Genomic DNA, 55,204 nt, shown 5'->3' with positions numbered 1-55,204 from the left:
GCCGCCGATGCCATCCCGGCCGACGCGCTCGGCCTCGACATCGGCCCCGAGTCGGGTGCCGCGTTCGCGGCGGCGCTCGCCGATGCCCGCACGGTCTTCTGGAACGGCCCGATGGGCGTCTTCGAGGTCGACGCCTTCGCCGAGGGCACCCGTGCCGTCGCGCAGGCGCTGACCGAGGTCGACGGGCTGTCCGTGGTCGGTGGGGGCGACTCCGCCGCCGCGGTCCGCAAGCTCGGCTTCGACGAGGCCGCCTTCGGCCACATCTCCACCGGCGGTGGCGCCAGCCTCGAGTTCCTCGAGGGCAAAGAGCTGCCCGGCATCGCCGTACTCGAAAGGAACTGATCACATGAGCCGCACCCCGATCATGGCCGGCAACTGGAAGAGCAACCTCAACCACCAGGAAGCCGTGGTGCTCGTCCAGAAGCTCGCCTGGACCCTGTCGGACAAGCGTCACGACTACGGCAAGGTCGAGGTGGTCGTGGTGCCGCCGTTCACCGACCTGCGCTCGGTGCAGACGATGGTCGACGGTGACCGGCTCTCGATCAAGTACGGCGCCCAGGACGTCTCCATGCACGACGGGGGCGCCTACACCGGCGAGATCTCGGCGGCGATGCTGGCCAAGCTCGGCTGCTCCCACGTCGTCGTGGGCCACAGCGAGCGCCGCGAGCACCACGCGGAGTCCGACGAGACCGTCAACGCCAAGGCCCACAAGGCGCTGGCGGCGGGCATGACGCCCATCGTGTGCGTGGGGGAGGGGCTCGACGTACGCCAGGCCGGCGAGCAGGTCCCCTACACGCTCGCGCAGGTCGACGGCTCCCTCGCCGGCTTCACCGCCGAGCAGGTCGCCGGCCTCGTCGTCGCCTACGAGCCGGTGTGGGCGATCGGCACCGGCGAGGTGGCCACGCCGGACGACGCCCAGGAGGTGTGCGGAGCCATCCGTGGACGCATCCGCGAGGTGCACGGGGACGCCGCCGCGGACGGCGTACGCATCCAGTACGGCGGCTCCGTGAAGGCCTCGAACGTCGCCGGGATCATGGAGAAGCCGGACGTCGACGGGTGCCTCGTGGGCGGTGCGAGCCTCCAGGCCGACGAGTTCGGAGGAATCTGCCGGTTCTACGAGATGCCGGTCCTCTGATCCACGGGGGTGTGACGTAGGCTTCCGCTCGTGATTCTGCTCTTCACCATCCTGCTCGTCATCACGAGCCTGATCCTCATCCTGCTGGTGCTGCTCCACAAGGGCCGCGGCGGCGGACTGTCGGACATGTTCGGCGGCGGGGTCTCCAGCACCATCGGGGGTTCCTCGGTCGCCGAGCGCAACCTCGACCGGTTCACGGTCGGGATCGGCATCATCTGGTTCGCCTGCATCATCGCTCTGGGCCTGCTCACGGCCTACGGCAGCAACTGACGTTTCGTGTGACGGGGATCGTGTCCCCGGCGGCACCGTCGCCGGGGTCTTGAAGAGGGAGAGAGACACGTGGCTGGTGGCGGTAACGCGATCCGAGGGAGTCGGGTCGGTGCTGGCCCGATGGGCGAGGCCGAGCGCGGCGAGGCGGCGCCTCGCCAGGCGGTGACCTACTTCTGCTCGCACGAGCACCGCTCGGTGGTGACCTTCTCGGTCGAGGCCAACGTGCCGGAGTCGTGGGACTGCCCCAAGTGCGGGCTCCCGGCCAGCCTGGACTCCGACAACCCGCCGCCGGCGCCCAAGATCGAGCCCTACAAGACGCACCTCGCCTACGTGAAGGAGCGTCGCTCCGACGCCGAGGCGGCGGACATCCTCGACGAGGCGATCCAGCTGCTGCGCAGCCGCCGCAAGTCGGGCGACATCATCTTCTGATCCGACCTGCCGTCGTACGGACCGATCGGTCGGGCAGTGACGCGCCACGCGCGTTCGGCGGTCTCGGGGCGGGCCGTCGGTCCGTCCGGCGGACCAGCTCCTCGTAGACGCGCGGACACAACCCTCCGGCTGAGTCACCGCCGAGCGCGGCGTGTGGGGTGCGGAGGCAGTTGTGTCCGCGTGTGTACGCCGTGCCCGGTCGGTCAGAGGGCGGAGGCGGCGGCCTCGTCGAGCAGCCAGAGCGTCTCGACCTGCCCGACCACCCCGCGGGCGGGGATCTCGTGGACGTCGCCCCCGGCCAGCGCGGCGGCGACCGCGTCGGCCTTGCCGTCGCCGCTGACGAGGAACCACACGGCCCTCGCCCGGTCCATCGCCTCGAAGGTCAGCGAGACCCGGTCCGGCGGCGGCTTGGGGGAGTCGTGGACGGCGACGGCGATCGAGTCCGTGACGTCGAGCGCCGGGTGGCCCGGGAAGAGCGAGGCGATGTGGCCGTCGGGTCCGACCCCGAGCATCAGCACCTCGAAGAAGCCGGCGCCGTGCGTGCGCAGCGCCTCGGAGTACGCCGCCGCGGCGTCCTCCGCGGTCGCCACCGCGTCCGCCGCCGGGACCTCGTGCACGTGGGCCGGGTCGACGCCGAGCCCGTCGAGGAAGGCCTCGCGGGCCTGGCGGGCATTGCGGTCGGGTGATCCGGCCTCGACGAAGCGCTCGTCCCCCCACCAGAACACCACCCGCGACCAGTCGACGGAGGAGTCGACGGCGCGACGGGCGATCTCGCGGTGGATGGCCTCGGCGATGGAGCCACCGGTGAGGCCGATCTGTGGCACCTCACCCCGCCCCTGCGCGGTCTCCAGCCGGTCGAGCAGCATCGAGGCGACGTCGCCGGCGAGGGTCTGGGCGTCCTCGTGGACGACGACCCGGGGGTCTGCAGGCACGCTCATCCCTCCTTGGCCAGGCCCACGAGCCGCTTGGCGGTGGCCGCGTAGACGTCGTCCTCGTCGAGACGCCGCAGCTCCTCGGTGAGCAGCGCCGGGACCTCGCGGCGCTTGAGCGCCACCGGTCGGTCCGGCCGCTCGGGCGAGGAGAAGGTCGCGAGCCGGCCGTCGTCGCGGGCGATGGTGATCGGGCCCTGCTTGGTGTCCATCACGACCTGGGTGATGCCCGGGCCGTCGGAGGTGTGCCGCTCGACGGGCACCTTGAGCCGGTCGTTGAGCCAGGCCACGAGCAGGTCGGCGCTGGGGCTGATCCGCTCGGCGGAGACCGAGGCCCGGGTGACCTTGAGCGGGTGCTGGTCGAGCGCCGCGGCGAGCAGCGCCCGCCACGGGGTGAGCCGGGTCCAGCTGAGGTCGGTGTTGCCGGGCGCGTAGGACTGGCACTGGCGCAGCATCACGGACGACTTGCTGCGCTTGGCGGCCGCGGAGTCGGTGATCCGCCGCTTGGCCAGGGCCCCCAGCGGGTCGTCGGCCGGGTCGTCGGGGGGCTCGGTCGGCCACCAGATCGCGACGGGGGAGTCGGGCAGCAGCAGGGGCAGCACGACCGACTCGGCGTACCGGACGACCTCGCCCTTGAGCCGGATGAGGGCGGTCTCCCCGCCCCAGCCGCCGCCGGTGGCGACGGTGGCGTCGACCTGCGGCTTGCCGCGGCCGTCACCGAGGATGACGCCGAGCACCCGGGCGGGGTGCTCGCGCGAGGCGCGCTGGGCGGCCTGCATGGCCTCCTCGGCGTCGTCGTCGGGGACGACGATGATCAGCGTCATCACCATGCCCATGGCCGGGGAGCCGGCGCGGGTCCGGGCCCGGACGAACTCGGCGGCGATCGCGGACGCGTTGGTGTCCTCGAGCTCGAACTTGGTCATGGTCGCCTCCAGGTGCGTCCGTCACGGGCGAGCATCTTGTCGGCCGACTCCGGCCCCCAGGTGCCGGACGGATAGGCCTCGGGCTTTCCCTTGCGCTCCCAGTGCTCGAGGATCGGGTCGAGGATCTTCCACGACAGCTCGACCTCCTCGTGGCGGGGGAAGAGCGGCGGGTCACCGAGCAGCACGTCGAGGATGAGCCGCTCGTAGGCCTCGGCACTCGCCTCGGTGAAGGAGCCGCCGTAGGCGAAGTCCATGTTGACGTCGCGGATCTCCATCGCGGTGCCGGGCACCTTGGAGCCGAACCGCATCGTCAGGCCCTCGTCGGGCTGCACCCGGATGACCAGGGCGTTCTGGGTGAGCTCCTCGGTCGAGGTGGCGTTGAAGGGCAGGTGCGGCGCCCGCTTGAAGACGACGGCCACCTCGGTGACGCGGCGGCCCAGGCGCTTGCCGGTGCGGAGGTAGAACGGCACGCCGGCCCAGCGGCGGGTGTCGACGTGCAGCGTGATGGCGGCGTACGTCTCCGTCCTCGACGTGCGCTTGATGCCTTCCTCCTCGAGGAAGCCGATGACCTTCTCGCCGCCCTGCCAGCCGGGGGAGTACTGCCCGCGGGCGGTGGTGGTGTCAAGCCGCGGTGGGAGGACGACCGAGGAGAGGACCTTCTGCTTCTCGAGGCGCAGCTGCTCGGCATCGAAGGAGGTCGGCTCCTCCATGGCGACCAGGGCCATCAGCTGGAGGAGGTGGTTCTGGATGACGTCGCGGGCGGCACCGATGCCGTCGTAGTAGCCGGCCCGGCCGCCGATCCCGATGTCCTCGGCCATGGTGATCTGCACGTGGTCGACGTAGTTGGCGTTCCAGATCGGCTCGAACATGTTGTTGGCGAAGCGCATCGCCAGGATGTTCTGGACCGTCTCCTTGCCGAGGTAGTGGTCGATGCGGAAGATCGACCCGGACGGAAAGACCGAGGCCAGCACGTCGTTGAGCTCGCGTGCCGACTCGAGATCGTGGCCGAAGGGCTTCTCGACCACGACGCGACGCCACGACGGCATCCCGGTGGAGTCGACGGTCGGCTCGGCCAGCCCGTGCTCCTTGAGCTGCGCCACCACGGTGCCGAAGAACGACGGGGGGATGGCGAGGTAGAAGGCCGTGTTGCCGCCGGTGCCGCGTGCCTCGTCGAGCTCGCGCATCGTCCGGCCCAGGGTGGCGAAGGCGTCGTCGTCGTCGAAGTTGCCCGGCACGAAGCGGAAGCCCTCGGCGAGCTGGCGCCACACCTCCTCGCGGAAGGGCGTGCGCGCGTGCTCCTTGACCGCGTCGTAGACGATCTGCGCGAAGTCCTGGTCGGCCCAGTCGCGCCGGGCGAAGCCGATGAGCGAGAAGCCCGGCGGCAGCAGACCGCGGTTGGCGAGGTCATAGATCGCTGGCATGACCTTCTTGCGGGACAGGTCGCCGGTGACGCCGAACAGCACCAGGCTCGACGGGCCCGCGATGCGCGGGAGCCGTCGGTCCTGGGGATCCCGGAGCGGGTTGGGTCGCATGACGCCGCCGATCAGCCGCGGTGGGCCAGGTAGTAGGAGACCAGGGAGCGGGTGGAGGCGTCCTGACCGGCGAGCGCCGTGGCGTCGCCGGCGACCGCGGGGGCCACCTGCTGGGCCAGCTGCTTGCCGAGCTCGACGCCCCACTGGTCGAAGCTGTCGATGCCCCACACGACACCCTGGGTGAAGGTGATGTGCTCGTAGAGCGCGATCAGCTGCCCGAGCACCGACGGGGTCAGGGCCGGGGCCATGATCGAGGTGGTCGGGCGGTTGCCCGGGAACACCCGTGCCGGGACGACGTCCTCGGCGGTGCCGTCGGCTCGCACCTCGTCGGCGGTCTTGCCGAAGGCCAGTGCCGCCGTCTGGGCGAAGAAGTTGGCGAGGAACAGCTCGTGCACGTCCGCCTCGTCGTCGCGCAGGGGGTGGGCCGGGGTGGCGACGGCGATGAAGTCGGCGGGCACCAGCCGGGTGCCCTGGTGGATCAGCTGGTAGAACGCGTGCTGCCCGTTGGTCCCGGGCTCGCCCCAGAAGACCTCGCCCGTCTCGGTGGTGACCGGGGTGCCGTCCCAGCGGACGCCCTTGCCGTTGGACTCCATGGTCAGCTGCTGGAGGTACGCCGGGAAGCGGTGCAGCAGCTGGCTGTAGGGGAGCACGGCGTGGGTGTCGGCGCCGAGGAAGTTGACGTACCAGACGTTGAGCAGCCCCATCAGCGCCGGCACGTTGCGGGCCAGCTCGGTGGTGCGGAAGTGCTCGTCCATGGTGTGCATGCCCGCCAGCAGCTCGGCGAAGCGCTCCGGGCCGATCGCCACCACCAGCGACGTGCCGATCGCGGAGTCCAGCGAGTAGCGCCCGCCGACCCAGTCCCAGAACCCGAAGGCGTTGTCCGGGTCGATCCCGAAGTCGGCGACCTTGTCCAGGGCGGTGGACACCGCGACGAAGTGACGCGCCACCGCGTCGGCGTCGCCGTCGTCGTCCCCGATCGACCCCGCCGCGCGCAGGCCGTCGAGCAGCCACGACTTGCACAGCCGGGCGTTGGTGAGCGTCTCGAGGGTGCCGAAGGTCTTGCTGGAGACGATGAACAGCGTGGTCTCGGGGTCGAGGCCGGCCAGCGTGGTGGCGCAGTCGGTCGGGTCGATGTTGCTGATGAACCGGCACTCGAGGCCGTCCTGGACGTACGGCGCGAGCGCCTCGTACGCCATCACCGGTCCGAGGTCCGAGCCGCCGATGCCGATGTTGACCACCGTGGCGATGCGCTTGCCGGTCACCCCGGTCCATGCCCCGGACCGCACGCGCTCGGCGAAGTCGTAGACCCGCCCGAGCACCTCGTGCACGTCGGCCACGATGTCGTGCCCGTCGACCTCCACGGTCGCCCCGGCCGGCTGGCGCAGGGCCGTGTGGAGGACCGCCCGGTCCTCGGTGACGTTGATGCGCTCGCCGCGGAGCATGGCATCGCGCCGCGCGGCCAGCCCGACCTCGTCGGCGAGGGCCAGCAGCGCCGCGAGCACGTCGTCGTCGACGAGGTTCTTGGAGAGGTCGACGAACAGGTCGCCCGCCGTGTGGGTGTGCCGCTCCACCCGGCCCGGGTCGTCGGCGAACCACGCCCGCAGGTCGGGGGAGGAGGTCGCCGCGAGGTCGGCGAGCTCCGACCACGCCTGCGTGGTCACCGGGTCGACGGGCGACGAGGTCACGCCGAGGTTCCCTCGCCCGCGGCCTTCAGCTGGCCGGACACGGTGTCGAGGAGCTCGGCCCACGAGGCCTCGAACTTCTCGACACCCTCCTGCTCGAGGGTGGCGATCACGTCGTCGTAGTCGATGCCGACGGCGGCGAGCCGGTCCATCACGGCCTGCGCCTCGGCGTACGTCGTGGTGACCCGGTCACCCTCGACCTCGCCGTGCTCGGCGAAGGCCTCGAGGGTCTTCTCCGGCATCGTGTTGACGGTGTCGGGCACCACGAGGTCGGTGACGTACATCGTGTCGCGGTAGTCGGGGTTCTTGACGCCGGTGGAGGCCCACAGGGGGCGCTGCTTGTTGGCGCCGGCCGCGGCGAGGGACTCCCAGCGCTCGCCGCTGAAGAACTCCTCGAAGTCGCGGTAGGCCAGGACGGCGTTGGCCACGCCCGCCTTGCCGCGCAGGCCGAGCGCCTCGTCGCCGCCGATGGCCTCGAGCCGCTTGTCGATCTCGGTGTCCACGCGGGACACGAAGAACGACGCGACCGAGTGGATGCCCGAGAGGTCATGGCCGTTGTCGCGAGCCTTCTCCAGCCCGGCGACGTAGGCCTCCATGACACCGCGGTAGCGGTCCAGGCCGAAGATCAGGGTGACGTTGACGCTGATGCCCTCGCCGAGGACGGTGGTGATCGCGGGTGCGCCCTCGGTGGTGGCGGGGATCTTGATGAGCAGGTTGTCCCTGTCCACCTCGGCCCACAGCGCCTTCGCCGCCTCCTCGGTCGCGGAGGTGTCGAACGCCAGCGTCGGTGCGACCTCGATCGAGACGCGACCGTCCGCGCCGTTGCTGGCGTCGTACGCCGGGCGCAGGATGTCGCAGGCCTGTCGCACGTCGGTCGTGGTGAGCGCGAAGACGGTGGCGTCGACGTCGGCGCCGTCGGCGGCGAGCTCGCGCACCTGGGCGTCGTACCGCTCGCCCTCGGCCAGCGCCGCGGCGAAGATCGACGGGTTGGTGGTGACACCGACGACGGAGCGCGTCTCCATGAGCTCGGCGAGGTTGCCGGTCTCGATGCGCTCGCGGGACAGGTCGTCGAGCCAGATCGACACCCCGGCGTCCGCCAGGGCCTTCATTCGGTCAGTCATGGGATTCCTCCGATGGTGGTGGTCGGATGTGCGCGGTGCGCAGGTCAGTCGGTGACGGCGTGGATGCTGTCGCGGGCGGCTGCGGCGACCGCCTCGCCCGTCATGCCGTACTCCTCGTAGATGCGTGCGTAGTCGGCCGAGGCGCCGTAGGTCTCGATGGAGACGATCCGGCCGTGGTCGCCGACGATCTCGCGCCAGCCCATGGCGATGCCCGCCTCGACGGAGACGCGCGCCTTGACGGTGGGCGGGATCACGCTCTCGCGGTAGGCCGGCTCCTGTGCGTCGAACCACTCGCGGCACGGCATCGAGACGACGCGGGCGCGAATGCCGTCCTCGGCGAGGAGCGCCCTGGCCGCCACGGCCACCTGGACCTCCGACCCGGTGCCGACGAGGACCACGTCGGGCAGCCCGTCCTCGACGTCGAGCAGCGTGTAGCCGCCCCGGTGCACGTTGCTGGTGTCGCTCCAGCCGTCGGCGCCGCGGGGGAAGACCGGCACGTTCTGGCGCGTGAGGGCGATACCGGCCGGACGGTCGGTGTTCTGCAGGATCGCGTGCCACGCGGCCGCGGTCTCGTTGGCGTCGGCCGGGCGCACGACGTCCAGGCCCGGGATGGCCCGCAGGGCGGCCAGGTGCTCGATCGGCTGGTGGGTCGGTCCGTCCTCGCCGAGCCCGATCGAGTCGTGGGTCCACACGTAGGTGACGGGGAGGCCCATCAGGGCCGCGAGCCGCACCGAGCCGCGCATGTAGTCGGAGAACGTGAGGAACGTCCCGCCGAAGACGCGGGTGCCGCCGTGCAGCGTGATGCCGTTGAGGATCGCGCCCATCCCGTGCTCGCGGATGCCGAAGTGCAGGACACGGCCCGCCTCCGGGTCGCCCGTCCACTCGTCGGTCGAGCGGTCCTTCGGGATGAAGGAAGGGGCGTCCTTGATCGTGGTGTTGTTGGACTCCGCCAGGTCGGCCGAGCCGCCCCACAGCTCGGGCATGAGGGCGGCGACCGCGTTGATGACGGCACCGGAGGCCTTGCGGGTGGCGACACCCTTCTCGTCGGCGTCGAAGGTCGGCAGCGCCTCGGCGAGACCGTCGGGCAGCGCGCGCGTCTGCATGCGCTCCCACGTGGCGAGCACGTCGGCGGAGGCTGCGTCGCGCCAGTCGGCGAACTCCTTCTCCCAGGCGGCCTGTGCCTCCTTGCCGCGAGCAACGAGCGAGCGGGTCTGCTCGATGACGGCCTCGGGCACCTCGAAGTGCTGGTCGGGGTCGAAGCCCATGATCTTCTTGGTCGCCGCGACCTCCTCGGCGCCGAGCGCGGAGCCGTGCGAGGCGCCGGTGCCCTGTGCGTTGGGCGCGGGCCAGGCGATGACGGTGCGCAGGACGATCAGGCTGGGCTGGTCGGTGGCCTCCGCCGCCGCGCGGATCGCGTCGTGCAGCTGCGGGACGTCCTCGGTGTAGGTGGTGCCGTCGTGGGTCCAGTCGACGGTCTGGACGTGCCAGCCGTAGGCCTCGTAGCGCCGACCGACGTCCTCGGTGAAGGCGACGTCCGTGTCGCCCTCGATGGAGATGCGGTTGGCGTCGTAGATGACGGTGAGGTTGCCGAGCCGCTGCGTGCCGGCGATGGACGAGGCCTCGGCGCTCACGCCCTCCTGGAGGTCGCCGTCGCTGCAGATCGCGTAGACGTGGTGGTCGAACGGCGAGGCGCCGTCTGCCGCGCCCGGGTCGAGCAGCCCGCGCTCACGGCGGGCGGCCATCGCCATGCCCACGGCGTTGCCGACACCCTGACCGAGCGGTCCGGTGGTGGTCTCGACGCCAGCGGTGTGGCCGTGCTCGGGGTGACCGGGAGTCTTGCTGCCCCAGGTGCGCAGCGCCTTGAGGTCGTCCAGCTCGAGTCCCCAGCCACCCAGGAAGAGCTGGGTGTAGAGGGTGATCGAGCTGTGGCCGGCCGACAGCACGAAGCGGTCGCGCCCGGCCCAGTGCGGGTCGGCGGGGTTGTGCCGCATGACCTTCTGGAACAGGAGGTACGCCGCGGGGGCCAGGCTCATGGCCGTGCCCGGGTGGCCGTTGCCGACTTTCTGGACGGCGTCCATGGCCAGGACACGCGCCGTGTCGACGGCCTTCGAGTCGAGTTCGGTCCAGTCGAGCGCGGGCACGGTGGAAGGCACGGGGATCCTCTCGGACGATCATTGGCAGGCACCGCCGAGCCTACTCATGCCGAGGTCTAGACTCGACCCCGCACCGTCCCCCTTCCCGCGAGGTCCCCACCGTGTCCCACGTCGGCCGTTCGGCCAACGCTGCCGTGCCGTCGGCGCCCTCCGGTGACCCGGCGACAGGCGGAGAGCGCGCCTCGTTCCGTGACGTCGTGGCGGCGTACGTCGGGCTCACCAAGCCCCGCGTCATCGAGCTGCTGCTCCTCACCACCGTCCCGGTGATGTTCTTCGCGGCCCGCGGCATCCCGCCGCTCGGGCTAGTCGCCGCCACCGTCGTGGGCGGTGCGCTGTCCGCCGGGTCCGCGTCGGCCTTCAACTGCGTCTACGACCGCGACATCGACGAGCAGATGCGGCGCACGCGGCGCCGTGCCCTCCCGCGGCACATCGTCTCGCCGCTGTCGGCGCTCGTCTTCGCCACCGTCCTGGCCGTCCTGTCGACCGTCGTGCTGGCGGTGTGGGTCAACTGGCTCTCGGCCGCGCTCTCCCTGCTGGCCAACGCGTTCTACGTGCTCGTCTACACGATGGTGCTCAAGCGCCGCACGACGCAGAACATCGTGTGGGGCGGCCTGGCCGGCTGCTTCCCGGCGCTCATCGGCTGGACGGCGGTGACCAACGAGCTGGCATGGACGCCCGTCATCCTCTTCCTGGTCGTCTTCTTCTGGACGCCGCCGCACACCTGGGCCCTGGCCCTGCGCTACCGCGAGGACTACGCCGGCGTGGACGTGCCGATGCTGCCGGCCGTCGCCCCGGCGGCGTCCGTCGGGCGGCAGATCGTCCTCTACAGCTGGGTGATGGTCGCCACGTCCCTGTTGTTGTGGCCGGTCGCCGGCACCAGCTGGTTCTACCCCACCGCGGCGGGCGTGCTCGGGGCCGTGTTCCTCGTCGAGGCCCACCGGATGTGGCGCCGCACCAAGGCTTCGGACGACTTGTCGGTGATCAACCCGATGCGGCTGTTCCACCACTCCAACCTCTACCTCAGCCTGCTGTTCGTCGCGGTCGCCCTCGACCCGCTCATCGGCTGAGGCCGGGCCGGGACCGGACCGACGGAGCTCAGCCGCGGTGGCGTGGGCGGACCGCCAGGACGACCCAGGTGACGCTCGCGGAGACGAGCGCGGCGCCGAGCATGTGGATGCCGACCAGGATCTCCGGCAGGTCGGTGAAGTACTGCACGAAGCCGACGACCCCCTGCGCCACCTCGAGGACGAGCAGCAGGAGGACCGCGCGGGCCAGGGTCGGCGAACCGACCCGACGGGCGGCGACGGCGAGCCCCAGGGTGAGCGCGAGCAGCAGGTAGACCGCCGCGGCGTGCACGTGCGACATGACCTGGGGGTCCAGGCCCGTACGACGCGAGTCGAGGTCGCCGGAGTGCGGGCCGCTGCCGGTGACGACGGTGCCGAGGTAGAGCACCACCCAGGTCACCGCGAAGACCGCCCAGGCCAGGGCGGCCAGCCGGGGGGAGCCGTCGCGGTCGGGCCCGCGCAGCTCGTCGAGCAGCACCACGCAGACGCCGATGATCGCCATCGAGACGAGCAGGTGCAGGGACACGATCCAGGGGTTGAGGTCGGTGTGCACCGTGATGCCGCCGATGATCGCCTGGGCCGGGATGCCGAGCGCCACGGTGGTCGCCAGGAGGAAGGGACGCCACTCCCGCTCGCTGCGCCAGGAGCGGACCAGGCCCACGAGCATGACGACCCAGAGCGCGACGGCCAGGACGACCAGCACGAAGGTGAGCAGCCGGTTGCCGAACTCGATCGCGCCGTGGATGCCGAGCTCGCCGTGGGCGACGTACGAGTCGTCGGTGCAGCGCGGCCACGTCGGGCAGCCGAGGCCGGAGCCGGTGAGCCGCACGGCCCCGCCGGTGATGACGATGCCGATGTTGGCGACGAGGTTGGCGACGGCCAGCGGCCACGCGAGGCGTCGGACGCCGGAGGTGGGTCGGAGGTCGGCGGACTGGTCGAGGCGGGTCATGTCATTCCCAGGTGAAGGTGCGTGCGGTCAGGAGGGTGCCGACGGCACCCCAGACGAGGAGGACGAGGATCGCGGTGGCGTCGAGGCGGGCGTCGACGAGGGCGGCGCGCATCGCGTCGCCCAAGGCCGCCGAAGGGAGCCACTGGAGGAAGCCGGACGCGGCGCCGTACGACGACGTGGGGAGCACCACGCCGCCCCCGACCATGAGGAGCAGGTAGACGAGGTTGGCCAGCGCCAGGGTGGCCTCGGCGCGGAGCACACCGGCGACGAAGAGGCCGAGCGAGGCGAACGCCCAGGTACCGGCCGCGACCGCGAGCACGGTGGAGCCGACCGTCGTCACCGGTTCGTCGAGGGTGGGCTGCCAGCCCAGGGCGAGTCCGACCACGACCAGCACGACGAGCTGGAGCGCCACCACGTTGAGCAGGGCCAGCACCTTGCCGAGCAGGAGGCCGTGGCGGGGGAGTGGTGAGGCGCCGAGGCGCTTGATCACGCCGTAGCGGCGCTCGAACCCGGTGGCGATCGCGATCGACGTGAAAGCCGTGGACATCACGGCCAGCGCCAGGACCCCGGGCACGAGGACGTCGACGGCCCGGTGGCCCTCCAGGTCGAGACCCAGCCGGTCGGCACCGGCGACGCCGCCGACGAGCACGATCACGGGGATGACGATGGCCAGGAGGAGCTGCTCGCCGTTGCGCAGCATGAGCCGCGCCTCCATCCGGGCCTGCGCGGCGACCTGACGGTGCAGCGGGGCGGCTCCGGGGCGGGGGGCGAAGGTGCTCACGGGGGTGCCCTTCATCCGACCAGCTCGTGACCGGTGAGCTCGAGGAAGACGTCCTCGAGGGTGCGACGGCCGAGGGAGAGCGACTCGGGCAGCACGTCGTGGCGCTCGCACCAGGCCGAGACCGTCGCCAGGGTGCTGCCGTCGGCGGGACCGGTGATGAGCATGCTCACGGCGTCCAGCTGGGTCACCTCGGTGTCCGGCCCGAGCGCGGTGCGCAGCGACTCCGGCGCGCCGTCGGGGAACGGCCTCGTGACAACGAGGCGGATGGTGGCGGACCGGCCGCCGCTGGTGAGCTCGGTCGGCGAGCCCGACGCGATGAGGCGGCCACGGTCGATGATGTGGATGGTGTCCGCGAGGTGCTCGGCCTCGTCCATGTGGTGGGTGGTGAGCACGACGGTCACCCCGTCGGCGCGCAGCTCGTCGAGCAGCTCCCACGTGGCCCGCCGGGCCTGGGGGTCCATGCCGGCGGTGGGCTCGTCGACGAAGACGAGCTCGGGGCGTCCGACCAGGGCCATGGCCAGGCCGAGGCGCTGCTGCTGGCCGCCGGAGAGGCGCCGGTACGGCGTGCGCCCGCAGTCGGCGAGCCCGAGCCGGTCGCTGAGCATGGCCGTGTCGAGAGGGTGGGCGTGCAGTGCCGCGATGTGGTCGAGCATCTCCATGGCCCGGACTCCCGACCAGGCACCCCCGTCCTGCAGCATCACCCCGATGCGGGGGAGCAGGGCACGACGCTGGCGGTGCGGGTCGAGCCCCAGCACCCGGACGGTGCCGCCCTGCGGCCGGCGGTAGCCCTCGCAGGTCTCCAGCGTGGTGGTCTTCCCTGCGCCGTTGGGTCCCAGGACGGCCGTCACGGAGCCGCGCTCCACGCGCAGGGACAGGCCGTCGACGGCGACCTTGTCGCCGTACCGCATGACCAGTCCGTCGACCTCGACGGCAGGGCCGTGGGAAGGCGAGTCGGTCGGCACGCTGGGAAGTCTAGGAGCGGCCCCGAGGAAAAGCGGACGCGCCCTGTCCCCGGTGGTGGCTAGCGTGGGCTGCATGACATCGACCCACGCCATCGAGGCGGAGCACCTGGTCAAGCACTTCGGCGACACCGTCGCCGTCGACGACGTCTCGTTCGTCGTTCCGGAGGGCTCGGTCCTCGGCCTCCTGGGTCCCAACGGGGCCGGCAAGACCACCACGGTGCGGATGATGACAACACTCACCCTGCCGACGTCCGGGACGGCCCGGGTCGCCGGGCACGACGTGGTGCAGGAGCCTGACGCCGTGCGACGCAGCATGGGCCTGACCGGCCAGGCCGCCACTGTGGACGAGCTGCTCACGGGCCGGGAGAACCTCCGCCTCATCGGCCAGCTCTACGGCCTGGACAAGGGCTACATCTCGCGGGCCAGCGAGGACCTCCTGGAGCGCTTCTCCCTCGGGGAGGCGGGGGACCGGATCGCCAAGACCTACTCCGGGGGCATGCGCCGCCGCCTCGACCTGGCGGTCAGCCTCATCGCCACGCCACCGGTGCTGTTCCTCGACGAGCCCACCACGGGGCTCGACCCGCGTTCGCGCGTCGAGCTGTGGGAGGTGCTGCGCGAGCTGGTGGCGGACGGTACGACGCTGCTCCTCACGACGCAGTACCTCGAGGAGGCCGACCAGCTGGCCGACAACATCGTGGTCATCGACCGCGGGACGGTGATCGCCGAGGGCACCCCGCTGCAGCTCAAGGACCAGTCCGGGGCGGCGGCGCTGGTCGTCACCGTCTCGGAGGCCAGGGACCTCGAGGCCGCGGAGGCGCTCATGCGACCCCACGTCCGGGAGATGCACGTCGACCACGGGGCCCGCCAGATCACCGCGCCCGCCGAGGGCCTGGGCCACATGACCCGCGTCGCCGGCATCTTCGACGAGAGCGGGATCGTGCTCGACGACATCGGGCTCAAGCGCCCGAGCCTCGACGACGTGTTCCTCCACCTGACCGGCCACCGCGCGGAGGATGCGGAGGCCGACGCGGGCTCCGACGGGACCAGCTCCACCGACCAGAGCAAGGAGGCCGTCCGATGAGGACGCTCGAGCGCCCCGAGATCCGCCAGACCGGGCTGATGGGCCAGTCGTGGTCGATCGCCCGCCGCAACTTCCTGCACATCCGCCGGATGCCCGAGATGCTGCTCGACGTCACCATCCAGCCGGTGATGTTCGTGCTGCTCTTCGCCTTCGTGTTCGGCTCGTCGATCGCTGTCGACACCCCGGCGGGCTACCGCGCGTGGCTGCTCCCCGGGATCATGGCCCAGACGGTCGCCTTCGCGTCCTTCATCGTCGCCGTGGGCCTCACCGCGGACCTCGAGAAGGGCATCGTCGACCGGATGCGCTCGTTGCCGATCAACTCCTCGGCCGTCCTGGTGGGACGCAGCATCTCCAGCCTGGCGCACTCCTCGATCGGCCTGGTGGTGATGTCCCTGACCGGGCTGCTCATCGGCTGGCGCATCCACACCGGCGTGCCCGAGGCGGTCCTCGGCTACCTGCTGCTCCTGGGCTGGGGCTTCGCGATGATCTGGGTCGGGATCTGGGTGGGCTCGGCGATGCGCTCGGTCGAGGCGGTCAACGGCGTGATGTTCGCGACGATGTTCCCCATCACCTTCCTCGCGAACACGTTCGCCCCGACCGACCAGATGCCCACCGTGCTGCGCTTCATCGCGGAGTGGAACCCGATCTCGTCCCTGACCCAGTCGGTCCGGGTCCTCTGGGGCAACGACCAGCCCCTCGCTCCGGGCGCGGCCTTCCCGATGCACCACCCGATCCCGTTCACGATCGGCTGGATCCTGCTGATCACCGCCGTGGTGGCGCCGCTGGCCATCCGCACGTTCCGACGTCGTACGGCCTCCTGACGCTTGCAGCGGGTCCGGGTAAGGGGACCCTTGCTTGAATGCGTGGAAGCATTAACGTCACACTTGCGTTGTGCAATTCGTGAGGACGACTGCTGCGGCGCCCGACAGGGACGCCCCGACCCGTGAGCGGGTGGCTCGGTCGATCCTCGAGAACGGCCCCTCCACGGCCGTTGCGCTGGCCGAGCGGCTCGAGCTGACGCCGGCCGCCGTGCGTCGACACCTCGAGCACCTGGCCGAGAGCGGCACCGTCGAGGGACGCGAGCAGAAGGTCTACGGCCACCGCGGTCGTGGGCGCCCGGCTCGCGTCTTTGCGCTGACCGACTCCGGTCGCGACGCCTTCGACCAGCAGTACGACGACCTCGCGGTCGCCGCGCTGCGCTTCGTCGCCGAGACCCAGGGCGAGGACGCGGTCGTCGAGTTCGCCCGGCGCCGGGTCGCCTTCGTCGAGCGCGACTACGCAGCCGTGATGGCCGAGGAGCCCACGCTCACCCCGGCCGAGGCCCTCGCCCGGGTCTTCACCGCCGGTGGCTACGCGGCCACCGTGCGCCAGCTCCCGATCGGCGACCAGCTCTGCCAGCAGCACTGCCCGGTCGCACACGTGGCCCACGAGTTCCCGCAGCTGTGCGAGGCCGAGACCGAGGCCATCGGCCGGGTCCTCGGCACGCACGTCCAGCGGCTGGCGACGATCGCCCACGGCGACGGCGTCTGCACGACCTGCATCCCCAGCACGACCGGCACCACCCAGACCACGAGCACCCCCTCGAGCACCAAGGAGAAGGCATGACCTCCATCGAAGAGCTCAACCCCGAGCTCCAGGGCATCGGCCGTTACGAGTTCGGCTGGTCCGACTCCGACGCGGCCGGCGCCGCCGCGACCCGCGGGCTGAACGAGGACGTCGTCCGCGACATCTCCGCGAAGAAGAACGAGCCGCAGTGGATGCTCGACCTGCGCCTGAAGGGCCTCAAGCTCTTCCACCGCAAGCCGATGCCGACCTGGGGCTCCGACCTCAGCACCATCGACTTCGACAACATCAAGTACTTCGTCCGCTCCAGCGAGAAGCAGGCGACCTCCTGGGACGACCTCCCCGAGGACATCAAGAACACCTACGACAAGCTCGGCATCCCCGAGGCGGAGAAGCAGCGCCTCGTGTCCGGTGTCGCCGCGCAGTACGAGTCCGAGGTCGTCTACCACTCGATCCGCGAGGACCTCGAGGAGCAGGGCGTCCTCTTCCTGGACACCGACACGGCGCTGCGCGAGCAGCCCGAGCTGTTCCAGGAGTACTTCGGCACGGTGATCCCGGTCGGCGACAACAAGTTCGCCGCGCTCAACACCAGCGTCTGGTCCGGCGGGTCGTTCATCTACGTCCCCAAGGGCGTCCACGTGGACATCCCGCTGCAGGCCTACTTCCGGATCAACACCGAGAACATGGGCCAGTTCGAGCGCACCCTCATCATCGTCGACGAGGACGCCTACGTGCACTACGTCGAGGGCTGCACCGCACCGATCTACTCGTCCGACTCGCTGCACTCGGCCGTCGTGGAGATCATCGTCAAGAAGGGTGGTCGCTGCCGCTACACGACCATCCAGAACTGGTCCAACAACGTCTACAACCTCGTCACCAAGCGCGCCACCTGCGAGGCCGGCGCGACCATGGAGTGGGTCGACGGCAACATCGGCTCCAAGGTGACGATGAAGTACCCCGCCATCTACCTGATGGGCGAGCACGCCAAGGGCGAGACCCTGTCGATCGCCTTCGCGGGCGAGGGCCAGCACCAGGACGCCGGCGCCAAGATGGTGCACGCGGCGCCCCACACCTCCAGCTCGATCCTGAGCAAGTCGGTGGCGCGCGGCGGTGGCCGGACGTCGTACCGCGGCCTCATCCAGGTCAACGAGGGCGCCTACGGCTCCAAGTCCAACGTGCTGTGCGACGCGCTGCTCGTCGACCAGATCTCGCGCTCCGACACCTATCCCTACGTCGACATCCGCGAGGACGACGTGTCGATGGGCCACGAGGCGAGCGTCTCCAAGGTCTCCGACGACCAGCTCTTCTACCTGATGTCGCGCGGCATGGAGCAGGACGAGGCGATGGCCATGATCGTCCGCGGCTTCGTGGAGCCCATCGCCAAGGAGCTCCCGATGGAGTACGCCCTCGAGCTCAACCGCCTGATCGAGCTGCAGATGGAGGGTGCGGTCGGCTGATCCTCCGGGATCGGCACCGCCCCCAGACCACCCGTCGTACGTAGGAAAGAAGTAGAGCTGTAGTGACTGTCACGGATTCTGTTCGGTCTGCCCTCGAGGTGGACAAGGTCGAGAGCCACCTGCACCCCGCGGGCTCCTTCGACGTCGCCGACCACGTGGTGCCCACCGGCCGCGAGGAGATCTGGCGCTTCACCCCGCTCAAGCGGCTCAAGGGCCTCCACGCGGACGCGGAGTTCCAGCCGAGCGCCACGGCGTGCACCTGGAACACCCCGGCCGGCGTGCGCGTCGAGGGCGTGGACGGCGACGAGGCGCGCGCGCTGCGCGGGGTGAGCGGCCTCGTGCCCAACACCCGCTTCGCGGCGCGTGTCCTCGCCGAGGTGCCCTCGACGCTGCTCGTGGACGTGCCGGCCGACGCCGACGTCACCGAGCCGGTCGTCGTCGAGCTGACCGGCGAGGACGCGGGCGTGACCGAGGCGGGCCACGTCGTGCTCCGCTTCGGCCGCCACTCGCGCGCCACCGTGGTGCTCAACCACACCGGCCACGCGTCGATGGCGCAGGTCGTCGAGGTCGTGGTGGGCGACGGTGCCCAGGCCTCGGTCATCTCGCTGCAGGACTGGGAGGACGACGCCGTCCACCTCACCCACCACCAGACGCTGGTCGGCCGCGACGCGACGTACAAGCACGTGGCGGTCAGCTTCGGCGGCGACGTCGTCCGGATGGACGCCAACGTGACTTACGACGGTCCCGGCGGGTCCGCCGAGCTGCTGGGCCTCTACTTCGCGGACGCCGGCCAGCACATCGAGCACCGGCTCTTCGCCGACCACGACGCGCCGCGCACCAAGAGCAACGTGATGTACAAGGGCGCGCTCCAGGGCCAGGGCGCCCACACCGTGTGGATCGGCAACGTGCTGATCCGCAAGGTCGCCGAGGGCATCGAGACCTACGAGGAGAACCGCAACCTCGTGCTCAGCGACGGCTGCCACGCCGACTCGGTCCCCAACCTCGAGATCGAGACCGGCGAGATCGAGGGGGCCGGCCACGCCAGCGCCACCGCCCGCTTCGACGACGAGCAGCTGTTCTACCTCCGCGCCCGCGGCATCGACGACAAGGAGGCCCGCCGACTCGTCGTGCACGGCTTCTTCAACGACCTGATCCGCAAGATCGGCGTGCCCTCCATCGAGGACAGGCTGATGAGCACGGTCGAGGCCGAGCTCGCCAAGAATGTGCTGAAGGACCTCTGATGGCCTGGGTCAAGGCGTGCGCGCTCGCCGACGTACCCACCGACGAGGCCCTCGCGGTCACCGTCGGGGCCTACGAGGTCGCGGTGGCCCGGGACGGCGACGAGGTCTTCGCCATCCAGGACCAGTGCTCGCACGCGGCCGTCGCCCTGAGCGAGGGCGAGGTCGAGGACTGCACGGTCGAGTGCTGGCTGCACGGCTCGCGCTTCGACCTCCGCACCGGCAAGCCCACCGGCCTGCCGGCCACCGAACCTGTAGCAACCTTCCCTGTAGACGTCCGTGACGACGCGGGCAGCCTGGCTGTCTGGGTCGACACCGACACCACCCTGAACGGAGTCACCCCCGCATGAGCAAGCTCGAGATCAAGGACCTCCAGGTCACCGTCGACACCGAGGACGGTCCCAAGCAGATCCTCAAGGGCGTCACGCTGACGATCAACGACGGTGAGACCCACGCGATCATGGGCCCCAACGGGTCGGGCAAGTCGACGCTGGCCTACTCCATCGCCGGCCACCCGAAGTACACGATCACCGGCGGCACCGTGACCCTCGACGGCGAGGACGTCCTCGCGATGACGGTCGACGAGCGCGCCCGCGCCGGGATGTTCCTGGCGATGCAGTACCCCGTCGAGGTCCCCGGCGTCTCGGTGTCCAACTTCCTGCGCACCGCCAAGACCGCCATCGACGGCGAGGCCCCCAAGCTCCGCACCTGGGTCAAGGACGTCAACGCGGCTCTCGAGCAGCTCAACCTGGACCCGACGTTCGGCACTCGCAACGTCAACGAGGGCTTCTCCGGTGGCGAGAAGAAGCGCCACGAGATCGCCCAGCTCGAGCTGCTCAACCCCAAGGTCGCCATCCTCGACGAGACCGACTCGGGCCTCGACATCGACGCGCTGCGCGTCGTCAGCGACGGTGTCAACCGCTTCCGCGCCCAGGAGGGCAAGGGTGTCCTGCTGATCACGCACTACACCCGCATCCTGCGCTACATCACCCCCGACTTCGTGCACGTCTTCGTCGACGGCCGGATCGCCGAGCAGGGCGGCCCGGAGCTGGCGGATCAACTAGAAGCCGAGGGCTACGACAAGTACACGTCGGCGCTGCGATAAGCGGCGCTGGGCGGCGTTGTCGTCGCTCGACGGCCGCTTCGCTCTCAGGCCGTCTTCGCTCCTCCGCCTTCCCCAGTACCACTTCTCCCAACGCCTTGAGAGGATTCGACCATGATCGAGGGACTGCTTCCCGAGCTGGAGGTCATCCGCAAGGACTTCCCGATCCTCGAGCGCACGCTCGCGGGCGGGTACCCGCTGGTCTACCTCGACAGCGCCAACACCTCGCAGAAGCCGCAGGTCGTCATCGACACGATGGTCGACCACCTCGAGCGCCACAACGCCAACGTCGCCCGCGCCATGCACCAGCTGGGCGCGGAGGCGTCGGAGGCCTTCGAGGCCGGGCGCGACAAGGTCGCGGCGTTCATCAAGGCGCCGAGCCGCGACGAGGTGATCTTCACCAAGAACGCCTCCGAGGCGCTCAACCTGGTCGCCAACACGCTCGCGTGGCGCGGTGACCTCCAGGTCGGCGAGGGCGACGAGGTCGTCATCACCGAGATGGAGCACCACTCCAACATCGTGCCGTGGCAGCTGCTCACCGAGCGCACCGGAGCGACTCTGCGGTGGTTCGGGCTGACCGACGACGGGCGGCTCGACCTGTCGAACATCGACGAGCTCATCACCGAGCGCACCAAGGTCGTCTCGCTGACCTGGGTGTCCAACATGCTCGGCACGATCAACCCCGTCCGCGAGATCGCCGACCGCGCCCACCAGGTCGGGGCGATCGTCGTGGTGGACGCATCCCAGGCGGCGCCCCAGCTGCCGGTGGACGTCGTCGCCAGCGGTGCCGACGTGCTCGTCTTCACCGGCCACAAGGTGGTCGGGCCGACCGGAATCGGCGTCCTCTGGGGGCGTCGCGAGGTGCTCGAGCAGCTGCCGCCCTTCCTCGGTGGCGGCGAGATGATCGAGACGGTCCGGATGGAGCGCTCGACGTACGCCGGGATCCCGCACAAGTTCGAGGCCGGTACGCCGCCGATCGTCGAGGCCGTGGGCCTCGGCGCCGCCGTCGACTACCTCGACCACGTGGGCATGGACGCCATCCACGCACACGAGCAGGCCATCACGGCGTACGCCCTCGAGGGCCTGCAGACCGTGCCCGGCCTGACCGTCATGGGTCCGCTCGACGCCGCCTCGCGCGGCGGCGCGATCTCCTTCGAGATCGCCGGCGTGCACCCCCACGACGTCGCCCAGGTGCTCGACTCGCGCGGCATCGCCGTGCGGGCCGGACACCACTGCGCCAAGCCGGCACACGCGCGATTCGGCGTCCAGAGCTCGACCCGCATGTCGTCGTACCTCTACACGACCCCGGCCGAGATCGACGCGCTCGTCGAGGGGCTGCACCACACCCGCTCCTACTTCAAGCTGGATGCCTGATGGACCTCGACTCCCTCTACCAGGAGATCATCCTGGACCACTACAAGCACCCCCACCACGCGGGTCTGCGCGACCCGTTCGAGGCGGAGGTGCACCACGTCAACCCCACCTGCGGCGACGAGGTGACGTTGCGCGTCCACGTCGCCGACGGCGTGGTCGAGGACGTGTCGTACGACGCCCTGGGCTGCTCCATCTCGCAGGCGTCCACCTCCGTGATGACCGACCTCCTCATCGGCAAGAGCGTCGACGAGGCCATGACGATCCACCAGACGTTCCTGGAGCTGATGCAGGGCAAGGGACAGGTCGAGCCCGACGAGGACGTCCTCGAGGACGGCATCGCGTTCGCCGGAGTCGCCAAGTTCCCCGCCCGCGTCAAGTGCGCCCTCCTCTCCTGGATGGCGTGGAAGGACGCGACCGCACAGAGTCTCGACAAGGAGAAGGCATGACCAACGACAGCACCGGTGCCCCCGCACACGTCCCCGACCACGGTGACCTCCCCGACGTACCCGCCGCCGGCGGCACCACCACGGTGACGATCGACGACGTGACCGAGGCGATGAAGGACGTTGTCGACCCCGAGCTCGGCATCAACGTCGTGGACCTCGGCCTGGTCTACGGCGTGCACGTCGACGAGGGCAGCAACGCCGTCATCGACATGACCCTGACCTCGGCGGCCTGCCCGCTGACCGACGTGATCATGGACCAGACGCAGTCCGCGCTCGAGGGCATCGTCAACGACGTGGCCATCAACTGGGTCTGGATGCCGCCGTGGGGCCCGGACAAGATCACCGACGACGGCCGCGAGCAGCTGCGCGCCCTCGGCTTCAACGTCTGAGGCGTCGGGTCGGTCGGGACTCCCGGCCGTCCGGCTAGGGTTCGCGCATGAGCGACGCCGACATGACCGTGTCCGAGCCGGACCACCCCGAGGTCCGGGCCTTCTGGGACGTCGCCCGCGTCCACGCGAAGATGAACGCAGCGTCGTCGTACTTCGGTCCGACGCCGCTGGAGTCGGTGCCGCCGCCGGCCTGGTCGTACGGCGACTCCCCGGCCGAGGCGGGGGAGTTCGTCGCCGCCGCGCTCGAGTCCGAGGGTGGCTCCACCACCGCACCGCTCGCGGACTACGACGGCATCCTGCCCGAGGAGGGCGTCCTCTCGATCCTCTGCGACGGCGACGGGCGACCGCGGGCCCTCGTCGAGACCACCACGGTGGCCGTCGACGGCGACGAGGTGCGTGAGCAGTTCCGCGTCGTCTACCGGGGCGACTGACCCGTGTCGGAGCGCACGACCTACCTCCTCGTCGACGGCGAGAACATCGACGCCACCCTGGGCGGCTCGATCCTCGGCCGTCGTCCCCGTCCCGAGGAGCGCCCCCGCTGGGACCGGCTGCTCGAGTGGACCGAGCGGGCGTTCGACCAGGACGTCACCGGACTCTTCTTCCTCGCGGCCACCACGGAGCTGCCGACGACGTTCGTGCAGGCCCTGATCGCGATCGGCTTCCGGCCCGTGCCGCTCAGCGGCGCCGGCAAGGTGGTCGACATCGCCATCCAGCGCACCGCCGACGCGCTCGTCGAGCGTGACGCCGACGTGGTGCTGGTCAGCCACGACGGCGACTTCGTGGAGCAGGTGTCCCGCCTGTGCGACGGCAGCCGCCAGGTGGGCGTCGTCGGCTTCAACGAGTTCGTCAACGGGGCGTTCCGTGGCCTGCCGGGCCTGCGCATCATCGACCTCGAGCACGACGTGGGCGCCTTCACCGCTCCGCTCCCGCGCGTGCGCGTCATCCCCATCGACGAGTTCGACCCGCTCGACTTCCTCTGAATCCCCCGTAGCACTCTTGCTGCCCCCGTAGCACACGTACTACATTGCTGCGATGGGTGACAACGAGCCCGGGGGACCGGTCGTCGAGGTCCGCGACCTGCGGATGCGCTACGGCGACAAGGACGTGCTGGTCGGCGTCGACTTCACCATCGACGCGGGCGAGGTGGTCTGCCTGCTCGGGCCCAACGGGGCCGGCAAGACCACGACGATCGAGATCCTCGAGGGCTTCCGGGAGCGGTCGGCCGGGGCGGTCACCGTGCTCGAGCAGGATCCGAGCCGGGCGACCGAGGCATGGCGGGCCCGCACCGGCGTCGTCCTGCAGTCCTGGCGTGACCACCCGCGCTGGACCCCGCGCCGCCTGCTCGACCAGATGGGCGGCTACTACGCGCCGTACGGCACCGCCGAGCGCCCGCGCCCCGTCCCGACCGACGAGCTGCTCGACGTCGTCGGCCTGACGGAGCTGGCGGACCAGCGGATCGCGACGTTCTCCGGCGGGCAGCGGCGTCGGCTGGACGTGGCGATGGGGATCGTGGGCAGGCCCGAGCTGCTGTTCCTCGACGAGCCCACCGCCGGCTTCGACCCGCAGGCACGACGGGAGTTCCACCACCTCGTCCACCGCCTGACCGACCTCGAGGGCACCACGATCCTGCTCACCACCCACGACCTGGACGAGGCCGAGAAGCTGGCCGACCGGGTGCTGATCCTGGCCGGCGGGCGGATCGTCGCGGACGACACCGCCGAGCGGCTCGCCCTGCGGGCGGCCATCGACGTCGAGGTCAAGTGGTCGCGCGACGGGGAGCGGTTCGTGCACGCGACCCAGGACGCCACCGCCTTCGTCCACCAGCTGCTGGACGAGCACGGCGATGCCGTCGTCGACCTCGAGGTACGCCGGGCCAGCCTCGAGGACGCGTACCTGGCCCTGGTGCAGAGCCACGAGTCGGGCCGGTCGGACGAGGCGGCGCGCGCCTTCACGGAGGTGATCTGATGGCGACCGGGTCGAGCGTGCCGCCGAGCCCGGTCCTGCACGCGGTCCGGCTCGGCGTACGACGCGGCTGGGCCGAGTTCGTGCAGAGCCTGCGCAGCTCGCAGGACCAGTGGTTCTACCTCTTCACGGCGTTCCTCGCCGTGGGCTACCTCTACCTGCGCCGCGACACCCCCGTGGAGGGCACGGACCTGTTCCTGCCCTCCGTGGCCCTGCCCAGCATCCTCGGCGGGTTGCTGGCGTTCGGCCTGGTCATCGGCCCCGCCTACAGCCTGGCCATGGAGAAGGAGGACGGGACCCTCCTGCGCGCCAAGGCGGTGCCCCACGGCCTGGTCGGGTACTTCGCCGGCCAGCTGGTCCTGCACTCGTCCAGCATCGTGCCCCAGATGGTCGCCGTCCTGGTGCCGAGCTTCCTGCTCTTCGACGGGCTGATGGCCGACCCCTCGGGCTGGTGGACGGTGGCCTGGGTGCTGGTGCTGGCCCTGCTGGCCACCCTGCCGATCGGGATGGCGATCGGGGCCCTGGTGCCGAGTGCGCAGAAAGTCGGCATGTGGGGCATGCTCCCCGTCATGCTGCTCGCCGGGATCTCCGGCATCTTCTATCCCATCGATGCCTTGTGGGGGTGGGTGCAGGTGGTCGCGCAGCTCTTCCCGATGTACTGGCTTGGCCTGGGCATGCGGTCCGCCTTCCTCCCCGACAGCGCCGCGGCGCTCGAGATCGGCGAATCGTGGCGGACCCTGGAGACGGTGCTCGTGCTCGGTGCCTGGGCCGTCGTCGGCGCTCTCGTCGTCCCCGCCCTGCTGCGCCGGATGGCCCGACGCCAGTCGGGGTCCCAGGTGGCGGCCGCGCGAGAGGCCGCGACACAATGGGTCAAGTGAACCGGCGGTCGAGCGGTCGGGCTGCCCGATGAGCGAGTCGGTCCACAACCGCATCGCCCTGCTGCGCGCCGAGCAGGGGGTCAGCCGGCGTGACCTCGCGTCCGCCCTGGGCGTGCACTACCAGACCGTCGGCTACCTCGAGCGCGGTGAGAACAGCCCGAGCCTGGACCTCGCCCTGCGGATCGCCGAGTTCTTCGGGGTGCCGGTGGAGGCGGTGTTCTCGCTCCGTCCCTTCCCGCGGGTCAGCGACGGGGCGGGTCGCTCGGCCTGAGGTGCGGCTACCGTCTGAGCCGTGCCCGTCGTCCTGGTCCCGCCCGCCCGCCTCGAGCGCTGGGTCGTCAACTTCGAGGCCCGGCACGGGGCCACGTCGTACGCCGTCGAGGACGGTGGGCTGCGTGGCGAGGCCGCCGACGGGTCGTCGTTCGTGGCCCGCCCGCCGTTCGCCGCGACGTACGACGCCGTGCCCGACGTCGGCGCCCTGCTCGCTGCATCCGGCCCCCCTGACCGGTGGGGGGTGCTGCTCGTCCGCAAGGGCGGGTTCGCGGTGGCCCGGCTCGAGGGCGCGCGGATGGTCGAGCACAAGATCGGCCAGCGCCACGTGCAGGGCCGGACCAAGGCCGGGGGCCAGAGCCAGCAGCGCTTCGCGCGCCGACGCGACAACCAGGCCCGCCAGGCCTACGAGGCCGCGGCCGAGCACGCGGCGCGGATCCTGCGTCCGGGACCTCTCGTGACGGGCGGAGACCGGACGGCGGTGGACGAGGTGCTGACCGACGCTCGGCTGTCCGGGATGCGGTTGGTGGAGCCGTGGTTGCCGGTGCCCGACCCCCGGCGCGCGGTCCTCGACCAGGCGATCGCCGACGCGCAGTCGCTGTCGGTCGACGTCACCAACGCCTGAGGCCGCCGGGTCCTGCGCCGCTCCCGACGGGTCTTTCGTCCCTGCCCGGTGACCGGCGCCGCGCCTAGCCTTGAGGTCGTGGCGAACCCCATCGAGATCAGCGGTCTCGTCAAGACCTTCGGCCGTTCCCGGGCCCTCGACGGGCTGGACCTGACGGTGGCGCCGGGCGAGGTGCACGGCTTCCTCGGGCCCAACGGTGCCGGCAAGTCGACGACGCTGCGGGTGCTCCTCGGGCTGCTGAGGGTCGACAGCGGATCGGCCACGGTCTTCGGCCTCGACCCGTGGCGTGACGCGACCGAGATCCACGGCCGGCTGGCCTACGTGCCCGGCGACGTGAGCCTGTGGCCCAACCTCTCCGGGGGCGAGACCATCGACCTGCTGCTCCGCATGCGCGGCGTGCGCCCCGCCGACACCCGGCGCGAGGAGCTGCTCGAGCGGTTCGGGCTCGACCCGACCAAGAAGGGCCGCGCCTACTCCAAGGGCAACCGGCAGAAGGTCGCCCTGGTCGCCGCCTTCGCCGCACCGGTCGAGCTGCTCGTCCTCGACGAGCCCACCTCCGGCCTCGACCCGCTCATGGAGCAGGTCTTCAACGAGTGCCTGGCCGAGCACCGGGGGACGGGCACGACGGTGCTGCTCTCCAGCCACATCCTGAGCGAGGTCGAGCGGCTGGCGGACCGGGTCACCATCATCCGCGAGGGCCGGACCGTGGAGACCGGCTCGTTGACCGACCTGCGGCACCTGCGGCGCAACCGGGTCCGGGCGGAGGTCTCGGGCGTCGTCCCGGACCTGGCCGCCGTGCCCGGGGTGCACGAGGTGGTCACCGAGGGACGGGTCATCAGCTGCTCGGTCGATCCCGTCGGCCTGCCCGCGCTGCTGTCCGCGCTCGACGGGGCCGGCGTCCTCTCGCTGACCAGCACCCCTCCCACCCTCGAGGAGCTCTTCCTCGACGCCTACCGGAGCACGCCGTGAGTGTGCAGCTCAAGGGGACCCTGCTGCTCGTCCGCTTCGCGCTCAGGCGCGACCGGGTCCTGCTCCCCGCATGGGTGGGCGTCCTCGGGGCCATGGTCGCCGCCAGCGCGGTGGGCACGACCGGCCTGTATGCCGACGCCCGCGAGCGGGTCGCGGCCGCCGAGGCCATCAACGCCAGCCCGGCGATCGTGGCCCTCTACGGGCCGATCCTCGACACCGCCAGTGTCGGCGAGCTGGCCATGGCCAAGATGACCGTCCTGTACGCCGTGTTCGTGGCGTTCATGGGGGTGGTGATCGTCCGTCGGCACACGCGTGTCGAGGAGGAGAGCGGTCGCGCCGAGCTGGTCGGTGCCACGGCCGTCGGCGCGGACGCCCCGGTCGCCGCCGCGCTGGCGGAGGCCGCGCTGGCCGCCGTCGCCGTCGGGGTGCTGGCGGCCGTGGGCAACGTCGCCGGTGGGCTGCCGGTCGCTGGGGCGGTGCTCTTCGGGGCGTCCTGGACCGGGATCGCCCTGGTCGGCGCCGCCGTGGGCCTGCTCGCCGCGCAGGTCTCGAGCAGTGCGCGCACCGTGGGGTTCGTGGCCTCGGGCGTGATCGGCGGCCTCTACCTCGTGCGCGCCGTGGGGGACACCACGGCGTGGTGGCTGGGTTGGGCGAGCCCGTTCGGCTGGGGGACGCGACTGAGCGCCTGGTCCGAGCCCCGCCCCTGGGTGCTGGTCCTCCACCCGCTCCTGGCGGCCGCCCTGACCTTTGTCGCGGTGGCCCTGCGCCGGCGACGGGACCTCGGCTCCGGCCTGCTGCCGGACCGCCCGGGTCCCGCCCACGGCTCACCGCGCCTCCGGGACGCCGTCGCCCTCGCCTGGCACAACCAGTCCACCGCCCTGCTGGGCTGGACCGTCGGGATCGCGGGGATGGGGGTCCTGATGGGGTCGATCGTGCCCGACATCGGCTCGATGCTCGACTCGGCCGACGCCCGGGCGGTCATCGAGGCGATGGGCGGCCTCGGCGGCCTGCAGGACGCCCTGGTCTTCGCGCTGGCGTCGATCATCGCGGTGGTGATCACCTGCTTCGGGATCGCCGCCATCACCCGGGCGGCGGGGGACGAGTACGCGGGCCGCACCGAGACCGTCCTCGCGACGGCGACGACGCGGGACCGGGTTCTCCTGGCGGTGGGCGGACTGGCCATCGTCGGGTCCACGTGGCTGCTGCTCGTGTCCGGGGCGGCCACCGCGGTCGGGCGCGGCGACGGCCTCGACCCGGTGTGGGCGTCCCTCGCCCAGGCGCCCGCCGTGTGGCTGGTGCTGGGCCTCGGTCTGGTCCTCCTCACCATCCGCAGCCGATGGGCGGTCGCCGGCTGGGCGCTGCTGGCGGCCTTCGTGACCGTCGGCCAGGTGGGGGAGACGCTGCGGCTGCCGGACTGGCTGATCGGGCTCTCGCCCTACCACCACGTGCCGAAGTACCCCTCCGAGGCCTTCGTCTGGACTCCCGGCCTGGTGATGACCGGGCTCGCGGGCGCGGCGCTGCTCGTCGCCTGGTTGCGCTTCCGCAGCCGCGACATCGGCTAGCGTCCTCGCCATGTGGCAGCCCGAGCCCGGTTGGCAGCGACTCCCCGGCGCCGGCCCGTCGACGTTCGGCGTGTGGTCCGCGGTCGAGGACGGCCGCGAGCTGGTGGTCAAGCGCTTCGCCGCCCCCGAGCCGCCCGACCCGGCCGGCCTGCGCGACCCACGGGACACCGGCTACTGGCGGCGGGCCGCGGACGTCGCGCTGTCCGGTGTCGTACGCCGCACCCCCGGGCTGCGCGAGGCCCCCGTCGTCCGGGTGGACGAGGACGAGGACGGCGTGACCGTGGTGCACGAGCGAGTGACGGGCGAGGCCCCGGGCGGGCTCTTCATCGCGCACTGCCTCGGGCGCTTCGCCGGGGCCGACCTCGGTGACGAGCCGTGGCTGGCCACCGGTCAGCTCCGCACCCGGCTCGGCCTCGTCGAGCGTCGCGGGGGGTGGCGCACCCTCGCCCGGACGCCGACGGCCGACATCGCCGAGCACCTGTGGAGCAGGCGGGACTCGTGGCTCGCCCGCTGCGACGACCTGCCCCGGGTCGCCCAGCACGGGGACCCGGTCGCCGCCAACGTGCCCGTCCGTGACGGCAGCGATGCCGTGGCCATCGACTGGTCGCACCTCGGCACGGGGCCCGTGGGTGCCGACCTCGGCTACCTCTCGCTGTCCTCGCGCGAGGGGTTCGAGACCTTGATCGACGCCTACCTCGACGGCCTCCCCGAAGGCTCCGCGACCCGGGAGCAGGCCGAGCTCGGCGCCCAGGTGACCGCCGTCTACACCGCCCTCACCCGGGTCGACTGGGCGCTCGGCCGGGTCGCCGACGGGGAGGGCGCCCTCGCCGGCAAGTTCCGCCACCCCGCGGTCGCGCCGTACATCGTCGCGATGCAGCGCCAGGTGACGCAGATCGAGGCCCTGCTCGGCTGATCCTGGGGTAGTCCGTGACGAAGGGACCCCGGATCTCGCGATCCAGGGGTCCGACCGTCACGGACTACCCCGAGGAGCGGGTCAGAGCTCGGTGGCGGCGAACGTGTCGCACGCCTCGAGAGAGCCCTCCTCGAAGCCGACCATGAACCAGCGCATCCGCTGCTCCGACGACCCGTGGGTCCAGCCCTCGGGGTCGACCCGCTGGCCGGACTTCTGCTGGATCCGGTCGTCACCGACGGTCTTGGCCGAGTCGATCGCCTCGTCGATGTCGCCCTGGTCGAGGTCGAGGAGGATGCCGTCACCGTCGCTGGCGTCGCGCGTCCACATGCCGGCGTAGCAGTCGGCCTGCAGCTCGAGGCGCACGGCGTCGGACTCGGGGCCCTGCTGGGTGCGGACCTGGCCCATGGTGCCGAGCATGTTCTGGATGTGGTGCCCGTACTCGTGGGCGAGGACGTAGGGCTCGACGAAGTCGCCGCCCTGCCCGCCGAGCTGTCCCTCGAGCACGTCGGAGAAGAAGGTCGTGTCGAGGTAGATCTGCTGGTCGGCCGGGCAGTAGAACGGGCCGACCTGGGAGGTGGCCTGGCCGCAGCCGGTGTTGACGCCACCGCTGAAGGTGATGGTCTGCGCGGGGACGAGCTCGGTGCCGCCCTGCTCGGGCAGCGTGGCCCCCCAGTACTGCTCGAGGGACAGGAGCACGGCCTTGCGGGCGCAGTCGGCGTCGTTCTCCGCGTCGGCGCCGGTCCTGCAGTTGGCGTAGCGCTCGCTGTCCTGGTCCAGGCCCGAGGGGTTGCCGCCCTGGCTGGTCGGGTCGATGGCCGTGCCGCCACCTCCGCCGCCGCCCATGCACTGGGTGAGGACGAGGAACAAGATGATGACCAGCACGCCACCGATGCCGCCGCCGGCCTTGGTGCCACCGGGCATCGGGATGCGCATGCCACCGCCACCGCCGCCACCGCCACGCCCGGCGTCGCCGACGCGACCTCCGCTGATGTCAGCCTTCGGGTTGAACCGCATGAGGGTGCGCCTTTCGGTGGAGCAGGAGGGTCGGGGGGCAGGCTAACGCGCCGTTGCCCGATCGCGCGTCACCGCCGATTCCTAGGGGTGGGTCCTTCCTCCGTACACTCGGGACCGATGATCACCGCCCAGCAGCTCGAGGTCCGCGCGGGCGCTCGCCTCCTCATGGAGAACGTCTCGTTCCGCATCGCCGCAGGCGACAAGGTCGGCCTCGTCGGTCGCAACGGCGCCGGCAAGACGACCCTCACCAAGATCCTCGCCGGCGAGGCCCAGCCGGCCTCCGGCACCGTCCTCACCAGTGGCGAGGTCGGCTACCTCCCGCAGGACCCCCGCATCGGCAACCCCGAGGTCCTGGCCCGAGAGCGGATCCTGTCCGCACGCGGTCTCGACGACGTCGTACGCCGCCTGCGCGACGCCGAGGTCGAGATGGCCGACGAGGACCCCGCCGTCCACGAGCGCGGCATGAAGCGGTGGGCCCGGGCCGACGCCGAGCTGCACGCCGGCGGCGGGTACGCGGCCGAGTCCGAGGCCGCCCAGATCGCCAGCAGCCTCGGCATCGAGGCGCGGCTGCTCGAGCAGCCCCTCAAGACGCTGTCCGGCGGCCAGCGCCGCCGCGTGGAGCTCGCGCGCATCCTGTTCTCCGGTGCCGAGACCCTGCTCCTCGACGAGCCCACCAACCACCTCGACGCCGACTCCATCGTCTGGCTGCGCGGCTTCCTGTCCTCCCACCGCGGCGGCCTCATCGTGATCAGCCACGACAACGCCCTGCTCGAGGCGACCGTCAACAAGGTCATGCACCTCGACGCCAACCGCGGCGTCATCGACGTCTACAACATGGGCTGGAAGAACTACCTCACCCAGCGCGAGACCGACGAGCGTCGCCGCAAGCGCGAGCGGGCCAACGCGGAGAGCAAGGCCAAGACCCTCACCGACCAGGCCAACAAGATGCGGGCCAAGGCGTCCAAGGCGACCGCCGCCCAGTCGATGCTCAAGCGCGCCGAGAAGATGGTCTCGAGCCTCGAGGGCGAGCGGGCCTCCGACAAGGTGGCGCGGATCAAGTTCCCCGCCCCCGCCTCCTGCGGCAAGACCCCGATCACTGCCGAGGAGCTGTCCAAGTCCTACGGCTCGCTGGAGGTCTTCACCGACGTCGACCTCGCCGTCGACCGCGGATCCCGGGTGGTGATCCTGGGCCTCAACGGTGCGGGCAAGACCACGATGCTGCGGATCCTGGCCGGCGTCGACGAGGCCGACACCGGTCGCGTGCTGCCCGGACACGGGCTCAAGGTCGGCTACTACGCCCAGGAGCACGAGACCCTCGACACGGGTCGCACCGTGCTGGAGAACATGCAGTCGGCCGCCCCCCAGCTCACCGACAGCGAGGCGCGCAGCGTGCTCGGGTCGTTCCTCTTCTCCGGTGACGACGCGCACAAGTCCGCGTCGGTGCTGTCCGGTGGCGAGAAGACCCGCCTGGCCCTGGCCGCCCTGGTGGTCTCCAGCGCCAACGTGCTGCTGCTCGACGAGCCCACCAACAACCTCGACCCGGCGTCGCGGGAAGAAGTGCTGGCCGCGATCCGTTCCTACGAAGGAGCGATCATCCTCGTCACCCACGACGAGGGGGCCGTGCGGGCCCTCGAGCCCGACCGGGTGCTGCTGCTCCCCGACGGGGACGAGGACCTGTGGAACGAGGGCTACCTCGACCTGGTGTCGCTCGCCTGACCCGGAGCGCCGCCGACTTGTCCTCATGTGGACATGAAGTCCTAGCCTCCCGATCGGGACGTGCCACTGCAGGACCTGAGGAGGTCGCATGTCGATGATGAGCCCCGGTGGGCGTGGAGCGGTCTTCCGCCACATGCGCACCGACCGGTCCGAGGTGCCGCGTGGCGTGAGCCGCGAGACCGTACGCCGCGTGCTGTCGTTCGCTCGTCCGCACCGCGGCCTCATCACCGTGTTCCTGCTGCTGACCGTGGTCGACGCCTGCCTCGTGGTCGTCAACCCGCTGCTCGTGCAGCGCCTGGTGGACGACGGCATCACGGCTGGCAACGGCCGCCTGGTCACCCTGCTCGCGCTCGCGATGGCGGGCGTGGCGATCGTCAGCGCAGCCCTCGCGGTGGTCGCCGGCTGGTTCTCCTCGCGGATCGGCGAGGGCCTCATCTTCGACCTCCGCACGCAGGTCTTCGGCCACGTGCAGCGGCAGAGCCTGGCCTTCTTCACCCGCACCCAGACCGGCGCCCTCGTGTCGCGGCTCAACAACGACGTGATCGGCGCCCAGCGCGCCTTCACGTCCACCCTGTCGAGCACGGTGTCCAACTCGATCTCGGTCGTGGTGGTCGGCATCGCGATGCTGGCGCTGAGCTGGCAGGTGACCCTGCTGTGCCTGATGCTCTTCCCCATCCTGCTGATCACCTCGCGGATCGTCGGCACCAAGCTGGCCGGGCTGACCCGCGACCAGATGGACGGCAACGCCGACCTCGGCAACGCGATGACCGAGCGCTTCAACGTGGGCGGCGCCATGCTGCTCAAGCTCTTCGGCCGCCGCACCGAGGAGGACGTCGTCTTCGCCCAGAAGGCGGGCGTCGTGCGCGACCTCGGGGTGCGGATCTCGCTCATCACCCGGATCTTCGGCGCCTCCATGATGCTCGTCCCGGCGCTGGCCACCGCGCTGGTCTACGGCGTCGGCGGTCACCTCGCCATCCAGGACGAGCTGACCGTGGGCACGCTGTTCGCCCTGGCGACGCTGCTCCTGCGCCTGCTCGGCCCGCTCCAGGGACTCTCCAACGTGCGCATCGACGTGATGACCGCGCTGGTCAGCTTCGAGCGGGTCTTCGAGGTGCTCGACCTGCCGTCGCTGGTCGCCGAGAAGCCCGGCGCTACCGTGCTTCCGCGTACCGCCTCCCGGCTCGAGTTCGACCACGTCTCGTTCAGCTACCCCAGCGCGGACGAGGTGTCCCTCGCGTCGTTGGAGAAGGTCGCGCGGGTCGAGTCCCGGGACAACGGCGAGGTGCTGAACGGTGTCTCGTTCACCGCGGAGCCCGGCCAGATGGTCGCCCTCGTCGGCCCGTCCGGCGCCGGCAAGACGACCGTCACGCACCTGGTCGCCCGGTTGTACGACGCCACGTCCGGCGCCGTGCGTGTCGGCGGCCAGGACGTCCGCGACGTCACCCTGGAGTCGCTGGAGGACGCGGTCGGCTACGTCACCCAGGACGCCCACATGTTCCACGACACGATCCGGGCCAACCTCGTCTACGCCCGCCCCGGTGCCACCGACGAGGAGATCTGGGCGGCGCTCGAGGCGGCGCAGGTCGGCACCCTGGCGCGGAGCCTGCCCGACGGCCTCGACACCGTCGTCGGCGACCGCGGCTACCGGCTCTCCGGAGGGGAGCGGCAGCGCCTCGCCATCGCCCGGTTGCTGCTCAAGTCCCCGTCGATCGTCGTCCTCGACGAGGCCACCGCCCACCTCGACAGCGAGTCGGAGGCCGCCGTGCAGCGCGCCCTCGACGCCGCCCTGGAGGAGCGGACCTCCCTCGTCATCGCGCACCGGCTCTCGACCGTGCGCAACGCCGACCAGATCCTCGTGCTCGAGGACGGCCGCGTCGTCCAGTCCGGGACGCACGCGTCGCTGCTCGCCGAGGGTGGCCTGTACGCCGACCTGTACGCCACGCAGTTCCGGGAGGACGCGGCGCAGGTCGGGTGACTGGCTAGGGTCGGGGGATGGACCTACGTCTCTCGGACCGTGTCTACGTCGTCACCGGGGGAGCGCGTGGTCTCGGCCGGGCGACCGCCGACTGCCTCGTCGCCGAGGGTGCCCGGGTCGTGCTGTCCGGGCGCTCGGCGGAGACGCTGGAGTCCGCTGCTGCCGACCTCGGCGAGGCGGCCACCACGGTCGAGGCCGACAACGCGGACCCCGCCACACCGGCCCGGCTGGTCGCGGCCGCCCACGAGCGCTGGGGGCGCCTGGACGGCGCCCTGATCTCGGTCGGCGGGCCGCCCAAGGGGCCGGTCACCGCCATGACCGACGAGCAGTGGACGGCCGCCTTCGGGTCGGTCTTCCTCGGCGCCGTGCGGCTGGCCCGCGAGATCGGCTCCGCGCTGGGGGAGGGCGGTTCACTGGCTCTGGTCCTGAGCTCGAGCGTGCGTGCGCCGCTGGCCGACATGGCCATCTCCAACGGCCTGCGTCCCGGGCTGGCGATGGTCGCCAAGACCCTCGCCGACGAGCTGGGACCCCGCGGGGTGCGGGTCAACGGGCTGCTCCCGGGCCGGGTGGCCACCGACCGGGTCGCCGAGCTGGACGAGCTGTCCGGAGACGCCGCCGCGGCGCGGGCCGCCGCCGAGGCGACCATCCCGCTGGGGCGTTACGGAGAGCCGGAGGAGTTCGGCCGGGCCGCGGCCTTCCTGCTGTCGCCGGCGGCGTCCTTCGTCACCGGGGTCATGCTGCCGGTCGACGGTGGGATGCTCCGCTCGCTCTGAGCGCCGGCCGCCGCATTCGTCCCGGCGGCCGGCTGCCGACGCGAGCCGCGCACCGGCCCACGGCCGCCGCGCGACTCGTCGTACACGAGGTAGGCGAAGCCGAAGAGCGCCAGGGCGCCGAAGAACCACCACTGCAGGCCGTAGAAGAAGTGCGGACCGTTGTCTAGGTCGGGGAGCTGGGCGGGGGCCAGGGCCTGCTCGGGCTCGGGCGACTCCGAGCGGAGGTCGACGAAGCCCTCCAGGACCTCCCGGTCGATGGCGGGGCCGATCTCGGCGCTGCTGATCGCTCGGGTCGAGAAGTCGGTGACCGCGGCGCTGTCGCCCGCGGCGTCCGCCCGCACCCAGCCCTCGATCTCCACCTCGCCGGCCGGGGGAGCGGGTACGTCGTCGGGGGTGGTGCCGCGGTTGTCGGTCGCGAACCAGCCCCGGTCGACCAGCAGGCTCGTGCCGTCGGCCAGCCCCAGCGGGACCACGACGTCAACACCGGCCGCACCGTCGCGGGTGCGGTAGCGGACGACGACGGTCGAGTCGACGTCGTACGTGCCGGTCGCGGTCACCCGGGTCCACTCCTCGTCGGAGGACACGGGGGCGTCGACCCCCAGGACGTCGGTGACGGGCACCGGTGCCTGGGTCTCGTTGCGCTCGATGACGGCGTTGCGGTCCTTGCGGTCCTCGAGGCGGTGGAACTGCCACTCGCCGAGGCGCCACGCCACCCACGCGAGCGCGAGGACGGTGAGCAGGAAGAGCACCCAGCGTCTGCTGAGCAGGAACCGGAACCGTCGCACTGCTCGAGGCTATCCGGCGACCCCGCACGCGCCGTCGGCGACCTCGCCTCGTTCCACCCCTCCGGACGGGCGAGTGACGGCCGTTACGCACCCCCACCACCTAGACTGTCGAGGTGACGACTCGGATGCTCCCGCTCGCGGACGACTACGGTCGTGTCGCGACCGACCTGCGCGTCTCCCTGACCGACCGATGCAACCTGCGGTGCTCCTACTGCATGCCGGCGGAGGGCCTCGACTGGCTGCCCGACGACCAGACGCTGACCGACGACGAGGTCGTGCGGCTGATCACCATCGCCGTACGCCGCCTCGGTGTGCAGGAGGTGCGGTTCACCGGCGGTGAGCCGCTCGTACGCCGGGGCCTGGTCGACATCGTGCGCCGCACGCACGCCCTCGGCGGCGTCGAGACGTCGCTGACCACCAACGCCCTGGGCCTGCAGCGCAACGCCCAGGCCCTGCGCGACGCCGGGCTCGACCGCATCAACGTCAGCCTCGACAGCGTGCGTCGCGAGACCTTCCACGAGGTGACCCGCCGCGACCGGCTCGACGACGTCATCGCCGGCCTCGAGGCTGCCCGGGCCGCCGGGCTGGGTCCGCTCAAGCTCAACGCCGTCCTGCTGCGCGGGCTCAACGACGACCAGGCGCCCGAGCTCCTGGCCTGGGCGATCGAGCGGGGCTACGACCTGCGCTTCATCGAGCAGATGCCGTTGGACGCGCAGCACGGCTGGAGCCGCACCGAGATGATCACGGCGGACGAGATCTTCGACGCGCTCAGCGCCGAGTTCACCCTCACCCCGCACGGCGCGCCGCGGGGGAGTGCCCCGGCCGAGCTGTTCGACGTCGACGGGGGTCCGGCGACGGTCGGCATCATCGCCTCGGTGACGCGCCCGTTCTGCGGGGACTGCGACCGGGTCCGCCTCACTGCCGACGGCCAGGTGCGCAACTGCCTGTTCGCCCGCGACGAGTCCGACCTGCGCGGCGCCATGCGCGCGGGCGCCTCCGACGAGGAGCTCGCGCAGCGCTGGGTGACCGCGATGGCGGGCAAGCTGCCGGGCCACGGGATCGACGACCCGTCGTTCCTCCAGCCCGACCGGCCGATGTCGGCCATCGGGGGCTGACGGAGCCGCGTCAGCGGATCCGCTGACGTCGGTCGAGCGAGACGCTCGACCGAGGAACTAGTCGGATCCCTGGCTCGGGTGCGCGACGACGTCCTTGAGGAAGCCGCGCGCCCCGAGGAAGTCACCCAGGGTGGTGCGGTGCTCGTCGCAGGCCAGCCACGTCTTGCGGCGCTCGGGCGTGTGCAGCTTGGGGTTGTTCCAGAGCAGCGCCCACGTGGCGGGGGCCGTGCAGCCCTTGGCGGAGCAGGTGTCGGGGAGCTCGTCGCTCAACCTCGGTCCATCCTCTCGACGTCGCGGACGGCCGCAAATGAGGGCGGTGCCGGACAGCCACGGGGGAAGCCGTCCGGCACCGCCGGTGCCACCTCAGACGGGGGATGCTGGGTGGCGAAGTTGATTCTTGCATGACGCAACGGCAAAACCAACAACCGGTTACGGGCGTGTGGCGGACGGTGGGAGCTCCGGCGTGGTGTGCGTGCCACGCAGCTCGAAGCTGTCGTCCTTGCGCGTCTCCGGGTTGGCCATCACGACCGCCACGTAGGGCAGGAGGACCGCTCCCGCGACCAGCACCCAGCGCAGCCAGCCCGGCCCGACGGCGACCGCGCCGATGAAGCACAGGGTGCGGATCGACATCGAGATGACGTAGCGCTTCTGCCTGGCCGCGATGTCCGCGTGGTGGCTCGACGCCGCGGTGGTGATGCGCACGGGCGTGCTCTGATCCTCGCGGCGGGCCATGGATTCACTCTACGTCGGACCCCCAACGCAGGGCCGTCCGTCGCTAGGCTCCGGATGACCGTCCGTACGCACCCCAGGAGGACCCGTGTCCAACCGCACCTACCGCGTCACCGAGATCGTCGGCACCTCGCCCGACGGGGTCGACCAGGCCATCCGCAACGGCATCGAGCGGGCCGGCAAGACCCTGCGCCACATCGACTGGTTCGAGGTGACCCAGATCCGGGGCCAGGCCAAGGACGGCCAGGTCGAGCACGTCCAGGTCGGCATGAAGGTCGGCTTCCGGCTCGAGGACGAGTGAGACGGCGAGGTCTTTTCGCATACCCCGGGGTAATCACTAGCGTCGACCAGCATGAGTGACGACACGCGCCCCGAGCCCCGTTCCGTGCTGGTGACGGGCGGCAACCGCGGCATCGGCCGCGCCATCGCCGAGGCCTTCATCGCCCAGGGCGACAAGGTCGCCGTGACCACGCGCAGCGGGGGTGCGCCCGAGGGGGCGCTCGACGTCCGCTGCGACGTCACGGACCCGGAGGCCGTGGAGGCCGCGTTCAAGACCATCGAGGAGGCCCATGGGCCCGTCGAGGTGCTGGTCGCCAACGCCGGCATCACCGCCGACACTCTGGTGCTCCGCATGTCGGAGGAGCAGTGGTCGAGCGTCATCGACACCAACCTCACCGGCTCCTTCCGGCTGGCCAAGCGGGCCGCCAAGGGCATGCTGCGGCTGCGGCGGGGCCGGATCATCTTCATCTCCTCGGTCGTCGGGCTGCTGGGCTCGGCCGGCCAGGTCAACTACGCCGCCTCGAAGGCCGGTCTCGTGGGCATGGCCCGCTCGCTGGCCCGCGAGCTGGGGTCGCGCTCGATCACCGCCAACGTGGTCTCGCCCGGCTTCGTCGAGACCGACATGACCGACGTGCTCACCGACGAGCAGAAGCAGACCATCAAGACCCAGGTGCCACTGGGCCGCTACGCCACTCCCGAGGAGGTCGCCGGCGCCGTCACGTGGCTGGCCTCCGACTCGGCGGCGTACGTCACCGGGGCAGTCATCCCGGTCGACGGCGGCCTCGGCATGGGCCACTGAACGAGCGAGAGGGAATCTGACAATGGGACTTCTGGACGGCAAGCGGATCCTCGTGGCGGGCGTGACGATGGACTCGTCCATCGGCTTCGCCACGGCCAAGGTGGCGCAGGAGCAGGGCGCCACGGTGCTCATCTCCAACTTCGGGCGGGCGCTGGGCATCACCAAGCGGATCGCCAAGCGGCTCCCGACCGAGCCGCCGGTGCTCGAGCTCGACGTGACCGACGAGGACCACCTCGCCGGCCTGGCCGACCAGGTGCGTGAGCACGTGGACGGGCTCGACGGGGTGGTGCACTCGATCGCCTACGGCAACCCGGCGACGCTGCTCGGCGGCAAGTTCATGGAGGGGCCGTGGGACGACGTCGCCCAGGCCGTGCAGGTCTCGGCCTACTCCCTCAAGTCCCTCGCCACCGCCACCCGGCCGCTCATGTCGCGGGGCGGGTCCATCGTGGGCCTGACCTTCGACGCGACGTCGGCCTGGCCGGCGTACGACTGGATGGGCGTCGCCAAGGCGGCGCTGGAGAGCACGTCGCGGTACGTCGCACGCGACCTGGGCCCCGAGGGGATCCGCTGCAACCTCGTCTCCGCCGGTCCGCTCAAGACGTTGGCCGCCAAGGCGATCCCCGGCTTCGAGGACCTCGAGACCTCGTGGAAGGACCGCGCCCCGCTGGGCTGGGACGAGACCGACCAGGTCCCCACCGCCCAGGCCGTGTGCGCCCTGCTGAGCGACTTCTTCCCGGCCACCACCGGTGAGATCGTGCACGTCGACGGCGGCTTCCACGCGATGGGGCTCTGACCCGCCGGAATCGGTAGCGTGCGCGGGTGAACTCTCTCGTCGAGCTGCGGGTCCTGGAGGGCCCCAACCTCTACTTCCCCCGCGCCGCCATCAAGCTGACCCTCGACGTGACCACGATCGTCGAGGCTTCCGACGAGACTGCGTTGCGCTTCGCCCGCCGGATCGGGCTGCGGAGCACCCGTCCGGGCGCCCCGGGCAGCGGCTTCCGGCAGCGGTTCGCGATGCGTGCGGTGGAGAGGCTCGTCCGGGCGATCGCGGCCGAGTCGGGTACGACGCGGCTCGCCGTACGGGTCCGCCCGACCAGCGACCCGGACCGGCTCGTCGTCGCGTTCCCGTGGCGGCACCGGGGCCGGGCCCAGTCCCTGGGCCGGGCGGTCGCCGATGCGCTCGACGCGCTGCCCACCCCGGACCTGGAGGCCGCCGTCAGCGCCGCCGCCGAGACCGTCGCGGCCGCCGAGCCGGGGGACGGGCCGACGACGCTGACGCCACGCGTGCCGGTCGTCGCGGTGACGGGCACCAACGGCAAGACCACCACGAGCCGGATGATCGCCCACATTGCGCGTGCCCACGGTCTCCTCACCGGCTGGTCGAACACCGACGGCATCTACATCGACGGCGAGCTCGTCGAGGGCGGCGACTACTCGGGGCCGAGCGGCGCCGGGCGCGTCCTGGCCCACCCGCAGGTCCAGCTGGCCGTGACCGAGACCGCCCGCGGCGGCATCCTGCTCAAGGGCATCGGCCTGCGGCACAACGACGTCTCGGTGGTCACCAACGTCACCGCGGACCACCTCGGGCTCCAGGGCATCGACACCGTCGACCAGCTCGCCGAGGTCAAGTCGGTCGTCCCGCAGATCACGCGCAAGGACGGCTGGGCCGTCCTCAACGCCGACGACCCGCGGGTGCTGGCGATGCGGTCGGTGACCAAGGCCAGGCCGTGGGTCTTCTCCCGCGACCCCGACTCGCCGGCCATCCGCGAGGTGCTCGGCAGCGGCGGGCGGGCCACCACCGTCATCGACGGGTGGGTGACCGTGCTCCGCCCGGGTGCCGACCCCGAGCCGCTCGTCGAGCTGGTCGACGTACCCATGACCCTCGCCGGGCTGTCCCGCTTCAACGTCGAGAACTCCCTCGCGGCCACCTCGGCCGCGCTGGCCATCGGCCTGCCGGCCGAGGCCGTCGTCGAGGGGCTGCGGTCGTTCCTGCCGGACGCCGAGCACAACCCGGGCCGGATGAACTTCTTCACGCTCCCGGTCGACGGCGACCACCTCTCGGTGGTGATGGACCTCGCCCACAACGAGGCCGGACTCGAGGCCCTGATCGAGATCATGGGCGGCGTACGACGCCCCGGTGCGCGCCTCATGCTCGGCCTCGGCGCGGTCGGCGACCGCACCGACGAGCTGATCGACGCGCTGGGGGAGATCGGCGCCAAGGGCAGCGACGTCGTGGCGATCGGGCACAAGGAGCACTACCTGCGTGGCCGCACCATGGACGAGATCGACCAGCTGCTGCGCGCGGGTGCGGCCCGGGTCGGCGTCGAGGACATCGAGACCCACCGGACCGAGGTCGAGTGCCTGGCCGCGCTCGTCGCTCAGGCGCGCCCCGGGGACGTCGTGGGCCTCATGTGCCACGCGGAGCGCGACGAGGTCTACGACTGGATCGCCTCCCACGGCGGTACGCCGGACACGCCGGAGGAGCTGGCTGCCAAGGTGCGGGCCGCCTCGGCGTGACCCTCACGCGTCGTCCGGTCGCGAGGGTGCGTGGAAGCACCAGTCGCGGCTCGGTTCCGGTGCTGTTGCGCACACTCGTCCCGGCTGACGTGCCCTGGTGGGTCTTCCTGCACCCACCGCGTGACGTGCGGCGGGTCGGGGGACCTGTCCGGGACGTGCCTGTGGCCCCGCCGGGTGTCGCTGAGGCGGGGTCCGAGGCGTGGTGGTCAGTGGTCGGGCGGGTGTGAGTCCGGACGGTCGTCCGGATCCGGAGCGTCGATGCGGTCGCGAGGGGACGGGATCCCGGTCTCGGGCCAGGCCCGGCCGATGGGCCGGCTGCCGGTGTGGTCACGGAGGTAGGTGTTGCCGAGCGGACTGGTCCAGATGAACACACCCGGTTCGGTCATCTCGTACCGCCACCTGCCTCGCGTCTTCAACCGGTGATGCCGCCTGCACAACGGCGCGAGGTTGTCGGTCGCCGTCGGACCACCGTCCTCGGGATGGTCGTGGTTGTACGGGATGACGTGGTCGAGGTCGCAGTGCCTGGCGTTGCGGCCGCACCACGGGAACACACACGTCCCGTCGCGGACGATGACGTGCTCCCGCATCTCCGGGGTCGGCCGGTAACCGGTGCACTCCAACCGCTCCCGGAGGTCGATGACCTTCGTGACGACCACCTGCACATCGGGTCGTCCGCACCAGCCGCGGATCTGGTCCACGGACAGCAGCCGTTGGCCGCCCTGCTCGATCCGCCCACACAGCGCCTCATCCGGCGCGTCCGGGTGGTCGAAGTGGGTGATCGCGTCCGCGGACAGGTGGGCGTAGAGGTGGATCTGGGTCACGGGCTTCGTGGTCTTGCGCGACGCCCCAGACGACCGCGGTCTCGGGACGTTCCCCAGGGGGCCCTGCCAAACCAGCGACGCGTCAGCGCCGGTGTCGTGGTCAGTGGTGTCGCCGATGTGGTCCGGGTCGTCGAAGCCGATGGTGAGCTGGTGACGGGCCAGGTCACCGAGGGCGGTGGCGCGGCGGCCGTCGGCGGTGTCGGTGGACCCGAGCTTCGCGAGGTGCTCCGCACCCGACGCGACCGCTTCGGCGAGTGCGAGGGCGTCGGGGATCTCCAGGTCGGCCTCGAGGTGCATGGTCCCGTCGAACGACGCCTGCTCGGTGTCGAAGGTGACGTGCCGCTTGTCCGCCGAGTCGTCCAGGGACTTCTGCACGGCGTCGGGCATGAACCGCACCCGGGCCTCGTCGACCACCCGGCGCAGCTGCGACGGGGTGAGACGGGAGGCGCACCAGAAGACCTGCTCATCCACGTGCGTCGCGGCCTCGAGGGACAGGGCGAGGGTGGTCTGGGCGATGATCCGCGCCCGCCACCCGGCGACCAGCCCGGACAGGACCGCACCCCAGAGCCTGGGGAGGCGGTAGGCGACCTCGACGCAGTCGGTGAGGAACCGCCCCGCGGAGTCGTTGGTCCGGCCGAGCATGGTCGCGAACTCCGGCACACAGAACTCGTCAATGGACGGGGACCCTTCGCCGGCGAACGTCTTGGGGGAGGTGAAGCATGCCTCGGCGAACTCGGGGTCCGCGATGTGGAGGTCGGCCCAGTGGACCGCGAGGCGCATCATCTCGACGTCCTCGGCTGCGGCCCGGTCGCGCGAGTCCTTCACCGCACGCAACAGCTCGGCCGGGGTGTCCGGCAGAGCGGGTGCGGTGGTCGAGGTCATGGCTCCAGCCAATCAGGGAGCACCGACATTTCGACCCCGTGAGGACCGGTGCTGACCGGATGGTGGACACGACTTTCGACGACTTTCACGCGCCGGCGGGTGGCGTGGTTTCGAGGCTCGCTGCGCTCGCACCTCAACCACCGAACGCACGGTCTGCGCTCGCACCTCAACCACCGAACGCACGGTCTGCGCTCGCACCTCAACCACCGAACGCACGGTCTGCGCTCGCACTTCCACCACTGAAAGGGAAGGTCTCGATGTCGCTCGACGAGCAACGGGACGGCACGCGGTAGCGTGGCGCGCGCCCCGATCTCCGCCCAGGAGGACCTGTGAACCGACACCAGCTGCTCCGCAGCCTGCACGAGACGATCGAGCCGAGGACCTACCTCGAGACCGGCGTCAACCGCGGTGCGAGCATGGCCCTCACCCGGGTGCCGAGCATCGGCGTCGACCCGGAGTTCCGGGTGGTCTCGGAGCTGCAGGCCGACGTCCACCTGGCCCGCACCACGAGCGACGAGTTCTTCGCCCGGCGACGTCCGCTCGCCCACCTCCCGGTCCCGGTGGTGGACCTGGCGTTCGTCGACGGCATGCACCTGGCGGAGTACGCGATGCGCGACTTCCTCGCGATCGAGCGCTTCACCCTCCCGACGAGCGTCGTCGTCATCGACGACATGCTCCCGCGGACGGTGGAGATGGCAAACCGCCAGCGCACCACCCTCGGCTGGACGGGGGACGTCTACAAGGTCGCCGACGCCCTGCGACAGCTCCGTCCGGACCTGCTGGTTCTCGACGTGGACACCCACCCCACCGGGACCGTCGTGGTGCTCTTCCCGGACGCCCGTCGCGACGGGGTCCTCGAGGGGTACGACGAGTGGGTCGCGACCGAGGCCGTGCGCCCCGATCCGCAGCCGGTGCCCGACGCCGTGCTGGAGCGCACCCGCGCGCTCGACCCCGAGGTGCTGCTGGCGAGCCCCGGCTGGCTCCGGCTGGCCGACCTGCGTGGGTCGTCGCGACCGGGTGACGACGCGGACGTCCGCGAGGCGTTCAGCGACCTCGTCGGGGCAGGCTCCGCACGCGTCGGCTGACGGCTCGCTTCGTCCGACCCGCGAGGGAACGAGCCCGCTGGACGGGAGTCCGACCCGCCTGCGGCCGCTCGTGCGGCACCGGGAGCCGTGACTTCGAGGCCTCGGCGCCCCACAGCAGGACCAACGGTCGCGCGCCCTGCACGAGGAGCCGGCACCCGAGGGGTCGCTCCTCGGCACCGTCTGCGAGCAGCACGACGTACTGGCCGTCGGTCAGGGCCGAGCGACCGAACCGTACGACGCCGCGCCGGCCACCGTCGCCGTCCCCGTCGAGCAGGCCGAGGGTGCCCCGGAAGGACGCCTCGCGCCGCCGCAGCACGATCGTGGCTACGTCCGCGATCTCGGGACCGGGGGAGGCCAGCACGACCTCCACCTCCCCGCCCACCTGGCGGGCGTAGCTGTCGACCAGGTCGACATCGGCAGCGGGTGGCCTGGACGAGCCCACGGGTGCTCCTCGGGGTACGGGGTGCGGTCGCCAGCAGCCTAGCCACTCACCCGCCCCGTCCGGCGCAGGCTCAGACGTCCCCGGGGTCGACCTGCTCGCCGGGCGCCCCGATGTCGAGGTCGCCCTCGACGATCATGCCCAGCATCCCCGTCGGGGAGCGTGTCTCGTGGACCTCACCGGGCTCCCAGACGGCGGCGTCGCCGGCCGTGAGGCGTCGTACGGATCCCTCGGCACCCGCGACCTCGGCCTCACCGGACAGCACGACGAGCAGCTGGCGACCGTTGGCCGGGTGTGGACCGATCACCCCGCCCGGAGCGAGGGTGACCGCGACCAGGTGGGCGTCGGCGCTGATGCCGAACGCCCCCACCGAGAAGCCCCGGCTCCCGTGCGCATCGATCGACCGGTGGGGCAGGTCGGCCAGCGACAGGATCCGCACTCAGGACTCCGCGGGCGCCGAGTAGTCCGGGTCAGCGGCGGGGGTGTCGGACGACGCGCCGGCGCCGGCCTGGGCCTGCGAGGACCAGTTCTCGAGCTCGGTCATCACCTCGGCGTGCTTGTCCACGCAGACGACGACCAGGTCGCCCTTGTTGGCGCGGCCGAGGGCGTGCCGGACCGCCGAGATCTCGTCGAGCACCTCCTCGGCCTGCTTGCAGCGGGAGCCCTCGGCCATCGCCTGCCGCACGCCTTCGAGCACGAGTCCCGCGACGTCACCGCGCTCGCGGCCCCGGAGGGACACGTCCTCGCGGACGATGCACACGTCGAAGTGCTGGGCCGCGATCTGCCCGAGCTCGCGCATGTCCTCGTCGCGCCGGTCGCCGGCGGTGGCGATGATGCCGATCCGCGAGGGACGGGCCAGGTCGTGCGACCCCTCCAGGGAGTCGCCGACCCGGTCGACGAAGTCGCCGAGCATCTTCATGCCGGGCGCGTTGTGGCAGTAGTCGACGATGACGTTGACGCCGTTGACCTCGACCTCGTTGAGGCGGCCGGGGGAGAGGTAGTAGTTGGTCGAGAAGCTCCGCAGGCCCTGCCGGATGTCGTGCAGGGGCGCACCGGCGGCGAACGCCGCGGCGGCCGCGGCGAGCGCGTTCTGGACGTTCATCCGGGCCCGCCCGCTGAAGGTCGCGGGCAGCAGGTGGGTCCAGGCGAGCTGCATCTCCCGACGTCCGTGGCGTACGACGATCATCTCGCCGCGCTCGGAGGGGTCGAGGACCAGCGCCTTGCCGCCCCGGCGGCAGTGCGCGTCGATCATGTCGCGTGCCTCGGAGCCCGGCTCCTCCATCGAGAACCACACGACCTGCCCCGAGCAGCGGCGCCGCATCTGGCGCACCAGCGGGTCGTCGGCGTTGAGGACCGCGTGGCCGTCGCGCGGGACCGCCTCGACGATGACCGCCTTGACGTCGGCGAGCTGCTCGACGGTGTCGATGCCGCGCAGGCCGAGGTGGTCGGGCTGCACGTTGAGGACCACCGCGACGTCGTTTCGCTCGTAGCCGAGGCCCTCGCGCAGGATGCCGCCGCGGGCGACCTCGAAGACGGCCGTGTCCACGCGGGGGTTCTGGAGCACCATCCGGGCCGAGCGGGGGCCGCTGGCGTCGGCGCGGATGACGAGGCGCTCGTCGATCACGACGCCGTCGGTGGAGGTCATGCCGACCTTGCGGCCCATCCCCTTGAAGATGTGGCTGATCATCCGGCTGGTGGTGGTCTTCCCGTTGGTGCCGGTCACCGCGATGATCGGGATCCGCGACGTCGCGCCGGGCGGGAAGAGCATGTCGACGACCGGCTTGGCGATGAACTGCGGCTCGCCGATGGTCGGGTGGGTGTGCATCCGGAAGCCGGGCGCCGCGTTGACCTCGCAGATCGCCCCGCCGGCCTCGCGCACCGGCTCGGTGATGTCCGGGCAGATGAAGTCGATGCCGGCGATGTCGAGCCCGACCATCCGGGCGGCCTCCTCGGCGATCTCGACGTTCTCCGGGTGGGCCTCGAAGGTGCGGTCGATGGAGATGCCACCGGTGGACATGTTGCCGGTCAGCGCGAGCTTGATCATCTCGCCCTCGGCGGGGACGGACTCCAGGGAGTGTCCCTGGCCGGCCAGCACCTCGAGGGCGCCGGCGTCGACCTTGATGCGGGTGAGGACCTTCTCGTGCCCGACGCCGCGGCGCGGGTCGGCGTTGGTGAGGTCGACGAGCTGCTCGACGGTGGACGTGCCGTCGCCGGTCACCGACGCCGGCACGCGCTCGGCGATGGCGACCATCCGGCCGTCGATGATCAGGCAGCGGTAGTCCTTGCCCACGACGTGGGACTCCACGATCACGACCCCGCGACGCGACTGCTCGCGGGCGATCTCGAAGGCGCCGCGGACGTCGTCCTCGTCCTGCAGGTCCAGGCAGACACCGCGGCCGTGGTTGCCGTCGAGAGGCTTGACGACCACGGGGTAGCCGATGCGCCGGGCCGCGGCGACGGCACCGTCGGCGCTGCGGACGGACTCCTGCTTCGGGACGGGCAACCCGGCCGCGCCGAGGAGCTTGGTGGTGAGGTCCTTGTCGGACGCGATGTCGACCGCGATCGAGCTGGTCTCGCTGGTCATGGTCGCCCGGATGCGCTTGGCGTGGACGCCCTGGCCGAGCTGGACCAGGGAGTACTGGTTGAGCCGGATCCACGGGATGTCCCGGGACACGGCCTCGTCGACGATGGCCTGCGTGGAGGGGCCGAAGGCGGTCCGCTCCGCGCGGCGGATGAAGGAGTCGCGCTCGGTCTCCCAGTCGAAGTCGGGGTCACCCTGCACGAGGTGGTTGACGAGGCGCACGGCGAGCTTGCCGGCCTCGAGGCCGACCTGCTCGTCGACGTACCCGTAGATGATGTTGTAGCGGCCCTTGTGCCCCTTGACCGAGCGGGTCTTGCCGCGCCGGATGTCGTGGCCGACGACCTGCTGCAGGGCGAGCGCCGCGTGCTCGGCGACGTGGCCGAGCCACGTGCCCTCCTGCAGCCGCTCCAGGAAGCCGCCGCGCCGCCCTCGCGAGCACGAGTGCTCCCGCAGGCCGGGCAGCATCGCGACGAGCTCGTCGGTGAAGCCGGGCAGCGTGTTGGTCGGGAACTCCTCCAGCGAGCCGAGGTCCACGACCAGGTGCACCGACTTGTCGTACGACCAGACGTTGGCTCCCCGGTAGACCCGGGTCTCCAGGATCGTCAGGTCAGGCGTAGGGCGCTCGCTCATGCAGGGTCTCCGGTCTCGACGGGGGCGGTGGCGGGGGCTTGGGTGGCCGTGACGCGGCGCGCACGCGTCAGGCGGCGTCGCAGGTTGGACGGCGAGACGTCACCGGCCGCGATGTCGCGGGCCAGCTGGCGCAGGTCGCGCCCGGCCTCGGCGATCTCCTCGGCCTCGCTGGCGTCGACCACCGGCTCGCGGGGGACGAGGGCGCGGACCGTGAGGTCGTACGCCGACCCGGCCGGCAGGACGTGCAGCGTGAGGCCGCTGGCGAGCAGGGGGGCCGAACGCCGGGCCTCGTGCGCGTTGGACACCATCTTGGCCGGGTCGAGGATCGTGACCGCGCCCTTGCCGGCCACGCGGAGCACCTCGTGCCCGTCGACGACCTCCACGATCGCCGCCGTGTCCTCGTCGACGCCGATGCCGAGCAGCTGCGGGCTCTGCGCCACGATCATCAGCAGCCGCCCGTAGCGGTTGCGCTGGTCGAAGTGCTGGTCGATCACCGTGGAGCCGACGAGCCCCAGGCCGGCGGCGACCTGGGTCATCCGCTGCTTGGGGGTGGCCCCGCCCGAGCCGAAGGCGACCATGTGCGACGACTGGATGCTCGCGCCCGCCGAGGTGCCGGCGACGACCGCACCCCGCTCGTGGGCCGCGACGATCGCGTCGCCGAAGGGCGTCCCGCAGACGACGCCGGACAGCTTGAGCTGGTTGCCACCGGTCATGAAGATGCCGGTCGCACCGTCGATAGCGGCCACCAGGTCGGGGTCGTGCGCGTCCTCGCGGCTCTCGGGCCGGGCGGCCCGCACCTCCCCGGCGCCGAGCTTGGTGAAGAGCGCCTCGTAGACCTCGACGATCTCGGGGCCGAGGGACGAGGCGGTGGGGATGACGACGATGCGGGCGTCGTGGCCGCCACTGGCGACGACGAACTCCTTGAGGATCGTGCGCTTGCGCAGCTTGTCCTCGGCGCCGCCGATGATCATGAGGGGTCCTGAGGGCATGACAGGCAGGCTATCGGCTGCCACAGTGACCCCGTGCACGAGACGCAGCCAACCCCCACGACACCCGCCCGCAGGCTGGTGGTCATGCGCCACGCCAAGGCCGAGTCCTGGGGTGAGTCCGACCAGGGACGCACCCTCGAGCCCCGGGGACGCGACGACGCCGCGGCCGCCGGACGGTGGCTGGCCGCCCTCGGCTTCGTGCCCGACCACGCCTTGGTCTCGACCTCGGTGCGCACCCGCGAGACCTGGGAGGCGGTCGCCGGAGCGGCCGGCTGGGAGTCCGAGCCCGACTACGACACCGGCCTGTACGCCGCGGGCCCCGAGGCCGCGCTGGACCTGATCCGCGAGGTCCCGCCGCACGCGACGGCCGTGATCGTCATTGGCCACAACCCGACGATGGCCTACCTCGCCCAGCTCCTCGACGACGGCGCAGGTGATTCCGACGCGGGCGCCGCGATGGCCGGCGGCTACCCGACCTCGGCGCTCACCGTCCTGGAGTACGACGGGGCATGGGTCGAGCTGGACATGGCGTCCGCCTCGGTGGTCGCGTTCCACGTCGGCCGCGCCGAGTGAGCGACCGCTGAGCGTTCCCGCGGTCCCGTCGGACCTCGTCGACCGGCTGCGGGGGGCCGGGTGCGTCTTCGCCGAGGACGAGGCCCGGCTGCTTGTCCGCACGGGAGCCACCGGGGAGCAGCTCGAGGCCCTGGTCCTCCGGCGCGTCGCCGGTGAGCCCTTGGAGACGGTCCTCGGCTGGGTCGAGTTCGCCGGCCGGCGGCTGGTCGTCGCGCCGGGGGTCTTCGTGCCGCGCCGCCGCACCGAGCTGCTGGCGCGCGTCGCCGCGTCGTACGCCCGTCCCCGGAGCGTCCTCCTCGAGCTGTGCTGCGGCGTCGCCCCGGTCGCGGCCGTCGTCGCGGCCGGTGAGGTCCACGCCAGCGACGTGGACCCGGTGGCGCTCGGCTGCGCGCGACGCAACGTGCCGCACGGGCACGTCCACCTCTCCGACCTGTACGACGCCCTCCCGGGCGTCCTGCGCGGGCGCGTCGACGTGCTGGTGGCCAACGCGCCGTACGTGCCCACCGACCGGATCGCCCTGATGCCGCCCGAGGCACGCGACCACGAGCCGACCGCCGCGCTGGACGGCGGCCCCGACGGCGTGGACCTGCACCGGAGGATCGCCGCCGGCGCGCCGGACTGGCTGGCGCCCGGGGGAGTGCTGCTGGTCGAGACCAGCGCGGCCCAGGCCATCCTGACCACGAAGGCGATGCGGGAGGCCGGTCTCGAGCCGCGCGTCGAGCACGACGACGACCTCGAGGGGTGCGTCGCCGTGGGCGTCAGACCGGGGGAGCCGGGGTGACGATCCCGTCGGCCATGTCGGCGGCCTCGATCTCCTCGCGGGAGATGCCGAGCAGGTAGAGGATCGTGTCGAGGTAGGGCACGTTGACCGAGGTGTCGGCCGCGTCGCGCACCACCGGCTTGGCGTTGTAGGCGATGCCGAGGCCGGCCGCGTTGAGCATGTCGAGGTCGTTGGCGCCGTCGCCGATGGCGATCGTCGCGTCGACCGGGACCCCGATGTCGGCGGCGAACTCCCGCAGCGCGGTGGCCTTGCCGGCCCGGTCGACGACGTCGCCGACCACCCGGCCGGTGAGCCGGCCGTCGACGATCTCGAGCTCGTTGGCCCGCGAGTAGTGGATGCCGAGGTCCTCGGCCAGCCGGGCGGTGATGTGGGTGAAACCGCCCGAGACGATGGCGAAGCGGTAGCCGAGCCGCCGCAGCACCCGCACCATGGTGCGCGCACCCGGCGCCAGGGCGATCGACTCGTAGACCTCGTCGAGCGCCGTGGCCGGGACGTCCTTGAGCAGGGCCACGCGTGCGCGCAGCGACTCCTCGAAGTCCATCTCACCGCGCATCGCCTGCTCGGTCACCGCGGCGACCTCGGCCTCGCAGCCGGCGTGCGCGGCGATCATCTCGATGACCTCGCCCTGGATCAGCGTGGAGTCGACGTCCATGACGATGAGCCGCATGGACCGGCGCAGCAGGTCGGCGGGCTGCACGGCGATGTCGATGCCCTGGGAGGCGGCCTCGGCGGCGAGGAGCGGTCGCAGCACCTCGGGCTCCACGCCCGAGATGGCGAGGTCGATCGCGGTGACGGGGTAGCGCGCCATCCGCTCGATCCGGTCGATGTTGGCGCCGCAGTCGGCGATCCGCCCGGCGATGGCGGCCATCGCCGACGCCTTCAGCGGGGCGCCGAGCACGGTGACGTGGGAGCGGCCGGAACCGCGCACCCGGTTGTCGCCGACCCCGCGGTCCACGTCGACCTGCATGCCCAGCGCCGCTGCGGTCTCCTCGATGGCGACCCGCAGGCGCTTCCAGTCCCGGGGGGCGGTGATGAGCACACCCAGCACGAGGCGGCGGCGGAGCACGATCTGCTCGATGTCGAGCACCTCGACCCCCGCGGCCGAGAGGGTCGCGAACATCGCGGACGTGACACCCGGCCGGTCCTTGCCGGTCAGGGTCACGAGGAGGGTCCTGGGCTGCTCGTCGACGTCGCTCATCTCGGGCCCGAGGCTATCCCCGTCGTGGGGGGTGCTCATGGATCCGGCCACACCTCGGGCGAGCACGCCGCCACCACGGCCCGGCGCGACGCCCGCTCCAGCGGTGCCAGGGCGTCACGGCGGCGCCCGATCTCGTACGACGACAGCGCACCGCCGTCGTCCTCCAGCGCGAGGTCGACGATCGCCCACCCCTGCAGCCCACGCGCCGCCAGGTCGACGCACCGGGCGGGGATGCCCAGAGGTGGCTCGAGCGCCGGCCGGTGCCGCAGGTTCATCAGCCGGTCCGCCACCTCGGGACGCCAGCGCGCGACGTCCAGGTCCGCCAGCAGGTTGGCGGAGTCGACGAGGGCCGCCCGCATGGACCGGTCCGCCTCGCCGACGTCGGGGAGCTGCCGGGGCGCCGAGGGGTGCATGACCCAGTGCACGACCTCCCCGACCACGGTGGGCACCAGCGCGAAGCCCGCCAGCACCACCGCCTCGCCGGAGTCGAGGGCGGCGTCGTTGAGCTCGCGGGGTCCGCCCAGGCCCAGCAGGTCGCCCTCCACCGGCAGGGCCAGTCCGGCCCGGTCGGCACCGGTGCGCCGGGCCGCGACGAAGGCGTCGAGCAGCGTCGTACCGCCGTCGGGCAGGCCCTCGACCACGTGCCCGAGGTCGCCGTGGGTCACGGCGTCGAGGGCGTGGTCGGTGACCTCGTCACCGCGCAGCCAGGCGGTCATCCACCAGGCGAGGCGGGCGGAGAGGGGGAGTTCGGGTGACACGGCTGGAGACGATACGTCGGTGTCGTCGGGAGTGCGGTGCCTGCTGGATAGGGTGAGCCGCATGAGCGCCGTGATCGAGTGTGCAGGTCTCACGGTGCGCCGTGGCGAGGCGACGTTGCTCGACGACATCGACTGGACGGTCGAGGAGGACGAGCGCTGGGTGCTGATCGGCCCCAACGGTGCCGGCAAGACCACCCTGCTGCAGGTCGCCTCGGCCCAGCTGCACCCGACCTCCGGCGTCGCGGGCATCCTCGGTGAGGTGCTCGGCACCGTCGACGTCTTCGACCTGCGTCCCCGGATCGGCCTGACCAGCGCCGCCCTCGCCGACCGGATCCCGCGCGGCGAGCTGGTGCAGGACGTCGTGGTGTCCGCGTCGTACGGCGTGCTGGGCCGCTGGCGCGAGGAGTACGACTCGCTCGACCACGACCGGGCCGCCGACCTGCTCCGCGAGGTGGGGGCCGCGCACCTGGTCGACCGCACCTTCGGCACCCTCAGCGAGGGTGAGCGCAAGCGTGTCCAGATCGCCCGCGCCCTGATGACCGACCCCGAGCTGCTGCTGCTTGACGAGCCCGCCGCCGGGCTCGACCTGGGTGGTCGCGAGGACCTCGTCTCCACCCTCAGCGTCCTCGCCCTCGACCCCGACTCGCCGGCCACCGTCCTGGTGTCCCACCACGTCGAGGAGATCCCGCCCGGCTTCACCCACGCGATGATGCTGCGGCAGGGCCGCGTCGTGGCGCAGGGACCGCTGGAGCGCGTGGTCACCGAGGAGGCGCTCTCCGAGACCTTCCAGATGCCGCTGCGGCTCAGCGTCGAGGACGGTCGGTACGCCGCGCGGCGACGCACCCACCGCGCCACCGTTTGAGCCTTCGTCCCACCGGATAGGGTCAGGTCATGGACTGGCTCGCGCGACACCTCTGGGAGGCCTGGCTGGGTCTTGCCATCGTGCTGGGCGTGGCCGAGATGTTCAGCCTGGACCTCATCGTCGGCATGCTCGCCATCGGCGCGCTCGTCGGGATGGTGCTCGCGATCGCCGACGTGCACGTCGCCATCCAGGTCCTCGGTGCCGCGGGGGCGTCGATCGCGATGCTGGCGCTGGTGCGGCCGTCGATGATCAAGAAGCTGCACTCCGGCCCTGAGCTCGAGCTCGGCCACGGCAAGCTCGTCGGCACCCAGGGCATCGTCGTGACCGAGATGAGCGGTCTCACCACCGGCCGCATCAAGATCGGCGGGGAGGACTGGTCGGCGCGTCCCTACGACGACACCATGACGATCCCCGCGGGGGAGACCGTCGAGGTCCTCGCCATCAAGGGCGCGACTGCCTACGTCCACCCGGTCGCCCGACTCGACTACTGACCACGCAGCACCCATCACCTTCCACGGGGGAAATACATGCCCACAGCAGTCTTCGTCCTGTTCGTGCTGTTCGTCCTGTTCGTCGTCGTCCTGCTCGCCAAGACGGTCCGGATCGTGCCCCAGGCGCGAGCGGGCATCGTCGAGCGGTTCGGCAAGTACAAGGGCACCCTGCCCGCCGGCCTCAACATCCTCGTCCCCTTCATCGACCGGCTGCGCTACCTCATCGACCTGCGCGAGCAGGTCGTGAGCTTCCCGCCGCAGCCGGTGATCACCGAGGACAACCTGGTGGTCTCCATCGACACCGTCATCTACTTCCAGGTCACCGACCCGGTCGCCGCGACCTACGAGATCGCCAACTACATCCAGGCCATCGAGCAGCTCACGATGACCACCCTGCGCAACATCGTCGGTGGCATGGACCTCGAGGAGACGCTGACCAGCCGCGACTCGATCAACTCCGGCCTGCGCGGTGTCCTCGACGAGGCCACCGGCAAGTGGGGCATCCGGGTCAACCGGGTCGAGCTCAAGGGCATCGACCCGCCGCCCTCCATCAAGGACTCGATGGAGAAGCAGATGCGTGCCGACCGCGAGAAGCGCGCGGTCATCCTCACCGCGGAGGGCCAGCGCCAGGCCGCGATCCTCACCGCCGAGGGCTCCAAGCAGTCGCAGATCCTCAACGCCCAGGGTGACCGGGAGTCGCAGATCCTGCGCGCCCAGGCCGACCGCGAGGCCTCGATCCTGCGTGCTCAGGGTGAGGGCCAGGCCATCCAGACCGTCTTCCAGGCCATCCACGACGGCCAGCCGGACCAGTCGCTGCTGGCCTACCAGTACCTCCAGATGATGCCCAAGATCGCCGAGGGCAGCGCCAACAAGGTGTGGGTCATCCCCTCGGAGATCACCAAGGCGATGGAGGGCCTCGGCTCGTCGATCCACGAGATCGCCGGCATCCCGCGCGACGCCACGCCGCGCACCCGTGTCGACATGGGCCCGACCGAGCCGCAGGGCGGCATCAACGCCTCCGCGGACGCCGAGCTCAGCGACGCCAGCAAGGCCGTCGAGGAGGCCATCGCGGCCGCCGAGTCGGCCGCGCGCCCCAGCCGGGCCTCCTCGGCCATGACTCCGGACACGCTGGGCGGGGCCACCCCGCCGGTCGCCTCCGAGCCGACGGACCCGTCCGCCGGCGAGGGTCCGGTCGACCCGAGCGCCCCGGGGGCAGCCCCGGCGTGACCTGGGTCGAAGCCGTGCTGATCGCCCTCGCGGGCGTGGCGGCCGGCACCATCAACACCGTGGTGGGGTCGGGGACGTTGATCACGTTCCCGACCCTCCTCGCGTTCGGCGTCCCGCCGGTGACGGCCAACGTCTCCAACTCGATCGGCCTGGTGCCGGGGTCGGTGACCGGGGCGATCGGCTACCGCCGTGAGCTCCGCGGCCAGCGCTCACGCCTGCTGCACCTCGCCAGCGCCTCGGGACTGGGCGGGCTGCTGGGCGGCGGACTCCTGCTCTGGGCGCCGGGGGCCTTCGAGGTCGTCGTGCCCGCGCTCATCCTCCTCGGCCTGCTCCTCGTGGTCGCCGGTCCGCGCATCTCGGCGTACGTCGCCCGCCGCCACGAGGCGAGCGGCGGTCTGCCCGAGCGCGGGGCCTGGTGGGTGTGGC

59 protein-coding genes (2 of these 59 running past the window's edge) are annotated in these 55,204 nt (G+C 71.6%); 39 read left to right on the top strand and 20 right to left on the bottom strand.

Translation table 11 applies throughout. The annotated features are described in order from the left end of the window. From DAE25_RS08335 to DAE25_RS08320, 4 genes are all read left to right on the top strand, one after another. On the top strand, positions 1-342 hold the final stretch of the coding sequence (locus tag DAE25_RS08335) for a phosphoglycerate kinase (RefSeq protein WP_107765733.1). The gene continues 861 nt to the left of window position 1, outside the view; only the last 342 of its 1,203 coding nucleotides appear in the window; its start codon lies beyond the left edge, outside the window; it ends in the stop codon at positions 340-342. A 4-nt stretch (positions 343-346) separates the two neighbouring features. Further along, positions 347-1,135 carry a triose-phosphate isomerase gene (gene tpiA, locus DAE25_RS08330; protein ID WP_107765732.1) on the top strand — a complete coding sequence of 263 codons (789 nt, stop codon included), beginning with the start codon at positions 347-349 and terminating at the stop codon, positions 1,133-1,135. A 30-nt stretch (positions 1,136-1,165) separates the two neighbouring features. After that, positions 1,166-1,405, top strand: a complete 240-nt coding sequence (secG, locus tag DAE25_RS08325) for a preprotein translocase subunit SecG (protein ID WP_107765731.1) — start codon at positions 1,166-1,168, stop codon at positions 1,403-1,405. Positions 1,406-1,474: 69 nt separating this feature from the next. Continuing rightward, positions 1,475-1,834 (top strand): RNA polymerase-binding protein RbpA, encoded by a 360-nt coding sequence (locus DAE25_RS08320; RefSeq protein ID WP_082600627.1) that lies wholly within the window; start codon positions 1,475-1,477, stop codon positions 1,832-1,834. Between the two features lie 203 nt (positions 1,835-2,037). On the opposite strand, the gene pgl is transcribed toward DAE25_RS08320, so the two are convergent. From pgl to tkt, 6 genes are read right to left on the bottom strand one after another with little or no spacing between them, the layout of a single operon-like run. After that, a complete protein-coding gene (pgl, locus tag DAE25_RS08315) occupies positions 2,038-2,772 on the bottom strand; it encodes a 6-phosphogluconolactonase (protein ID WP_107765730.1) in 735 nt (244 codons plus the stop codon). Continuing rightward, positions 2,769-3,686, bottom strand: a complete 918-nt coding sequence (locus DAE25_RS08310; RefSeq protein ID WP_107765729.1) for a glucose-6-phosphate dehydrogenase assembly protein OpcA — start codon at positions 3,684-3,686, stop codon at positions 2,769-2,771. The genes pgl and DAE25_RS08310 overlap by 4 nt, the downstream gene beginning before the upstream one ends. Then, a complete protein-coding gene (zwf, locus tag DAE25_RS08305; RefSeq protein ID WP_107765728.1) occupies positions 3,683-5,218 on the bottom strand; it encodes a glucose-6-phosphate dehydrogenase in 1,536 nt (511 codons plus the stop codon). Before zwf ends, DAE25_RS08310 begins: the two co-directional genes overlap by 4 nt. Positions 5,219-5,229: 11 nt before the next feature. Further along, complete coding sequence (gene pgi / locus DAE25_RS08300; RefSeq protein ID WP_107765727.1) at positions 5,230-6,903, bottom strand: glucose-6-phosphate isomerase; 1,674 nt, start codon at positions 6,901-6,903, stop codon at positions 5,230-5,232. Beyond that, on the bottom strand, positions 6,900-8,021 hold the full coding sequence (tal, locus tag DAE25_RS08295) for a transaldolase (RefSeq protein ID WP_107765726.1): 1,122 nt from the start codon (positions 8,019-8,021) through the stop codon (positions 6,900-6,902). Before tal ends, pgi begins: the two co-directional genes overlap by 4 nt. A gap of 44 nt (positions 8,022-8,065) precedes the next feature. Then, positions 8,066-10,099 carry a transketolase gene (tkt, locus tag DAE25_RS08290; RefSeq protein WP_234410949.1) on the bottom strand — a complete coding sequence of 678 codons (2,034 nt, stop codon included), beginning with the start codon at positions 10,097-10,099 and terminating at the stop codon, positions 8,066-8,068. Between the two features lie 176 nt (positions 10,100-10,275). Here tkt and DAE25_RS08285 point away from each other — a divergent pair, with 176 nt between their 5' ends. Continuing rightward, positions 10,276-11,241 carry a heme o synthase gene (locus DAE25_RS08285; RefSeq protein WP_107765724.1) on the top strand — a complete coding sequence of 322 codons (966 nt, stop codon included), beginning with the start codon at positions 10,276-10,278 and terminating at the stop codon, positions 11,239-11,241. A 28-nt stretch (positions 11,242-11,269) separates the two neighbouring features. On the opposite strand, the gene DAE25_RS08280 is transcribed toward DAE25_RS08285, so the two are convergent. Genes DAE25_RS08280 through DAE25_RS08270 form a run of 3 tightly spaced genes read right to left on the bottom strand, consistent with a single transcriptional unit; the run spans position 11,270 to position 13,930 of the window. After that, positions 11,270-12,187: a COX15/CtaA family protein gene (locus tag DAE25_RS08280; protein WP_107765723.1), complete on the bottom strand. Its 918-nt coding sequence runs from the start codon at positions 12,185-12,187 to the stop codon at positions 11,270-11,272. 1 nt (position 12,188) lies between these two features. After that, positions 12,189-12,968 carry an ABC transporter permease gene (locus DAE25_RS08275; RefSeq protein ID WP_234410922.1) on the bottom strand — a complete coding sequence of 260 codons (780 nt, stop codon included), beginning with the start codon at positions 12,966-12,968 and terminating at the stop codon, positions 12,189-12,191. An 11-nt stretch (positions 12,969-12,979) separates the two neighbouring features. Next, positions 12,980-13,930, bottom strand: coding sequence for an ABC transporter ATP-binding protein (locus DAE25_RS08270; protein WP_234410921.1), 951 nt, complete (start codon positions 13,928-13,930; stop codon positions 12,980-12,982). Positions 13,931-14,003: 73 nt separating this feature from the next. On the opposite strand from DAE25_RS08270, the gene DAE25_RS08265 reads away from it, so the two are divergent. The 19 genes from DAE25_RS08265 to DAE25_RS08175 all read left to right on the top strand — a co-directional run bounded on the left by DAE25_RS08265 (position 14,004) and on the right by DAE25_RS08175 (position 29,759). Continuing rightward, positions 14,004-15,011, top strand: a complete 1,008-nt coding sequence (locus tag DAE25_RS08265; protein ID WP_107765720.1) for an ATP-binding cassette domain-containing protein — start codon at positions 14,004-14,006, stop codon at positions 15,009-15,011. After that, entirely contained in the window at positions 15,008-15,832 is an 825-nt protein-coding gene (locus tag DAE25_RS08260; protein WP_107765719.1) for an ABC transporter permease, read from the top strand. Before DAE25_RS08265 ends, DAE25_RS08260 begins: the two co-directional genes overlap by 4 nt. A 70-nt stretch (positions 15,833-15,902) precedes the next feature. Then, positions 15,903-16,616 (top strand): helix-turn-helix transcriptional regulator, encoded by a 714-nt coding sequence (locus DAE25_RS08255; RefSeq protein WP_056888681.1) that lies wholly within the window; start codon positions 15,903-15,905, stop codon positions 16,614-16,616. Then, complete coding sequence (gene sufB, locus DAE25_RS08250; RefSeq protein ID WP_056888680.1) at positions 16,613-18,031, top strand: Fe-S cluster assembly protein SufB; 1,419 nt, start codon at positions 16,613-16,615, stop codon at positions 18,029-18,031. The genes DAE25_RS08255 and sufB overlap by 4 nt, the downstream gene beginning before the upstream one ends. Before the next feature lie 98 nt (positions 18,032-18,129). Then, on the top strand, positions 18,130-19,272 hold the full coding sequence (gene sufD, locus DAE25_RS08245; RefSeq protein WP_234410920.1) for a Fe-S cluster assembly protein SufD: 1,143 nt from the start codon (positions 18,130-18,132) through the stop codon (positions 19,270-19,272). After that, positions 19,272-19,619, top strand: coding sequence for a non-heme iron oxygenase ferredoxin subunit (locus DAE25_RS08240; RefSeq protein WP_107765717.1), 348 nt, complete (start codon positions 19,272-19,274; stop codon positions 19,617-19,619). Before sufD ends, DAE25_RS08240 begins: the two co-directional genes overlap by 1 nt. Further along, positions 19,616-20,374, top strand: coding sequence for a Fe-S cluster assembly ATPase SufC (gene sufC, locus DAE25_RS08235; protein ID WP_107765716.1), 759 nt, complete (start codon positions 19,616-19,618; stop codon positions 20,372-20,374). The genes DAE25_RS08240 and sufC overlap by 4 nt, the downstream gene beginning before the upstream one ends. Positions 20,375-20,485: 111 nt before the next feature. Further along, positions 20,486-21,745, top strand: coding sequence for a cysteine desulfurase (locus DAE25_RS08230; RefSeq protein WP_107765715.1), 1,260 nt, complete (start codon positions 20,486-20,488; stop codon positions 21,743-21,745). Next, the gene (gene sufU / locus DAE25_RS08225; RefSeq protein WP_107765714.1) at positions 21,745-22,191 is read left to right on the top strand and encodes a Fe-S cluster assembly sulfur transfer protein SufU; all 447 of its coding nucleotides are present in this window, start codon (positions 21,745-21,747) and stop codon (positions 22,189-22,191) included. The genes DAE25_RS08230 and sufU overlap by 1 nt, the downstream gene beginning before the upstream one ends. Beyond that, positions 22,188-22,580, top strand: coding sequence for a metal-sulfur cluster assembly factor (locus DAE25_RS08220; protein WP_056888674.1), 393 nt, complete (start codon positions 22,188-22,190; stop codon positions 22,578-22,580). The genes sufU and DAE25_RS08220 overlap by 4 nt, the downstream gene beginning before the upstream one ends. A 47-nt stretch (positions 22,581-22,627) precedes the next feature. After that, entirely contained in the window at positions 22,628-23,011 is a 384-nt protein-coding gene (locus DAE25_RS08215) for an ASCH domain-containing protein (RefSeq protein ID WP_107765713.1), read from the top strand. A gap of 3 nt (positions 23,012-23,014) precedes the next feature. Beyond that, complete coding sequence (locus DAE25_RS08210; RefSeq protein WP_107765712.1) at positions 23,015-23,560, top strand: NYN domain-containing protein; 546 nt, start codon at positions 23,015-23,017, stop codon at positions 23,558-23,560. Positions 23,561-23,612: 52 nt separating this feature from the next. Then, positions 23,613-24,545, top strand: a complete 933-nt coding sequence (locus DAE25_RS08205; RefSeq protein ID WP_107765711.1) for an ABC transporter ATP-binding protein — start codon at positions 23,613-23,615, stop codon at positions 24,543-24,545. Further along, positions 24,545-25,420, top strand: coding sequence for an ABC transporter permease (locus DAE25_RS08200; protein WP_107765710.1), 876 nt, complete (start codon positions 24,545-24,547; stop codon positions 25,418-25,420). Before DAE25_RS08205 ends, DAE25_RS08200 begins: the two co-directional genes overlap by 1 nt. A 28-nt stretch (positions 25,421-25,448) precedes the next feature. Further along, positions 25,449-25,691 (top strand): helix-turn-helix transcriptional regulator, encoded by a 243-nt coding sequence (locus DAE25_RS08195; protein ID WP_107765709.1) that lies wholly within the window; start codon positions 25,449-25,451, stop codon positions 25,689-25,691. A gap of 21 nt (positions 25,692-25,712) precedes the next feature. Next, positions 25,713-26,315 carry an acVLRF1 family peptidyl-tRNA hydrolase gene (locus DAE25_RS08190; RefSeq protein ID WP_107765708.1) on the top strand — a complete coding sequence of 201 codons (603 nt, stop codon included), beginning with the start codon at positions 25,713-25,715 and terminating at the stop codon, positions 26,313-26,315. A 78-nt stretch (positions 26,316-26,393) separates the two neighbouring features. After that, entirely contained in the window at positions 26,394-27,284 is an 891-nt protein-coding gene (locus DAE25_RS08185) for an ABC transporter ATP-binding protein (RefSeq protein WP_107765707.1), read from the top strand. Continuing rightward, the gene (locus DAE25_RS08180; protein ID WP_159083642.1) at positions 27,281-28,846 is read left to right on the top strand and encodes an ABC transporter permease; all 1,566 of its coding nucleotides are present in this window, start codon (positions 27,281-27,283) and stop codon (positions 28,844-28,846) included. Before DAE25_RS08185 ends, DAE25_RS08180 begins: the two co-directional genes overlap by 4 nt. 10 nt (positions 28,847-28,856) lie before the next feature. Beyond that, positions 28,857-29,759 (top strand): phosphotransferase, encoded by a 903-nt coding sequence (locus DAE25_RS08175; protein ID WP_107765705.1) that lies wholly within the window; start codon positions 28,857-28,859, stop codon positions 29,757-29,759. A gap of 81 nt (positions 29,760-29,840) precedes the next feature. Here DAE25_RS08175 and ypfJ read toward each other — a convergent pair whose 3' ends face one another. Beyond that, the gene (ypfJ, locus tag DAE25_RS08170) at positions 29,841-30,773 is read right to left on the bottom strand and encodes a KPN_02809 family neutral zinc metallopeptidase (RefSeq protein ID WP_107765704.1); all 933 of its coding nucleotides are present in this window, start codon (positions 30,771-30,773) and stop codon (positions 29,841-29,843) included. 117 nt (positions 30,774-30,890) lie between these two features. On the opposite strand from ypfJ, the gene DAE25_RS08165 reads away from it, so the two are divergent. The 3 genes from DAE25_RS08165 (at position 30,891) to DAE25_RS08155 (ending at position 35,237) form a co-directional block, all read left to right on the top strand. Further along, positions 30,891-32,489, top strand: coding sequence for an ABC-F family ATP-binding cassette domain-containing protein (locus tag DAE25_RS08165; RefSeq protein ID WP_056888664.1), 1,599 nt, complete (start codon positions 30,891-30,893; stop codon positions 32,487-32,489). An 88-nt stretch (positions 32,490-32,577) separates the two neighbouring features. Further along, positions 32,578-34,464 (top strand): ABC transporter ATP-binding protein, encoded by a 1,887-nt coding sequence (locus DAE25_RS08160; RefSeq protein ID WP_234410919.1) that lies wholly within the window; start codon positions 32,578-32,580, stop codon positions 34,462-34,464. A 17-nt stretch (positions 34,465-34,481) separates the two neighbouring features. After that, entirely contained in the window at positions 34,482-35,237 is a 756-nt protein-coding gene (locus DAE25_RS08155) for an SDR family oxidoreductase (protein WP_107765703.1), read from the top strand. Here DAE25_RS08155 and DAE25_RS08150 read toward each other — a convergent pair. Beyond that, positions 35,123-36,022: an SURF1 family cytochrome oxidase biogenesis protein gene (locus DAE25_RS08150; protein WP_107765702.1), complete on the bottom strand. Its 900-nt coding sequence runs from the start codon at positions 36,020-36,022 to the stop codon at positions 35,123-35,125. The genes DAE25_RS08155 and DAE25_RS08150 overlap by 115 nt on opposite strands. A gap of 125 nt (positions 36,023-36,147) precedes the next feature. Between DAE25_RS08150 and moaA the strand changes: the two genes are divergently transcribed. Beyond that, positions 36,148-37,137, top strand: coding sequence for a GTP 3',8-cyclase MoaA (gene moaA, locus DAE25_RS08145; RefSeq protein ID WP_107765701.1), 990 nt, complete (start codon positions 36,148-36,150; stop codon positions 37,135-37,137). Positions 37,138-37,194: 57 nt separating this feature from the next. On the opposite strand, the gene DAE25_RS08140 is transcribed toward moaA, so the two are convergent. Then, positions 37,195-37,407 carry a hypothetical protein gene (locus DAE25_RS08140; protein WP_107765700.1) on the bottom strand — a complete coding sequence of 71 codons (213 nt, stop codon included), beginning with the start codon at positions 37,405-37,407 and terminating at the stop codon, positions 37,195-37,197. A 159-nt stretch (positions 37,408-37,566) separates the two neighbouring features. Further along, positions 37,567-37,869 (bottom strand): DUF3099 domain-containing protein, encoded by a 303-nt coding sequence (locus tag DAE25_RS08135; RefSeq protein WP_107765699.1) that lies wholly within the window; start codon positions 37,867-37,869, stop codon positions 37,567-37,569. An 85-nt stretch (positions 37,870-37,954) separates the two neighbouring features. On the opposite strand from DAE25_RS08135, the gene DAE25_RS08130 reads away from it, so the two are divergent. The 4 genes from DAE25_RS08130 to DAE25_RS08115 are packed head-to-tail and all read left to right on the top strand — an operon-like array spanning position 37,955 to position 41,461. Continuing rightward, positions 37,955-38,167, top strand: coding sequence for a dodecin (locus DAE25_RS08130; protein WP_056888659.1), 213 nt, complete (start codon positions 37,955-37,957; stop codon positions 38,165-38,167). Positions 38,168-38,218: 51 nt separating this feature from the next. Further along, positions 38,219-38,944, top strand: a complete 726-nt coding sequence (gene fabG, locus DAE25_RS08125; protein WP_107765698.1) for a 3-oxoacyl-[acyl-carrier-protein] reductase — start codon at positions 38,219-38,221, stop codon at positions 38,942-38,944. A gap of 22 nt (positions 38,945-38,966) precedes the next feature. Next, positions 38,967-39,737, top strand: coding sequence for an enoyl-ACP reductase FabI (gene fabI / locus DAE25_RS08120; protein ID WP_056888657.1), 771 nt, complete (start codon positions 38,967-38,969; stop codon positions 39,735-39,737). Between the two features lie 26 nt (positions 39,738-39,763). Beyond that, complete coding sequence (locus DAE25_RS08115) at positions 39,764-41,461, top strand: Mur ligase family protein (RefSeq protein WP_107765697.1); 1,698 nt, start codon at positions 39,764-39,766, stop codon at positions 41,459-41,461. 206 nt (positions 41,462-41,667) lie between these two features. Here the strand turns inward: DAE25_RS08115 and DAE25_RS08110 are convergent, their stop codons facing one another. Beyond that, a complete protein-coding gene (locus DAE25_RS08110; protein WP_107765696.1) occupies positions 41,668-43,164 on the bottom strand; it encodes an HNH endonuclease signature motif containing protein in 1,497 nt (498 codons plus the stop codon). Positions 43,165-43,493: 329 nt separating this feature from the next. Between DAE25_RS08110 and DAE25_RS08105 the strand changes: the two genes are divergently transcribed. Next, positions 43,494-44,249, top strand: a complete 756-nt coding sequence (locus DAE25_RS08105) for a class I SAM-dependent methyltransferase (RefSeq protein WP_107765695.1) — start codon at positions 43,494-43,496, stop codon at positions 44,247-44,249. On the opposite strand, the gene DAE25_RS08100 is transcribed toward DAE25_RS08105, so the two are convergent. The 4 genes from DAE25_RS08100 to DAE25_RS08085 form a co-directional block, all read right to left on the bottom strand. After that, complete coding sequence (locus DAE25_RS08100; protein ID WP_107765694.1) at positions 44,209-44,691, bottom strand: hypothetical protein; 483 nt, start codon at positions 44,689-44,691, stop codon at positions 44,209-44,211. The two genes, DAE25_RS08105 and DAE25_RS08100, sit on opposite strands and share 41 nt — an antisense overlap. 70 nt (positions 44,692-44,761) lie before the next feature. Beyond that, a complete protein-coding gene (locus DAE25_RS08095) occupies positions 44,762-45,127 on the bottom strand; it encodes a cupin domain-containing protein (RefSeq protein WP_107765693.1) in 366 nt (121 codons plus the stop codon). After that, positions 45,128-47,899 carry a cyanophycin synthetase gene (gene cphA, locus DAE25_RS08090; protein WP_107765692.1) on the bottom strand — a complete coding sequence of 924 codons (2,772 nt, stop codon included), beginning with the start codon at positions 47,897-47,899 and terminating at the stop codon, positions 45,128-45,130. Continuing rightward, the gene (locus DAE25_RS08085; RefSeq protein ID WP_107765691.1) at positions 47,896-48,888 is read right to left on the bottom strand and encodes a cyanophycinase; all 993 of its coding nucleotides are present in this window, start codon (positions 48,886-48,888) and stop codon (positions 47,896-47,898) included. The genes cphA and DAE25_RS08085 overlap by 4 nt, the downstream gene beginning before the upstream one ends. Before the next feature lie 84 nt (positions 48,889-48,972). Between DAE25_RS08085 and DAE25_RS08080 the strand changes: the two genes are divergently transcribed. Next, positions 48,973-49,461 (top strand): SixA phosphatase family protein, encoded by a 489-nt coding sequence (locus tag DAE25_RS08080; RefSeq protein ID WP_107765919.1) that lies wholly within the window; start codon positions 48,973-48,975, stop codon positions 49,459-49,461. Between the two features lie 7 nt (positions 49,462-49,468). Then, complete coding sequence (locus tag DAE25_RS08075; RefSeq protein ID WP_107765918.1) at positions 49,469-50,242, top strand: putative protein N(5)-glutamine methyltransferase; 774 nt, start codon at positions 49,469-49,471, stop codon at positions 50,240-50,242. On the opposite strand, the gene serB is transcribed toward DAE25_RS08075, so the two are convergent. Further along, positions 50,220-51,440 carry a phosphoserine phosphatase SerB gene (serB, locus tag DAE25_RS08070; protein ID WP_107765690.1) on the bottom strand — a complete coding sequence of 407 codons (1,221 nt, stop codon included), beginning with the start codon at positions 51,438-51,440 and terminating at the stop codon, positions 50,220-50,222. The genes DAE25_RS08075 and serB overlap by 23 nt on opposite strands. Before the next feature lie 35 nt (positions 51,441-51,475). Next, positions 51,476-52,198, bottom strand: a complete 723-nt coding sequence (locus DAE25_RS08065; RefSeq protein ID WP_107765689.1) for a hypothetical protein — start codon at positions 52,196-52,198, stop codon at positions 51,476-51,478. Between the two features lie 61 nt (positions 52,199-52,259). On the opposite strand from DAE25_RS08065, the gene DAE25_RS08060 reads away from it, so the two are divergent. The 4 genes in view from DAE25_RS08060 to DAE25_RS08045 are tightly spaced (at most 36 nt apart) and all read left to right on the top strand, a layout consistent with a single transcriptional unit that may run on beyond the window. After that, positions 52,260-53,060 (top strand): ABC transporter ATP-binding protein, encoded by an 801-nt coding sequence (locus DAE25_RS08060; protein WP_107765688.1) that lies wholly within the window; start codon positions 52,260-52,262, stop codon positions 53,058-53,060. A 29-nt stretch (positions 53,061-53,089) separates the two neighbouring features. Beyond that, entirely contained in the window at positions 53,090-53,551 is a 462-nt protein-coding gene (locus tag DAE25_RS08055; protein ID WP_107765687.1) for an NfeD family protein, read from the top strand. A gap of 36 nt (positions 53,552-53,587) precedes the next feature. Further along, positions 53,588-54,778: an SPFH domain-containing protein gene (locus DAE25_RS08050; protein ID WP_107765686.1), complete on the top strand. Its 1,191-nt coding sequence runs from the start codon at positions 53,588-53,590 to the stop codon at positions 54,776-54,778. Next, positions 54,775-55,204: the 5' portion of a sulfite exporter TauE/SafE family protein gene (locus DAE25_RS08045; protein WP_107765685.1), read on the top strand. 329 nt of this gene lie beyond the right edge of the window; 430 of the gene's 759 nt are visible here — the first part of the coding sequence; it begins with the start codon at positions 54,775-54,777; its stop codon lies off the right edge, out of view. The genes DAE25_RS08050 and DAE25_RS08045 overlap by 4 nt, the downstream gene beginning before the upstream one ends.

Origin of the sequence: Nocardioides terrigena (genome assembly GCF_003047265.1) — a bacterium.
Classification (GTDB): domain Bacteria; phylum Actinomycetota; class Actinomycetes; order Propionibacteriales; family Nocardioidaceae; genus Nocardioides; species Nocardioides terrigena.
This window is presented reverse-complemented; position numbering and strand designations above follow the sequence as displayed.

Excerpts from the sequence above, each read along its gene's own strand:
- tpiA (WP_107765732.1), top strand. The coding sequence starts at position 347 with ATGAGCCGCACCCCGATCATGGCCGGCAACTGGAAGAGCAACCTCAAC.
- pgl (WP_107765730.1), bottom strand. The coding sequence starts at position 2,772 with ATGAGCGTGCCTGCAGACCCCCGGGTCGTCGTCCACGAGGACGCCCAG.
- DAE25_RS08310 (WP_107765729.1), bottom strand. The coding sequence starts at position 3,686 with ATGACCAAGTTCGAGCTCGAGGACACCAACGCGTCCGCGATCGCCGCC.
- zwf (WP_107765728.1), bottom strand. The coding sequence starts at position 5,218 with ATGCGACCCAACCCGCTCCGGGATCCCCAGGACCGACGGCTCCCGCGC.
- tal (WP_107765726.1), bottom strand. The coding sequence starts at position 8,021 with ATGACTGACCGAATGAAGGCCCTGGCGGACGCCGGGGTGTCGATCTGG.
- tkt (WP_234410949.1), bottom strand. The coding sequence starts at position 10,099 with ATGGACGCCGTCCAGAAAGTCGGCAACGGCCACCCGGGCACGGCCATG.
- DAE25_RS08280 (WP_107765723.1), bottom strand. The coding sequence starts at position 12,187 with ATGACCCGCCTCGACCAGTCCGCCGACCTCCGACCCACCTCCGGCGTC.
- DAE25_RS08265 (WP_107765720.1), top strand. The coding sequence starts at position 14,004 with ATGACATCGACCCACGCCATCGAGGCGGAGCACCTGGTCAAGCACTTC.
- DAE25_RS08260 (WP_107765719.1), top strand. The coding sequence starts at position 15,008 with ATGAGGACGCTCGAGCGCCCCGAGATCCGCCAGACCGGGCTGATGGGC.
- sufB (WP_056888680.1), top strand. The coding sequence starts at position 16,613 with ATGACCTCCATCGAAGAGCTCAACCCCGAGCTCCAGGGCATCGGCCGT.
- DAE25_RS08240 (WP_107765717.1), top strand. The coding sequence starts at position 19,272 with ATGGCCTGGGTCAAGGCGTGCGCGCTCGCCGACGTACCCACCGACGAG.
- sufC (WP_107765716.1), top strand. The coding sequence starts at position 19,616 with ATGAGCAAGCTCGAGATCAAGGACCTCCAGGTCACCGTCGACACCGAG.
- DAE25_RS08230 (WP_107765715.1), top strand. The coding sequence starts at position 20,486 with ATGATCGAGGGACTGCTTCCCGAGCTGGAGGTCATCCGCAAGGACTTC.
- sufU (WP_107765714.1), top strand. The coding sequence starts at position 21,745 with ATGGACCTCGACTCCCTCTACCAGGAGATCATCCTGGACCACTACAAG.
- DAE25_RS08220 (WP_056888674.1), top strand. The coding sequence starts at position 22,188 with ATGACCAACGACAGCACCGGTGCCCCCGCACACGTCCCCGACCACGGT.
- DAE25_RS08215 (WP_107765713.1), top strand. The coding sequence starts at position 22,628 with ATGAGCGACGCCGACATGACCGTGTCCGAGCCGGACCACCCCGAGGTC.
- DAE25_RS08205 (WP_107765711.1), top strand. The coding sequence starts at position 23,613 with ATGGGTGACAACGAGCCCGGGGGACCGGTCGTCGAGGTCCGCGACCTG.
- DAE25_RS08200 (WP_107765710.1), top strand. The coding sequence starts at position 24,545 with ATGGCGACCGGGTCGAGCGTGCCGCCGAGCCCGGTCCTGCACGCGGTC.
- DAE25_RS08195 (WP_107765709.1), top strand. The coding sequence starts at position 25,449 with ATGAGCGAGTCGGTCCACAACCGCATCGCCCTGCTGCGCGCCGAGCAG.
- DAE25_RS08175 (WP_107765705.1), top strand. The coding sequence starts at position 28,857 with ATGTGGCAGCCCGAGCCCGGTTGGCAGCGACTCCCCGGCGCCGGCCCG.
- ypfJ (WP_107765704.1), bottom strand. The coding sequence starts at position 30,773 with ATGCGGTTCAACCCGAAGGCTGACATCAGCGGAGGTCGCGTCGGCGAC.
- DAE25_RS08165 (WP_056888664.1), top strand. The coding sequence starts at position 30,891 with ATGATCACCGCCCAGCAGCTCGAGGTCCGCGCGGGCGCTCGCCTCCTC.
- DAE25_RS08160 (WP_234410919.1), top strand. The coding sequence starts at position 32,578 with ATGTCGATGATGAGCCCCGGTGGGCGTGGAGCGGTCTTCCGCCACATG.
- DAE25_RS08155 (WP_107765703.1), top strand. The coding sequence starts at position 34,482 with ATGGACCTACGTCTCTCGGACCGTGTCTACGTCGTCACCGGGGGAGCG.
- moaA (WP_107765701.1), top strand. The coding sequence starts at position 36,148 with ATGCTCCCGCTCGCGGACGACTACGGTCGTGTCGCGACCGACCTGCGC.
- DAE25_RS08135 (WP_107765699.1), bottom strand. The coding sequence starts at position 37,869 with ATGGCCCGCCGCGAGGATCAGAGCACGCCCGTGCGCATCACCACCGCG.
- fabG (WP_107765698.1), top strand. The coding sequence starts at position 38,219 with ATGAGTGACGACACGCGCCCCGAGCCCCGTTCCGTGCTGGTGACGGGC.
- fabI (WP_056888657.1), top strand. The coding sequence starts at position 38,967 with ATGGGACTTCTGGACGGCAAGCGGATCCTCGTGGCGGGCGTGACGATG.
- DAE25_RS08110 (WP_107765696.1), bottom strand. The coding sequence starts at position 43,164 with ATGACCTCGACCACCGCACCCGCTCTGCCGGACACCCCGGCCGAGCTG.
- cphA (WP_107765692.1), bottom strand. The coding sequence starts at position 47,899 with ATGAGCGAGCGCCCTACGCCTGACCTGACGATCCTGGAGACCCGGGTC.
- DAE25_RS08085 (WP_107765691.1), bottom strand. The coding sequence starts at position 48,888 with ATGCCCTCAGGACCCCTCATGATCATCGGCGGCGCCGAGGACAAGCTG.
- DAE25_RS08080 (WP_107765919.1), top strand. The coding sequence starts at position 48,973 with ATGCGCCACGCCAAGGCCGAGTCCTGGGGTGAGTCCGACCAGGGACGC.
- serB (WP_107765690.1), bottom strand. The coding sequence starts at position 51,440 with ATGAGCGACGTCGACGAGCAGCCCAGGACCCTCCTCGTGACCCTGACC.
- DAE25_RS08060 (WP_107765688.1), top strand. The coding sequence starts at position 52,260 with ATGAGCGCCGTGATCGAGTGTGCAGGTCTCACGGTGCGCCGTGGCGAG.
- DAE25_RS08055 (WP_107765687.1), top strand. The coding sequence starts at position 53,090 with ATGGACTGGCTCGCGCGACACCTCTGGGAGGCCTGGCTGGGTCTTGCC.
- DAE25_RS08050 (WP_107765686.1), top strand. The coding sequence starts at position 53,588 with ATGCCCACAGCAGTCTTCGTCCTGTTCGTGCTGTTCGTCCTGTTCGTC.